At 53.0% G+C, this 57,671-nt stretch carries 57 protein-coding genes, 1 tRNA gene, 1 pseudogene and 2 riboswitches (1 of these 61 running past the window's edge); of the genes and pseudogenes, 14 read left to right on the top strand and 45 right to left on the bottom strand.

Annotation, left to right across the window (positions count from 1 at the left end; all coding sequences use genetic code 11):
- Positions 1 to 151: the 5' portion of a hypothetical protein gene (locus KGZ93_11285; protein MBS3910182.1), read on the bottom strand. Its footprint begins 3,008 nt before the window's first position; only the first 151 of its 3,159 coding nucleotides appear in the window; its start codon is at positions 149 to 151; its stop codon lies beyond the left edge, outside the window.
- Positions 152 to 493: 342 nt separating this feature from the next.
- On the opposite strand from KGZ93_11285, the gene KGZ93_11280 reads away from it, so the two are divergent.
- The 7 genes from KGZ93_11280 to KGZ93_11250 all read left to right on the top strand — a co-directional run bounded on the left by KGZ93_11280 (position 494) and on the right by KGZ93_11250 (position 9,132).
- Positions 494 to 3,340 (top strand): Ig-like domain-containing protein, encoded by a 2,847-nt coding sequence (locus tag KGZ93_11280; GenBank protein MBS3910181.1) that lies wholly within the window; start codon positions 494 to 496, stop codon positions 3,338 to 3,340.
- Between the two features lie 152 nt (positions 3,341 to 3,492).
- Positions 3,493 to 5,133, top strand: a complete 1,641-nt coding sequence (locus tag KGZ93_11275) for an HD domain-containing protein (GenBank protein ID MBS3910180.1) — start codon at positions 3,493 to 3,495, stop codon at positions 5,131 to 5,133.
- 215 nt (positions 5,134 to 5,348) lie between these two features.
- Entirely contained in the window at positions 5,349 to 5,555 is a 207-nt protein-coding gene (locus KGZ93_11270; protein ID MBS3910179.1) for a cold-shock protein, read from the top strand.
- Between the two features lie 161 nt (positions 5,556 to 5,716).
- The gene (gene typA / locus KGZ93_11265; protein MBS3910178.1) at positions 5,717 to 7,540 is read left to right on the top strand and encodes a translational GTPase TypA; all 1,824 of its coding nucleotides are present in this window, start codon (positions 5,717 to 5,719) and stop codon (positions 7,538 to 7,540) included.
- 118 nt (positions 7,541 to 7,658) lie between these two features.
- Complete coding sequence (locus KGZ93_11260; GenBank protein ID MBS3910177.1) at positions 7,659 to 8,162, top strand: rhodanese-like domain-containing protein; 504 nt, start codon at positions 7,659 to 7,661, stop codon at positions 8,160 to 8,162.
- Positions 8,163 to 8,420: 258 nt separating this feature from the next.
- On the top strand, positions 8,421 to 8,627 hold the full coding sequence (locus KGZ93_11255) for a cold-shock protein (GenBank protein ID MBS3910176.1): 207 nt from the start codon (positions 8,421 to 8,423) through the stop codon (positions 8,625 to 8,627).
- A gap of 223 nt (positions 8,628 to 8,850) precedes the next feature.
- Positions 8,851 to 9,132: a hypothetical protein gene (locus KGZ93_11250; protein MBS3910175.1), complete on the top strand. Its 282-nt coding sequence runs from the start codon at positions 8,851 to 8,853 to the stop codon at positions 9,130 to 9,132.
- Between the two features lie 35 nt (positions 9,133 to 9,167).
- On the opposite strand, the gene KGZ93_11245 is transcribed toward KGZ93_11250, so the two are convergent.
- The gene (locus tag KGZ93_11245) at positions 9,168 to 10,157 is read right to left on the bottom strand and encodes an arsenic resistance protein (protein MBS3910174.1); all 990 of its coding nucleotides are present in this window, start codon (positions 10,155 to 10,157) and stop codon (positions 9,168 to 9,170) included.
- A gap of 839 nt (positions 10,158 to 10,996) precedes the next feature.
- Here KGZ93_11245 and KGZ93_11240 point away from each other — a divergent pair.
- Positions 10,997 to 11,263 carry a type II toxin-antitoxin system Phd/YefM family antitoxin gene (locus tag KGZ93_11240; protein ID MBS3910173.1) on the top strand — a complete coding sequence of 89 codons (267 nt, stop codon included), beginning with the start codon at positions 10,997 to 10,999 and terminating at the stop codon, positions 11,261 to 11,263.
- Between the two features lie 171 nt (positions 11,264 to 11,434).
- Here the strand turns inward: KGZ93_11240 and KGZ93_11235 are convergent, their stop codons facing one another.
- From KGZ93_11235 to KGZ93_11220, 4 genes are all read right to left on the bottom strand, one after another.
- Positions 11,435 to 11,797, bottom strand: a complete 363-nt coding sequence (locus KGZ93_11235) for a DUF5615 family PIN-like protein (protein MBS3910172.1) — start codon at positions 11,795 to 11,797, stop codon at positions 11,435 to 11,437.
- 1 nt (position 11,798) lies between these two features.
- The gene (locus KGZ93_11230; GenBank protein MBS3910171.1) at positions 11,799 to 12,023 is read right to left on the bottom strand and encodes a DUF433 domain-containing protein; all 225 of its coding nucleotides are present in this window, start codon (positions 12,021 to 12,023) and stop codon (positions 11,799 to 11,801) included.
- A gap of 492 nt (positions 12,024 to 12,515) precedes the next feature.
- The gene (locus KGZ93_11225) at positions 12,516 to 13,190 is read right to left on the bottom strand and encodes a restriction endonuclease (GenBank protein ID MBS3910170.1); all 675 of its coding nucleotides are present in this window, start codon (positions 13,188 to 13,190) and stop codon (positions 12,516 to 12,518) included.
- Positions 13,190 to 13,690 (bottom strand): hypothetical protein, encoded by a 501-nt coding sequence (locus KGZ93_11220; GenBank protein MBS3910169.1) that lies wholly within the window; start codon positions 13,688 to 13,690, stop codon positions 13,190 to 13,192. The genes KGZ93_11225 and KGZ93_11220 overlap by 1 nt, the downstream gene beginning before the upstream one ends.
- 364 nt (positions 13,691 to 14,054) lie before the next feature.
- Between KGZ93_11220 and KGZ93_11215 the strand changes: the two genes are divergently transcribed.
- The 4 genes and pseudogenes from KGZ93_11215 to KGZ93_11200 all read left to right on the top strand — a co-directional run bounded on the left by KGZ93_11215 (position 14,055) and on the right by KGZ93_11200 (position 15,955).
- Positions 14,055 to 14,861: a hypothetical protein gene (locus KGZ93_11215; GenBank protein ID MBS3910168.1), complete on the top strand. Its 807-nt coding sequence runs from the start codon at positions 14,055 to 14,057 to the stop codon at positions 14,859 to 14,861.
- Between the two features lie 107 nt (positions 14,862 to 14,968).
- The gene (locus tag KGZ93_11210; GenBank protein ID MBS3910167.1) at positions 14,969 to 15,283 is read left to right on the top strand and encodes a hypothetical protein; all 315 of its coding nucleotides are present in this window, start codon (positions 14,969 to 14,971) and stop codon (positions 15,281 to 15,283) included.
- Positions 15,280 to 15,741 (top strand): hypothetical protein, encoded by a 462-nt coding sequence (locus KGZ93_11205; GenBank protein MBS3910166.1) that lies wholly within the window; start codon positions 15,280 to 15,282, stop codon positions 15,739 to 15,741. The genes KGZ93_11210 and KGZ93_11205 overlap by 4 nt, the downstream gene beginning before the upstream one ends.
- Positions 15,701 to 15,955, top strand: a pseudogene (locus KGZ93_11200) (zinc ribbon domain-containing protein). Before KGZ93_11205 ends, KGZ93_11200 begins: the two are co-directional and overlap by 41 nt.
- A 483-nt stretch (positions 15,956 to 16,438) precedes the next feature.
- Here the strand turns inward: KGZ93_11200 and KGZ93_11195 are convergent.
- From KGZ93_11195 to coaBC, 15 genes are all read right to left on the bottom strand, one after another.
- A tRNA-Gln gene (locus KGZ93_11195) sits at positions 16,439 to 16,509 on the bottom strand.
- 163 nt (positions 16,510 to 16,672) lie between these two features.
- Positions 16,673 to 18,094 carry a glutamate--tRNA ligase gene (locus KGZ93_11190; protein MBS3910165.1) on the bottom strand — a complete coding sequence of 474 codons (1,422 nt, stop codon included), beginning with the start codon at positions 18,092 to 18,094 and terminating at the stop codon, positions 16,673 to 16,675.
- Positions 18,095 to 18,277: 183 nt separating this feature from the next.
- A complete protein-coding gene (locus KGZ93_11185; protein MBS3910164.1) occupies positions 18,278 to 18,694 on the bottom strand; it encodes an Rrf2 family transcriptional regulator in 417 nt (138 codons plus the stop codon).
- A 128-nt stretch (positions 18,695 to 18,822) separates the two neighbouring features.
- The gene (locus tag KGZ93_11180; protein MBS3910163.1) at positions 18,823 to 19,167 is read right to left on the bottom strand and encodes a cupin domain-containing protein; all 345 of its coding nucleotides are present in this window, start codon (positions 19,165 to 19,167) and stop codon (positions 18,823 to 18,825) included.
- A 76-nt stretch (positions 19,168 to 19,243) separates the two neighbouring features.
- Entirely contained in the window at positions 19,244 to 19,705 is a 462-nt protein-coding gene (locus KGZ93_11175; GenBank protein ID MBS3910162.1) for a 6,7-dimethyl-8-ribityllumazine synthase, read from the bottom strand.
- 247 nt (positions 19,706 to 19,952) lie between these two features.
- Entirely contained in the window at positions 19,953 to 21,167 is a 1,215-nt protein-coding gene (locus KGZ93_11170) for a bifunctional 3,4-dihydroxy-2-butanone-4-phosphate synthase/GTP cyclohydrolase II (protein MBS3910161.1), read from the bottom strand.
- 109 nt (positions 21,168 to 21,276) lie between these two features.
- Positions 21,277 to 21,921 carry a riboflavin synthase gene (locus KGZ93_11165; protein MBS3910160.1) on the bottom strand — a complete coding sequence of 215 codons (645 nt, stop codon included), beginning with the start codon at positions 21,919 to 21,921 and terminating at the stop codon, positions 21,277 to 21,279.
- A gap of 73 nt (positions 21,922 to 21,994) precedes the next feature.
- Positions 21,995 to 23,092 carry a bifunctional diaminohydroxyphosphoribosylaminopyrimidine deaminase/5-amino-6-(5-phosphoribosylamino)uracil reductase RibD gene (gene ribD / locus KGZ93_11160; protein ID MBS3910159.1) on the bottom strand — a complete coding sequence of 366 codons (1,098 nt, stop codon included), beginning with the start codon at positions 23,090 to 23,092 and terminating at the stop codon, positions 21,995 to 21,997.
- Positions 23,093 to 23,345: 253 nt separating this feature from the next.
- Positions 23,346 to 23,498, bottom strand: a riboswitch (FMN riboswitch).
- Positions 23,499 to 23,542: 44 nt separating this feature from the next.
- Positions 23,543 to 24,211: a ribulose-phosphate 3-epimerase gene (locus KGZ93_11155; protein MBS3910158.1), complete on the bottom strand. Its 669-nt coding sequence runs from the start codon at positions 24,209 to 24,211 to the stop codon at positions 23,543 to 23,545.
- Positions 24,212 to 24,530: 319 nt separating this feature from the next.
- Positions 24,531 to 25,874, bottom strand: a complete 1,344-nt coding sequence (gene rsmB, locus KGZ93_11150) for a 16S rRNA (cytosine(967)-C(5))-methyltransferase RsmB (GenBank protein ID MBS3910157.1) — start codon at positions 25,872 to 25,874, stop codon at positions 24,531 to 24,533.
- A gap of 47 nt (positions 25,875 to 25,921) precedes the next feature.
- Positions 25,922 to 26,854, bottom strand: coding sequence for a methionyl-tRNA formyltransferase (gene fmt / locus KGZ93_11145; GenBank protein ID MBS3910156.1), 933 nt, complete (start codon positions 26,852 to 26,854; stop codon positions 25,922 to 25,924).
- Entirely contained in the window at positions 26,855 to 27,361 is a 507-nt protein-coding gene (gene def / locus KGZ93_11140; GenBank protein MBS3910155.1) for a peptide deformylase, read from the bottom strand. It lies immediately after the preceding gene.
- 55 nt (positions 27,362 to 27,416) lie between these two features.
- Entirely contained in the window at positions 27,417 to 29,858 is a 2,442-nt protein-coding gene (priA, locus tag KGZ93_11135) for a primosomal protein N' (GenBank protein ID MBS3910154.1), read from the bottom strand.
- A 27-nt stretch (positions 29,859 to 29,885) separates the two neighbouring features.
- Positions 29,886 to 31,118: a methionine adenosyltransferase gene (metK, locus tag KGZ93_11130; protein MBS3910153.1), complete on the bottom strand. Its 1,233-nt coding sequence runs from the start codon at positions 31,116 to 31,118 to the stop codon at positions 29,886 to 29,888.
- A 172-nt stretch (positions 31,119 to 31,290) separates the two neighbouring features.
- Positions 31,291 to 31,437: riboswitch (SAM riboswitch) on the bottom strand.
- A gap of 86 nt (positions 31,438 to 31,523) precedes the next feature.
- On the bottom strand, positions 31,524 to 32,747 hold the full coding sequence (gene coaBC / locus KGZ93_11125) for a bifunctional phosphopantothenoylcysteine decarboxylase/phosphopantothenate--cysteine ligase CoaBC (GenBank protein MBS3910152.1): 1,224 nt from the start codon (positions 32,745 to 32,747) through the stop codon (positions 31,524 to 31,526).
- A 196-nt stretch (positions 32,748 to 32,943) separates the two neighbouring features.
- On the opposite strand from coaBC, the gene KGZ93_11120 reads away from it, so the two are divergent.
- On the top strand, positions 32,944 to 33,660 hold the full coding sequence (locus tag KGZ93_11120) for a hypothetical protein (GenBank protein MBS3910151.1): 717 nt from the start codon (positions 32,944 to 32,946) through the stop codon (positions 33,658 to 33,660).
- Here KGZ93_11120 and rpoZ read toward each other — a convergent pair.
- The 12 genes from rpoZ to KGZ93_11060 all read right to left on the bottom strand — a co-directional run bounded on the left by rpoZ (position 33,653) and on the right by KGZ93_11060 (position 46,595).
- On the bottom strand, positions 33,653 to 33,898 hold the full coding sequence (gene rpoZ / locus KGZ93_11115) for a DNA-directed RNA polymerase subunit omega (protein MBS3910150.1): 246 nt from the start codon (positions 33,896 to 33,898) through the stop codon (positions 33,653 to 33,655). The two genes, KGZ93_11120 and rpoZ, sit on opposite strands and share 8 nt — an antisense overlap.
- A 7-nt stretch (positions 33,899 to 33,905) precedes the next feature.
- Positions 33,906 to 34,478: a guanylate kinase gene (gmk, locus tag KGZ93_11110; protein ID MBS3910149.1), complete on the bottom strand. Its 573-nt coding sequence runs from the start codon at positions 34,476 to 34,478 to the stop codon at positions 33,906 to 33,908.
- A gap of 10 nt (positions 34,479 to 34,488) precedes the next feature.
- Positions 34,489 to 34,800, bottom strand: coding sequence for an integration host factor (locus tag KGZ93_11105; protein ID MBS3910148.1), 312 nt, complete (start codon positions 34,798 to 34,800; stop codon positions 34,489 to 34,491).
- A gap of 587 nt (positions 34,801 to 35,387) precedes the next feature.
- Positions 35,388 to 36,122, bottom strand: a complete 735-nt coding sequence (gene pyrF, locus KGZ93_11100; protein ID MBS3910147.1) for an orotidine-5'-phosphate decarboxylase — start codon at positions 36,120 to 36,122, stop codon at positions 35,388 to 35,390.
- A 130-nt stretch (positions 36,123 to 36,252) separates the two neighbouring features.
- Positions 36,253 to 37,167 carry a dihydroorotate dehydrogenase gene (locus tag KGZ93_11095; protein MBS3910146.1) on the bottom strand — a complete coding sequence of 305 codons (915 nt, stop codon included), beginning with the start codon at positions 37,165 to 37,167 and terminating at the stop codon, positions 36,253 to 36,255.
- Positions 37,168 to 37,219: 52 nt separating this feature from the next.
- Positions 37,220 to 38,068, bottom strand: a complete 849-nt coding sequence (locus KGZ93_11090; protein ID MBS3910145.1) for a dihydroorotate dehydrogenase electron transfer subunit — start codon at positions 38,066 to 38,068, stop codon at positions 37,220 to 37,222.
- Positions 38,069 to 38,095: 27 nt separating this feature from the next.
- Positions 38,096 to 41,314 (bottom strand): carbamoyl-phosphate synthase large subunit, encoded by a 3,219-nt coding sequence (gene carB, locus KGZ93_11085; protein MBS3910144.1) that lies wholly within the window; start codon positions 41,312 to 41,314, stop codon positions 38,096 to 38,098.
- A 73-nt stretch (positions 41,315 to 41,387) separates the two neighbouring features.
- Positions 41,388 to 42,551 (bottom strand): glutamine-hydrolyzing carbamoyl-phosphate synthase small subunit, encoded by a 1,164-nt coding sequence (gene carA, locus KGZ93_11080; GenBank protein ID MBS3910143.1) that lies wholly within the window; start codon positions 42,549 to 42,551, stop codon positions 41,388 to 41,390.
- Positions 42,552 to 42,605: 54 nt separating this feature from the next.
- Positions 42,606 to 43,907: a dihydroorotase gene (locus tag KGZ93_11075; GenBank protein MBS3910142.1), complete on the bottom strand. Its 1,302-nt coding sequence runs from the start codon at positions 43,905 to 43,907 to the stop codon at positions 42,606 to 42,608.
- The gene (locus KGZ93_11070) at positions 43,900 to 44,892 is read right to left on the bottom strand and encodes an aspartate carbamoyltransferase catalytic subunit (protein ID MBS3910141.1); all 993 of its coding nucleotides are present in this window, start codon (positions 44,890 to 44,892) and stop codon (positions 43,900 to 43,902) included. Before KGZ93_11070 ends, KGZ93_11075 begins: the two co-directional genes overlap by 8 nt.
- A gap of 14 nt (positions 44,893 to 44,906) precedes the next feature.
- Positions 44,907 to 45,455, bottom strand: a complete 549-nt coding sequence (gene pyrR, locus KGZ93_11065) for a bifunctional pyr operon transcriptional regulator/uracil phosphoribosyltransferase PyrR (GenBank protein MBS3910140.1) — start codon at positions 45,453 to 45,455, stop codon at positions 44,907 to 44,909.
- A gap of 237 nt (positions 45,456 to 45,692) precedes the next feature.
- Positions 45,693 to 46,595, bottom strand: a complete 903-nt coding sequence (locus KGZ93_11060; GenBank protein MBS3910139.1) for a hypothetical protein — start codon at positions 46,593 to 46,595, stop codon at positions 45,693 to 45,695.
- A gap of 312 nt (positions 46,596 to 46,907) precedes the next feature.
- Here KGZ93_11060 and KGZ93_11055 point away from each other — a divergent pair, with 312 nt between their 5' ends.
- Complete coding sequence (locus tag KGZ93_11055; protein MBS3910138.1) at positions 46,908 to 48,152, top strand: PD-(D/E)XK nuclease family protein; 1,245 nt, start codon at positions 46,908 to 46,910, stop codon at positions 48,150 to 48,152.
- Positions 48,153 to 48,204: 52 nt separating this feature from the next.
- On the opposite strand, the gene speB is transcribed toward KGZ93_11055, so the two are convergent.
- The 12 genes from speB to KGZ93_10995 form a co-directional block, all read right to left on the bottom strand.
- Complete coding sequence (speB, locus tag KGZ93_11050; protein ID MBS3910137.1) at positions 48,205 to 49,083, bottom strand: agmatinase; 879 nt, start codon at positions 49,081 to 49,083, stop codon at positions 48,205 to 48,207.
- A gap of 179 nt (positions 49,084 to 49,262) precedes the next feature.
- Positions 49,263 to 49,613: an adenosylmethionine decarboxylase gene (gene speD, locus KGZ93_11045; GenBank protein ID MBS3910136.1), complete on the bottom strand. Its 351-nt coding sequence runs from the start codon at positions 49,611 to 49,613 to the stop codon at positions 49,263 to 49,265.
- Positions 49,614 to 49,684: 71 nt separating this feature from the next.
- On the bottom strand, positions 49,685 to 49,990 hold the full coding sequence (locus KGZ93_11040) for a hypothetical protein (protein MBS3910135.1): 306 nt from the start codon (positions 49,988 to 49,990) through the stop codon (positions 49,685 to 49,687).
- A 229-nt stretch (positions 49,991 to 50,219) separates the two neighbouring features.
- Positions 50,220 to 51,191, bottom strand: a complete 972-nt coding sequence (locus KGZ93_11035) for an RluA family pseudouridine synthase (GenBank protein MBS3910134.1) — start codon at positions 51,189 to 51,191, stop codon at positions 50,220 to 50,222.
- Between the two features lie 4 nt (positions 51,192 to 51,195).
- The gene (lgt, locus tag KGZ93_11030; GenBank protein ID MBS3910133.1) at positions 51,196 to 51,975 is read right to left on the bottom strand and encodes a prolipoprotein diacylglyceryl transferase; all 780 of its coding nucleotides are present in this window, start codon (positions 51,973 to 51,975) and stop codon (positions 51,196 to 51,198) included.
- Positions 51,976 to 52,093: 118 nt separating this feature from the next.
- Complete coding sequence (gene lspA, locus KGZ93_11025) at positions 52,094 to 52,636, bottom strand: signal peptidase II (GenBank protein MBS3910132.1); 543 nt, start codon at positions 52,634 to 52,636, stop codon at positions 52,094 to 52,096.
- The gene (locus KGZ93_11020) at positions 52,597 to 52,965 is read right to left on the bottom strand and encodes a TraR/DksA C4-type zinc finger protein (protein ID MBS3910131.1); all 369 of its coding nucleotides are present in this window, start codon (positions 52,963 to 52,965) and stop codon (positions 52,597 to 52,599) included. Before KGZ93_11020 ends, lspA begins: the two co-directional genes overlap by 40 nt.
- 94 nt (positions 52,966 to 53,059) lie before the next feature.
- Positions 53,060 to 55,870: an isoleucine--tRNA ligase gene (gene ileS, locus KGZ93_11015; GenBank protein ID MBS3910130.1), complete on the bottom strand. Its 2,811-nt coding sequence runs from the start codon at positions 55,868 to 55,870 to the stop codon at positions 53,060 to 53,062.
- A gap of 167 nt (positions 55,871 to 56,037) precedes the next feature.
- Complete coding sequence (locus KGZ93_11010) at positions 56,038 to 56,376, bottom strand: hypothetical protein (protein ID MBS3910129.1); 339 nt, start codon at positions 56,374 to 56,376, stop codon at positions 56,038 to 56,040.
- A 36-nt stretch (positions 56,377 to 56,412) separates the two neighbouring features.
- Complete coding sequence (locus KGZ93_11005; GenBank protein MBS3910128.1) at positions 56,413 to 56,709, bottom strand: YggU family protein; 297 nt, start codon at positions 56,707 to 56,709, stop codon at positions 56,413 to 56,415.
- 12 nt (positions 56,710 to 56,721) lie between these two features.
- Positions 56,722 to 57,504 (bottom strand): DivIVA domain-containing protein, encoded by a 783-nt coding sequence (locus tag KGZ93_11000; GenBank protein MBS3910127.1) that lies wholly within the window; start codon positions 57,502 to 57,504, stop codon positions 56,722 to 56,724.
- Between the two features lie 18 nt (positions 57,505 to 57,522).
- The coding region (locus KGZ93_10995; GenBank protein ID MBS3910126.1) for a YggT family protein at positions 57,523 to 57,671 on the bottom strand (149 nt) is incomplete at its 5' end.

Raw genomic sequence — 57,671 nt, 5'->3', positions numbered from 1 at the left:
TGTGGGGTTTGAGATGCTCGGCGAGGATCACATTGAGACGATCTTGTCTCGCCAGCACCGCTTCGCCGGCTTCTCTTTCGGGTGTTGCGGGCTCTGACATTTGGATGGAAAGGCAATACACGAGATGTTGTCGATTGAATGGTTCCATCAAGACGGCGGCCTCCCTTTCTGTGACGACAATTTGAATGACGCAATTTTTGGGCAAGGGCAAGGACAAATATTCGGTTCTTTATAGCTTTGACCCAATATTAGCATAGCTATAGCGACCGCTAAACAATATATTTGAGAATCTTTAACTTAAATGGATGTGATTGGAAAGGCTATTGTCGATACCGGTTTGCTCATCCCTTGCCCACCAGGCTTTCTGTCTATAAAAGGTTCAAACAACAACCAAGCCGTCCGATAACTCCTAATATATATACTCAAATATCATGAGAGACCGCGAGGGCTTATCGAATTAACGTGAAATATTTGTACGAAGTGGAGAGAGCGTATGCAAACAACCATGGCGACCAGGACGAGTAAAATTCCCACCCTAAATAGAATAGCCGCGCTTGTGCTTATCGCAGCCGCGTTATTGCCGGCCGTCGCGGCAACAGGATATGCGGGCGTCAACGAATGGGTTACGAACGGGCCTTCCGGCGCTATCGTCTACTCTCTCGGCGTATCGCCCGATTACGCCACATCTAAGACGGTCTTTGCCGGCACGGATAACGGCATATACAAATCGACCAACGGCGGGACGAGCTGGACGCAGGGCGGATTGGCCGGCAACCACGCGCAATCGCTCGCCGTCTCCCCCGGCTATGCCGCCGACGGCACGGTGTTTTCGGGCACCAACAACGCGGGAATCTACAAGTCGACCAATGGCGGTACGAGTTGGACTCAAGTGGGGCTCGCAGGCACAAGTGTCAGCGCTCTTGCTATATCCAATAACTATGCGACCGACCGGACGGTCTTTGCCGGAACAAACGGCGGCGTATATAAATCGACGGATGCCGGGACGAGCTGGACCGCTATGAACACCAGGTTTTCGCACAATTATATTAGCGCGATTCAAACATCCCCCAACTACACTATCGACGGCACCGTCTTCGCGGGCACAAGCGATGGCGGCGGCGTGTACAAGTCTATGGACGGCGGAGCGAGTTGGGCTCGGGTAAACAACGATCTTGGCAACATCAACATAAGCTCACTCGGTGTGTCCCCCAACTACGCTGTTGACGGCACCGTCTTCGCGGGCGCGAGCGATGGCGGCGGCGTATATAAAACGATCAACGGCGGCGCGAGCTGGACGCAGAGCGGCCTTTTGGGCGTCAACATATTCTCGCTCGCCACATCGCCCAACTATGCCGACGACAGCACCACCGTTGTCGGCACCTATGGGGGCGGCGCGCACATATCGACCAATGGCGGCACCAACTGGACGCAGATAAACACCGGCCTCGCACCGACCAGCATCCCCTCTGTTAGGTTTTCCCCGGCGTACGGCTCGGACTATACGATATTCGCAGGCACCTGGGGCGGCGGCGTTTTTAGCGCCACGACATCCGACAGCCTTCCGCCGGTAATCAACTCCGCCGACCCCGCAAACGGGGCGACCGCGATAGCCAGAGACAAGACCATAGCAATCACTTTCAATGAGAACGTGCAGTCGAGCACCGCTTACGACTTGATAACCCTTAAGGATGCCGCCGGCAGCCAGGTTACGATGACCAAGGTTATTAACGGGCGCGTGCTCACACTCGACCCGACCGGCGACCTCGCTTACGGCACAACCTATACGGCGATAATCCCGGCGGGCGCCGTAAAAGATACCGCGAACAACGCGTTCGGTGCGCAACACACCCTCAGCTTCACTGTAGCGGCGGCGCCGGATACGACGCCCCCGACGGTAAGCTCTACCGACCCGGCCAATAGCGCCTTAAGCATTACGAGAGACAAAACCGTCGTTATCACCTTTAGTGAGAACATCCAGGCCGGCAGCGCCTATAACAACATTACGTTTAAGACCGCCGCCGGCGTTTCGGTAGATGCAACCAAAACAGTTTCAGGGGCGACGTTAAGCCTTGACCCGGCAGGCGACCTTGCCGGCAATACCGTCCACACGATTACGATTCCGGTCAACGCGGTCAAAGATATGTCCAATAATAACCTGGCCGCGCAATATGCCTTGAGCTTTACGACCCAAAACGATACCACTCCCCCGACGGTAAGCTCTACCGACCCGGCGAACAATGCGGTCGAGGTCGCGAAAGAAAAGACGATAACCATAACCTTTAGCGAGAACATACTGGCCGGAACCGCCTACGAGACGATAGCCGTTAAAGATACGAGCAGCACGGCGATTTCTCTGTCAAAGAATATCAAAGATAAAGTACTGACGCTAACCCCGGCGAAAGACCTTGCGTTAGGTATGAAATATACGGTGACCATACCCGCGAGCGGTGTCAAAGACAGCGCCGGCAATGCGCTTGCCGCCGCATACTCGTTTAATATCACTACGCAGAACGACACTACCACCGCGACCGCCCCGCAAGGCCTGAAAGTAGTGAGCAATAAGGGGTTGGCTCACATATCGTGGACCTCCGTTGCCGACAGCGGCCTCTCCGGCTACAACGTCTATCGAAAAATAAAAGGTGAAACGGCGCTGTCAAAAGTAAACACGGCGACGATACTCGAAGCCCGGTATCAAGATAAGAGCGTTGAAATCGGCAAGACTTACGTGTATGCGGTGACTTGGGTAGGCAAAACCGCAAAAGAGAGCGCGAAGTCGAGCGAATTCGAGGTCTTCGTAGAGAAAACCGCGAATCAATCCGGCTTCGCCGATGTGCCCGATACGGCCTGGTATAAAGACCACGTTATACAGCTGACCACAAACAAAATCGTCTCCGGTTATGTCGACGGGTCTTTCCGGCCGAACCACAACGTATCCCGCGGTGAGTTCGCCAAAATGATGTGCCTCACGATGGGTTGGACCTTAGAGAACCCTTCGAGCGCTTCCTTTACCGATGTACCGAAAGACCATTGGGCGTATAAATATATCGAGACGGCCAAATCGAAGAAGGTTATCGCCGGCTACGAAGACGGCACTTTTAAGCCCGGTAAAAGTATAACCCGAGCTGAGATCGCCAAAATAGCGTCCGAGACTCTTGGCCTGCCCGCCGGCGCCAGCACCCTATCCGATATCGCGACCTCATGGGCTAATGATTATATAGCCAAATGCGTTAAGGCCAACATCGTCGGCGGCTATAACGACAACACCTTTAGGCCAAGCAACACGGCCACCCGAGCCGAGGCCGCCAAGATGGTCGTCGGGGTTCTTGGCGCTAAGAAATAGGATGTAAGCGCCGACGCTCGCTCGCGAAAGTCGCGCACTTGTTATTCCGCGTCTGTTCTCGCTTTTTACTCATTAATGCTTAGGCTCTTCGTGCCGCTTGTCGATTAAATCATATATCTATATCATCCTTAGGGCTGAGGGAGTTGGACTATTTGGACAGCAAGCAACTATTGACGCTCATCACCGGCGAGTTGGCAAAGACCATAGACGATACCCTGATTCCCCAAACCACCATCTCCAGTCTGGGACTTAAGCTTGCGACACAACTGAATTGGCGGGTCAAATCGGCCGCGGGCGCGGCGAAGAACGAGCTGTCGGGTGCGTCGTTTATCAACGCGATAGCATCGGTTACTTCGAGCTTCGACTATGTCATCATTCCAATCGCCATAACCAAGAGCCAAATCCGGTATAAGGTAAAGAACTGTCCCTTTAAGCAATATCGATCCGAGGCACTGTGCTCGGTGATGAAGGGCCTCGTCGGCGGGCTTGGCTTCCTTTCTTTTGGCTACAGCAAAATCGTAACCATTGTCGGCCCGGACCAGCCCGTGCGACCCTGCACTTTCGATTTATACATCACGCCTTCGACTGAAGCCGAAAGTAGGGTGGGCCTGGAATACTCGCGAGGCATGATTGGACTGCTCAAGGGCGAGGACGAAAAGTACATCTCACAACAGCGTCAATCGCGCCGAAAGTTGATTCTCGGCTTATTTTCGAATCTGGCTCTATCCCTAAGGGACAACCCATCGACGAAGCGGCTGGCGCAAAAATTCATCGAAAGCCTCTCCTGTATTCCAGAGATAAGAATTGCCGCACTCTACCTGCGAGAAGGTGACGCGTTCGTCTTGGCGTCCGATTACGGACTTCCGGAGGACAGCAGATACCTCATAAAAAATGTTGTGGTAAACAACGAATTTGTCGCAAAAACCGACCGCGACAGCCACCTACTCTCCAGCGTTGAGGCGTTTAACGGTGAGCGCCGCAACATCGCTAATAGAACCGGCGTACGCTCGTTCGCTTCGATTAAGATAGCTTCGCACGACAAGCTTGTGGGCGTCCTCAATATCGGATGGAAGTCGACCGTCCCCATCTCGCCCGAGATCAGTGAATCGATACGTGCGGCATGTAGCTTGTTAGGCCTTTCCATAGATAACAGCCGGATGTACGCGACGCTAGAGCAGGCATGCTTCAACAGCATCGCTGTCCTCAATGAACTCGTTAACGTCGTCGACCACCACTCCAACAATCATTCTAAGCGCGTCGCTGAGATCTCCCGAAGAATAGCGGTCGAGATGGACTTAGGCCAAGACGACATAGACCTCCTCTATAAGGCGGCGCTCATCCATGATGTAGGTAAGGTAAACGTGCCGCCCCACATATTGAACAAACCCGGCCAGCTTACGGACGAAGAGTTCGATATTGTAAAAGAGCATCCGGTTACCGGCTCCAGGCTCTTAGCGCCCATAGCCAGCCTCGAAAGTATCGTCCCGGCGGTACTCTACCATCATGAGCGCCTCGATGGGTCGGGATACCCCGAGGGCTTGACCGGTGACGACATACCCCTGTTCGCCCGGATCATCGCCGTAGCGGACGCCTACGATGCGATGACCGCCACACGCGCCTACAGGAAGCCTAGTTCGAAAGATTCCGCCATCGCTGAGCTGGTCAAAGAAAGCGATACCAAATTCGACGCCGTCGTTATCGGCGCGTTGATAGCGGTCCTCAACAACCGGCACCTGGACGAGGACGCATTCCGGTTCGACCACCGGCTAACCGGTGAAGACCTAGCCATTTAACAGACGACAAATTGCCTAAAATACAGGCTAAACCAAAAATGCTTTACAAAAACCGGCAAATGAGCGATAATATATAAAGCTAAGACGTGATTTTAAGTAGGGAGTCGCTGTTGGGCGGGTCTCTATTTTTATGGTCGATGACGTAAGCTCTTTTAGGGTGTCGTATTAACCTAGCGTCGTAAGCTTAACCCCTTAGACGCTAGGAGGTGAAATTCTTGTCAACAGGTACTGTTAAGTGGTTTGATGATAGCAAAGGTTTTGGTTTCATCAGCCAGGACAATGGTGGCCCGGATGTCTTTGTACATCACTCGGCGATTGTCGCGGAGGGATTTAAGACTCTGGCCGAGGGTGCGGCGGTTGAGTTTGAGGTCGAGATGGACCCCAAAGGCGCTCGCGCATCAAACGTCACCCTTGTAAAGTAATCAGCAAGAATTTAAAAAAGACCTGCTAGAGATGGCAGGTCTTTTTTATGTGGGGGCTTTAAGATAATATTGGCGCACCGATAGTGCTTCTAAGCCCTTAAATATGTGGTATATTGGCAAGGTTGTGGAAATCGGTAACAACAGGTAAAGAGGTTGAAAGAATGTCACACCAGGCAAGAAGAAAAGACATCAGAAATATCGCGATAATCGCACATGTCGACCACGGTAAAACCACGCTCGTCGATGCCATGCTCCGTCAAACCGGTGTTTTTCGCCAAAACGAAGAGGTAAACGAGCGCGTTATGGACTCCAACGACCTGGAGCGCGAACGCGGCATCACCATATTTTCCAAGAACGCATCGATCAACTATAAAGACATCAAGATTAATATCGTCGATACGCCCGGGCACAGCGATTTCGGCTCCGAGGTCGAGCGCATCCTGCAAACGGTCGATGGAGTGCTCCTCCTGGTCGACGCATTCGAAGGGCCGATGCCTCAGACAAAGTTCGTTTTAAGAAAGGCCCTCGACCTTCACCTGAAGCCGATTTTGGTCATAAACAAGGTCGACAGGCCGGATGCTCGCTCGCATGCCGTCGTCGACGAGGCCTTCGACCTCTTTTGCGACCTCAATGCCTCCGATGAGCAGCTCGATTTCGCGGTCGTCTATTGCTCGGCAAAAGACGGTATCGCGTGGTACGAGATGGAAGAAGAGAGCGATAGCCTAAAGCCGCTCTTCGAGACCATCATACACCGCGTTCTCCCCCCTGCCGCGGATGTGGGGAGACCGTTGCAGATGCTAATCACCATGCTCGACTACGACAACTACATCGGAGGGCTCGGTCTCGGGCGCATCGTCCACGGCGAAGTACGCGTCTCCGACCAAGTCTATCTGATGCGCCGGGACGGCACCAGGCGGGCGGGCAAGGTCAGCGGCCTCTTCGCGTATCAAGGCATGAAAAGAGTCGCCGTCGATTTTGCGAGTGCGGGAGATATCGCATGTGTCGCCGGTTTGGAAAATATTAACGTCGGCGAGACCATCGCCTCGTTCGAGTCGCCCAAAGCACTTCCCTTCGTCAATATCGACGAACCGACGATATCGGTTATGGTTGGACCGAATACCAGCCCCTTTGTCGGAATGGACGGCGGTAAATTCCTTACCAGCCGCCATATTCGCGAGCGCCTCCACAGAGAGGCGAGAATCAATGTGGGCTTGCGCGTGGAGGACGTCGAAGGCGAAGAGATGATTAAAGTATCGGGACGAGGCGAACTCCACCTCTCAATCCTCGTCGAGACGATGCGCCGCGAAGGGTATGAACTCGAAGTATCGAAACCAAAGGTCATCTTTAAGGAGATCGACGGGAAGGTTCTCGAGCCCATCGAGATGCTCGTTATCGATGTCGATAAAGATTATCACGGCTATGTCATCGAGGAGATGGGCAAACGCAAAGCCGAGATGAAAAACTTTGTCGAAACCGATTCGGGCAGTGTGCAGATGGAGTTTACCATACCGTCACGCTCGCTCATCGGCTTCAGAAGCGAGTTCCTGACGATGACACGCGGAACAGGGACGCTCTACAGCAACTTCTACGAATACGAGTTCTTCAAGGGCGAGATACCCAAGCGTGAGAAAGGCGTCTTGGTCTGTCACGCTCAAGGCAAGGCGGTGCGCTATGCCTTGAGCGGGCTTCAGGATAGAGGGCGGTTCTTCATACCGCCCAACACCGAGGTATACGAGGGTATGATTATCGGCGAAAATAATAAGGGTGTCGATCTTACGGTCAACGCTGTCAAAGAGAAGAAATTGACCAACATGCGGGCCTCGGGCAGTGACGATGCGCTGCGCCTGCCCCCGCATAAAGAGATGACGTTGGAGCAGGCTCTTGAATTCATCGAAGATGATGAGCTGGTCGAGGTCTCGCCGAAAGCAATCCGCATTAGAAAAAAGCTGCTCGATGAGAACGCCCGCAAGAAAGCTAAGAAGTAGTTCCGGTTTGGGTAGAGCCTCCACAATAAGTCATGGTATAATACGATAGAATTTTAGTCATCGCTAGCGGCCGGCGCCAAGCGCCTCATCGCCTGCGACCACTCTAAGGAGGTTGAACTTGCCCCATTTGAGAAAGTACTTAGCTATCGCCCTTCTCATCGCATCCGTATCCCTGGCGTTTGGGTGTTCCGCGGGCCAGGTTACCGACGAAGACTTGGGTATTACCGCAGCGAAAAACGAACAAGCACCGGCGGCACCACAAGCTCCGCCGGAGACTCCGCCGACGGTCCAAACTACTCAACCAACGGCGCCGCCTCCCTGGAAAAATATCAGCGCATCCGATGCGTCGGCACTTATCAGTGGCAATCCCGCCGTTCAAATCGTAGACTTGAGAAGTTCTTACCTGTATGGGAACAAACACATACTAGGCGCAAAACTTTTACCGCAAGGCGAGTTGGCGACGCGCTTCGGAGAACTCGACAAAACAAAACCGGTTCTGCTCTATGACGATGCCGGAAAATGGAGCAAGGACGCGGCTAAATTATTGACCGACAATGGCTTTTCCGAAGTATATGAACTCGATGGAGGAATAGCGAGCTGGACATATGGAGTCGGGCCTTAGATCGGGGTCAGACCTGGATTTAGTCGAATGTCTTAGCGGGTTTCGCCTATCATGCCTGCTAAGTTATAATGTTTATCCTAAAGCCTTTACAAATCGCGCAATATGACCGATAATAATGAAAGCTAAGACGTGAATTCGTAAATGGGGACTCGTTGTTAGACGGGTTCTTATTTTTATGGTCGGTGTCGTAAACTTTTTAAGTACCTCATTAACCTAGCGTCATAAGCTCAAGTTTAGCGACGCTAGGAGGTGACAATTTTGTCAAAAGGTACAGTAAAGTGGTTCGATGACGGCAAAGGTTTTGGTTTTATCAGCCAGGAAGACGGCGGACCGGATGTCTTTGTACATCACTCAGCAATCGGCGGCGACGGTTTCAAGACACTCGCCGAGGGCGCGGTAGTCGAGTTTGAGGTTCAAATGGAGGCTAAAGGCGCTCGCGCAAGCAACGTAACCGTTGTTGGCTAATCTAGTTTCAACTTAAAAAGACCTGCTATGTATAGCGGGTCTTTTTTATTGCCGTTTGTCTCGCCGGGCACAGCAAACAATTCGGTCTTGTTCCGAGAGTAGTCATAGAGGTTGGCTCATGGCCGAAGAGTGTTTTGCTTGAATGCGGCATTTTGGCGTTAGTGTGATATAATTAATTCATTGAGATTGCTTTGTTGTTTAATTATGAGGATATGAAGCTCCTGTGAAAGAGTGGTCATATCTTTTTTATTACGGAGAGTCGACACTCGTTGCGGTATGGCTATCGCAAACGACAGAAGCGCTCCGAAAACAGGCAAATACCCTACAGGAAGGAGTAACCGTGAGAATCGCCGACCAAAACGGCAAGAAATATCGCGCCTACAGCCCAGAGGAATTCTTTAAATCCCCTGAAAGCCCGCAACAATATTTCATCCCGACCGCGCCAAAACCCAAGAAGGTCGATGTAGTTAAAATAGAAGATAAGACCGACCAGGAGCCTGCGTAGCGACTGCGATCGCGCAAACGATTGTTATGCGTAGCTCAGTCATCCGTCGAAGACGGGCCGCACTCCGTCGACTCACGGAAGATAACCGAAGGCACCAAGCGTATATATACCAACTCGCCGACCAGTTCGACCAGCGTTTGGGTGACAATTACGGCAGACGCCAAAATCCAAGCGTCCGGCAAGGCCAGCGCTAGCGGAAGCACCACCAGCGAATTGCGTGTCCCCGCGCTGAAGATCAGCGCCCTTCCAGCCCGCGTATTCAAGCGAAATAGACGCGCCGTCAGGCGCGCGAGAAACGGCATTATGACCATGAAGGCAACATAGATCGGTACGGCTTGGCTCACCAGCGGGAGATATTCTTCGATTCCGGCGATTTGGGACACAACAACGAGAAACAGAGTGAGCGCCATGAACGGCACCGGTAGCCAAGCGGTTCTCTCAAGCCATACTGCGCCTATACGTTGGCGCTTAGCCCAGAACTCGCTCATCAGGGCGAACCCCAGCGGCAAAACGATGAGTACGAGAAACGCTTCCAAGAACGGGCCGGCACTCATGACCTGTGCGGCCTGCTCGCCCATGAAAAGCCACAGATACACGGGGAGAAGGAGTATCTGTGCGAGAAGCAGCAAAGGCGTGGAGGCAAGAACGAGCCGTGCATTTCCGCGACCGAGGTGCGTAAAGACGATGACGTAGTCGATGCAAGGGGTGAGCAAAACAAGATATACCCCGAGTAACAGCGGCGGATGTTCGGGCAAAAAACGTGACAACAACCAGACCAACACAGGAACGACGATAAAATTGACCATAAGCAGCGCCGCGGTAAACCGGCGGTTAGCAAACGCTTCGCGGAGCTTAAGGAATGGAATCTGGACAAACATTCCGTAAAGCAAAACCGCAAGCACCGGAGAGACCATAAACTCCAGGCTCGCGCCTAAAGTCGGGCGCCACAACCCCAGCCCCGCACCGATAGTCAAGGCAACAACATATAGCCGGATCTGATTTTCTTCCAGTTGTTCTCTTGACACCGTATTTCCTTAAAACGCATGACGTCCAAGCTTGCCGACAACGATGGAGCACGGCGGAATTGCCATCCGTTGGAGCGTCTTGTTCGGCAAGCTCTTCATCTCAGTTTAATGCAGGCAGAGGCGCTGTAATCGCTCTCGCCATCCACGTACAGCTCTTAGTACTACAGTTGTCCGGTATTTGATCTTCGTTCATGTTCCGTTCCGCCGAAACATGATTATACTGATGCGTATAATACCCTAAAATCACTGCTCGTGCGAGAAATAGGCTCAGTAGTCAGGTGCGTCAAGTCCGGGGTCAGGTCTTTAATCTTTACTTTCGAATCCTCCCCCTCCCCTCAACTTCCCCACAATTAAATAAAGCCTTGTCGTACCGTAATTCGACAAGGCTTTATTGGTGCTGCCCTGAGTGGACGCTATTCAAATCTCGAATTGCTGGAGAAGCTAGTTAAATATATCTCTGAGCTGTGATAATGTGGCTCTTTCGCTAATAAACACAATCAACTTTCTTGGGTTAATTACGCGGCTACTTATTTAAATAACTTGCCAAACACAGCCACCGATTTATAGCTTCCCTTGCAGTCATTATTATCAATAAGAGCGGAGGATGTCACTGGAGGTTTGATTGAATTGGTAGGATAAGGAAGCACTGTGATAGTCGGTCGCTTATCTTTTCCAAATCAATATGCTAAACTTTCAAATTAAGGAGGCAAATATAAAACCCATCCTCACAGTAGCGGCGCTCCTTTTACGAGCGCGGAAACTTTCAAATTAAGAAGGCAAATATAAAACCCATAGCCGTTTAACGGGAGGTGTTAAGATGAAAAAGGGGGGAAAACAAAATTATTAATGCTAACGAAGCCAGAACGCACTTTGGACAAGTTTTGGATGAAGTTAGCAAGGACCACACTTTTTTTATAAAAAGGAGAGGCAAAATAGCTGCTGTTATTTTAAGTCCTGACGAATATCTTGATTTAGTTGAGGTATTGGCTGAAGAAGCAAATCCTGATATAAGAAAACAGTTGGAAGAAGGTAAAAAAGAAATCGAGCTAGGAATAACCGCAACTGAAGCAGATATCCTCGCCTTACTAAAGAAAGTAAGCGCTTAAATGAGTTTCCCATACGGACTAAAACCCACCAGTGGTTTTCTTAAAGATTTTGGTAAACTTGAGGCAACCGCTCAAAGAAAAACCCTTGAGGCATGAGCTATAACTAAAAGCTCTCAAACTTTGAATTGCTGGAGAAGCTGGTTGAATGGGTGGGTAAGCTGGGTCTTTAGATCATTTTTTTCTAATGCGCACTTTGCCTGGCTCTATAATAATTAGAGAGCCCTTAAAGCTGCTTTCCGCTATCTCAGACAATCTAATCTCTAGTTCACGGTTGATTTCATGTGTACTAACTTCATTTGGAAAATGAGCAATGACAATTCCGTAATGGCTTCCGATAGGAAATCGCAGAATATTGCCAAATCCTAAATCCCCCGTAATTAATACCGCCTCATTACTTTGCGTAAAGGAAAAAACTGCATCGTCTTTTGCTCCGCGGAGCCCAACATCCCTAACGTCCGTTGCATCATAGCCCAACTCGTCAAGATGCTTGGCCGTCGATCGCGGCATATCTTCATCAATTACAAATTTTGGCATATTAGCCTACGGCTCTGATTTCTTCGTCCGATAATGTTTTAGCTGCATAGGCAAGAACGGCTAGAATGTCTTCGCGCTCAATGTCGTACTCGGCCATAACTTCCTCATACTGCATACCACTAGCTAATTTGCCGAGCACAAGATCGACCGGAACTCTAGTTCCGGTAATAACCGGCTTGCCAAACCTTACGTCCTTATCAACGCTTATCCTTGGTCCAATCTCCATATTCCACCTCAGATATATTGAAAATATATCATTACTATATGTCTCAGAGATTTTGCAACTCATATTTTATCTCCCGTAGCTCAGGGCTTTAGCCCTGATAATCGCATATGCATGGCCGTTATCAGCCCTAAAGGGCTGAGCTACGTCAATTAAAATCCCTGGTTGCAAGGTTGCTATTTTGAGTTGCAAAATCCCTGTGTCTAGCATTTTATCACATAGCGAGGCAAATTTTCAGTGGAAGTTGACCATATCTTCATGGTAAAAAGTGCCAACATTTAAGAAAACTAGATAGAAAGGGTTAGAATCCTTCCAGGGTACAAGCTTTTGGCATTAGCAAAATGCCTTGTCAAAGGCATTTTTGAGGGTCCTAAATTCGCTGGGCATGCTGGATGATGTACGAACTTTCTTTTCTTTGCATGTGATCGACCCCATCGCAACTTGATAAAAAGCTGTGGTATTGGCAATATTTGTTACCTATAATGCTATGCTCTTTCATGTTCTGTATGTTAAACCAGTTGGTTTCGCAGTTTGCTGAAAGAAAGGGACTTGCGACAGAATTAGCACAACGCCCGATGAAACTCGCTCCGAACAATTTTGGTTTATTTCATCTCTTGTTATGAGTCCTGATTTCAATAGCTTATTAACTGCAAACTCAAAGATTTCAATATTAATTTTACCTTGTTTACCATTTGAGGTCAGTCGTTCAATCCCACTCCAGTCAGCTGTTATGATTTTGTTTGTCTTACCATTCGCCCTTGTTAGTGTTATCCCTTGAAGAGGCAAAATATATTTCTCCCAAATAACCGCAAATGTCTCACCGGCTGGTTTTTGGGGTTTCAAGTCTAAATGTTTAGCGGAAAGATAAATAACTTCAATTCTTAGCTTTGCTGCAACTTCAACCGCATCGTCCAGTAAAACGCCATCAGTTACCAATGAAGCCTTAGTGCAATCAAAATAGTCTTTTGCTCCATGCAGCTCCATTACCATACGCCTGTTGATTTTTCTTGTCGAATTACCGAACATTTTCGCCTGAACAGCAATTCTCTCTTTGCCTTTTGATGCAAAGCAATCAACGCCATAGTCATTAGAGTATGGCGTTTGCTGAACGTCATATCCTTTCTCACGGAAATATTCAGCTACCAGGGTTTCATATTGTTGTGAATTCATCAGTCCCTAAGATTTGCAAAAGGTCTTTTCTCATTGTATTGCACTTTAAAATCACGAATAAGATCCCTCTCAATTTCTCTTGGCTCATCATAAGGCAAAGGTTTCCAGCACACAAACAGGTCTCTTGAGTTTTTCAGTTGCCAAATTAGTCGTCCACCCCAATGCGGAACATTTTTACCTTGACCAAAACTAAAATATTGGTTTAGTCGTGAATTAAGAGTTGAGTCGCTTGTTCCACCACCAGCCTTACCAATGTAAACGGCATAAGCGCCTTCAACCCATTCATTTTCGAGACCAAGAATGGATATGTTAGGGTTTTTGCCTCTATAATGACCACCAGTTCCCACTTTAAGGAATTCTGGCTTTTTTCCATCAACACAGAGAACAACATATATGCCTTTTATTTTAGGAATTACCGAGCTGTCAGCGAACAATTCGGACATAGTCTTGAAGCCAACAAATCCTATTCTCTTAATTTCGCTCATATCGCTAAAATCAATTTTCATGTGAAGCCCTGCCCACAGCCTATCTAGATATCTAATCGAATCGCTGAAATCATTTTCATGAATTATTAATATTTGGCACCCGCTCTTTTGTAAATAAATCGCTTCTTCTACTTGCCTACATTAGCTCGTAAAAGCGCAACATGGGTTCCCTCATTAATCACAACTAAATTGTAAGTGCTTTTACTATACTATCACTGGAAATCGAGCTTGTCCTGATAGATTGAAGAATTGAATACTTGGTTTTATACAAATAAATAGTCTTGCCATTACTAGCATGGCTATTGCAGTTTAGCCGCATAAGTGTAAACCGCTAAGCATATGATATATTTAAGCCATTATGGAACTAAGCCACCGCTGGATGACAAGAGAAGAACGCCGCAAATATCACCGAGAACAGGCAAAGGACCCCATGGGGATTATCGCATCGACGGTGCATCTGCTCGTACCTGATTACATGAACATTGCAAACGACGTAAGCAAGCACGTCGACTTTGAAGGTCTGGAAATCCAATCAACCGAGGCCAATGAGATGCCTGGAAGCACGCTAGTCAGCAGTCGGCTTAACCCTGAGCTTAAAATGAGCATAATGAACGATATTCGAGCATGTCTTCTCGACACAGAAGACGTAAAGAGATACCTGGGTGAGCTTGATAGCATGGTTCAAACAATATCCAAGAATCCTAAGAATCTGCGGATAAAAAGAAGAAAAGGTCGCCCGATAAAGTCTTTCGTAATGCCAGAAACAGCACTGACCAATATGATCTTCCACTGGGCTATAAATGTTCAGATTTGGCCGCTACCAAGGTACTTTTATGCGCAGTTCAATAGAACCGCGAGTAGTCGATATGTCAGAATCGAGCCTGAGCTCTTTGACTTCTTCAGAATGCACTGCGAGGACGTGCCAGAAAAAAACATCTGGATTGAAAAGCCAAACGATAAAAAGCTCTATAGAAAAGAATTACCGCGAGACGCCTGGCTCTTCCTAACCTACTGCTATCTAAAGGAAGAGGACCGCAACGCAACTTATTACGATCTAGCGGAACTCCTAGTCAGTGCAAGCACGTCAGAAGGCGTATTTGCCGATTACGATGAGGATTCTGACGAAATATTAGATGAATCTGAAAAGATGCGCGAAAAAAACAAAAAGAGCATGCACGCGCTTTAAGCAGTACGTTCTCTCCATCGTTGACATAAACCCCTAGTCAAACTGTCCCTTTTCGGAATTCTAGATTTGTTACGGTCCTTCCAAGAACTACCACTTGGAAGGATAAGATGGCGTTTTCAACTCAATTAGTTCAAGACACAAAAGAACACTTCAAGAAAAAGTACGGGCTCGCGCTCAGCGATGAGAAGGCTGTCGCGTATTTAGAGCAGTTTGCAGAATTCGGCTCGCTCGCCTACGACCATCTGTTCCCCAAATATTGCTCCACTGAACAACTGCCCTGCGGAGAGTCCCCCGTTCCCTACTCAAAGACCACAGCGGATGCTGTGGTAGAGTCGGGAGAGGGGGACCGAAGCAGGGCTTGCGCTATGGCGCAAAAGCTCGGAAATTGCACTTCCTCTTCTCGAAAAGAGGGCTCGCTATGAGCTCTCCTTCTTATCTTGAATCTGTTAACAATAATGTCAACAGACAGGTGCATGAGGACTATCACGACTATATTTCGGGCTGCAAAGAACACGGGATTATTCTGTGGCGGGACGAAGAGCAAAAGTACATCTTTATCCCCTACTATGAACTAGGCAGATACTCAGAGGGCGGCAGAAAAGCGATAAGTAGAAAACTTAAAAAGGCGCTCGGTAGAAAAAACGTCCGAAAAGGCGTCTTTATAACGCTCACCTTTGCGCAGACCGGCGTTGACTTGCTGAGCTGCTGGGTAAATATCGGAAATGAGATCCGCAAATTCTTAAACAACGTAAAGATGTGGAAGAAAAGACGGGGTCATAAGGGTTCCCTTGATTACTTCTGGATCGTTGAGCCTCATCGGGGTAACAACAACTACCCTCATGTTCACATCTTCTTCCCCGGTCTTGAAGGTCTTCGATAAGGCTCAAGAGATCTTAAACAAGAAGTCGAAGCCCAAAGAACAAAAGCACTCGTTTCATTTGCGTGGCTTCTTAACCTGTGCGGTTTGCGGGCATGCTGTAACCGCTGAGATTCAAAAGGGTCATACGTATTACCATTGCGCAAAACCGAAGTGCGAGAGCAGAAAACCGTATGCGCGCGAAGATAGGCTCGATGAACAAGTTGTCGGCGTGCTCAAAGGTTTCAGCATAGACGATGCCGAACTAGGGCTGCTACTTCGGGCTACAAGAGAGCAAAAGGACGCAGAGCGAGGCGACAACAAAACAATTATTCAGAGCATCAACAGGCGGCTCCTCGAAAACGGCAAGAAGCTCGAAAACCTAATCGATGCTTGCATCAAGGAAACCGATGAAACCATGATTGATTTTTATGAGAAGAAAAGAAGTGAGCTTCTGGATGAGCGAGCTTCTTTACAACGGCAATTAAGCCCCTCTAATGCAAACGATGAAAGAATCTTCGAACAGATGGAAGGTTTCTTTAAATTCGCTAATTCAGCAGTTCAGGTATACAGTGATGGGTCAATTGAAGAAAAGCAGAGGGTTCTTAGTTTAACATCTTCGAACCTGCTTTTGAAGAACGGTCTTATAGCCAGCTACCAGGTAAAAGAACCCTTCAGCATACTCGCTTCAGGATCTAATTTAGAGGAATTTGAAAACTTGCTGGGGGAGAAGGATTCGAACCCTCACATACGGAGCCAGAGTCCGTTGTCCTACCGTTAGACGATCCCCCACTCTTCTCTTTTCAATTGATTCCGAAGAATCGACATCGAAATAGTACCACGAATTGACGTGGTGTTCAACTTTCGAGTAGACTTTCGAGTAGACTTTCGCGTGAGGCAACGCGCCTCGCCTGGCCCACCGAATCGCTTCGAAAAAGACCTGCTCATCCTGGTGTTAAAGCATTTTTACGGCCTCGCCGAGACGCTCGATGGTGGTGTCCCTGCCGAGAAGCTCCATGGTCTCGAAGAGCGGCGGGCTGACGATGCGCCCGCTTACGGCAACACGCAACGGCTGGAAGACGAACTTCGCTTTGACGCCCGTCGTCTCGGCGAGCGCGCGAAGGCGCGTCTCTATTTCGTGCGCCTCGAAAGCAAACGAGCCCGAGAGCACCTCTATCGCCTGCTCCAGCACGTCTTTTGTCCCCTCTTTCTTTAGGACTTTCTCAACGGCAACCGGGTCGAACGGAACCCGGCTGAAGAAGAAATCACTAAGGCCCACGATATCCGCGAGCTTCGTCAGCCGCTCTTGTGTGATTTCGGCCAGACGCAGGTACCAGGCATCTTCGTACATCTCGATAGGAAGACCGGCCGCTCGCATAAAGCTCTTCTGATACCCGGCAAGCTCGGGTAATGTCAGCTCGCGGATGTAGACGCCGTTCATCCATTCGAGTTTTGCCGGGTCGAAGACGGCGGGCGATTTGCCGACCGCTTCGAGCCCGAACTTGGCTATGAGTTCTTCCGGCGCAAAAACGGTCTGATCCTCAAATCCCCAGCCGAGAAGCGCGAGATAGTTGATTAACGCTTGCGGAAGATAGCCCTCATCGCGATAGGCCTCGACCGCGGTCGCACCGTGGCGCTTGCTGAGGCGCGTCTTATCCGACCCCAAAATCATCGGAAGATGCGCGAACTCGGGAATTCTATAGCCGAGCGCCTCGCCCAGCACAACCTGGCGGGGGGTGTTCGAGAGGTGGTCGTCTCCCCTTATCACATGAGTGATGCTCATGTCGTAATCGTCGACGACGACCGCGAAGTTATAGGTCGGAATACCGTCGGCGCGCACCATGATGAAGTCATCGAGGTTTTGGTTCTCAAAGACGACCTCGCCTTTGACTCGGTCGCTGATGATCGTTGCTCCCTCGTCGGGACAGCGGAACCGGATGACCGGTCTTAGGCCTCGCGCCTCGCATGCCGCTTGCTCGCTCTCGCTGCGCGCGAAGCAGCGGCGGTCGTACTTGGGAGCCTCTTTTCTGTCGAGCGCCGCCTTTCTCATCGCTTCAAGCTCCTCGGACGCGCAGTAGCACTTGTACGCTTTGCCTTCCGCCAACAGGCGTTGGGCCTCTTCACCGTAGCGGTCGAGGCGATCCGTCTGCAGGTGCGGCCCCTCATCCCAGGTAAGCCCAAGCCAGGTCATACTATTGATAATGGCGTCTATCGCCTCATCGGTTGAGCGCTCGCGGTCGGTGTCCTCGATTCTCAAAACAAAGGCGCCGCCGTGACGGCGCGCGTAGAGCCAGTTAAAGAGAGCCGTTCTTGCCCCGCCGATATGCAGATATCCGGTCGGGCTCGGCGCGAATCGTACCCTTACATCGCTTTCCATAAGACCTCCAGGCCATGCTTAATAACAATAAGAATGTTTGTCGCTATAGACATATAAATATTGGTCGTCGATATGTTTTGACACAAAGGCTCCAGGTTGGCGCGTCGAATAGAGGACGGCTTTAACCCGGATTGGCTCACTCTTGATTCTCCCGGTTGCCGGAATGTTTGGAATCCGCGGGCGCTAGGCGAGCTTCCGCCGTTGCTTTTCTACCATGTCTTGCAGGGTCAGCGAGGCCAGAATATGGGTGGTGGAGTTCTGTATCTCCTTCCAGACATCATGCGTCGCGCATATGGCAACGCGCCCGCATATCCGCGGATTATCGAGACAATCCGATGTCGCAAGTTTCTCGAGTGCCTCAATTATCTGTAGCAGATTTATATCGAACGGCTCTTTTGCAAGAACATAGCCTCCTCCGGCTCCACGAACGCTCTTGATCAAGCCCGCTGCTTTTAGCGGTTTAATCAACTGTTCGAGGTATTTTACGGAAAGCTCTTGCCTTTGGGCTAAGTCCCGCAAAGAAACGGGGCCTTTGTCGTCATGCATCGCTATGTCCAGCATCGCTCGGGCGCCATAGCGCCCTTTCGTTGACATTCTCATCTTGTCCCTTTCACCTTTACAAACAGACTACTTTCCCGGGGCAATTTCTTGTCAACAATCCGTAGCAAGCGCAAAAAAACACTAAAACCGTTACTTACTTTCAACAATATTTTATATACGACTAAATCCTATATCTCTAGTTCACGGCCGTAATCATCGGCTATCCTGTGGTTGTCGTCTTCGTTGTTATAGCCGAACGCTATTTCGAGCACTCGTGCCCGGCCTTCGCTGACCGACATCAACCTGTGTACCGTTCCTGACGGGATAAAGAATTCCTCTCCCACTTTCGCGTCGTGGAACTCCTCGCCTATTTGCACCCGAACGCCTTCGTCGAGGACTACCCATGCATCGCTTCGCAGGTTGTGCCAGTGTAGGCTGGTCTCTTCGTTCGCGTTGAGCGTCAAAAGCTTGACCGAACAAGTCTTATTATACGCGTATTGTTTATAAAATCCCCAGGGTTTTTCTACTTTCATCTCTTATCACCAACCACATCTAACCATGTACATTTAATAGTTGCAAGATTTGCACTATCTCATTATAGCTTAAAACTTAGAGCGTTTTCATTAGATTTGCCATCTCGATAGCGGAGACGGCGGCTTGCCATCCCTTGTTGCCGTGTTTGGTTCCCGCGCGCTCGATGGCCTGCTCGATACTGTCTGTCGTGACGACACCGAATATGACCGGCACGCCGCTGTCGAGGTTAATCCTCGCGATTCCTTTGGCAACCTCGCCTGCCACATAATCAAAATGCGGTGTCGAGCCCCTGATTACCGCTCCCAAACAGATTATAGCATCATAGCGACCGCTCTCGGCCAACTTTTTCGCTATGAGCGGCACTTCGAAAGCGCCCGGCGTCCAAGCGACATGAACATCGCCTTCATCGAGGCCGTGCCTCTTGAGCGCGTCCAGGGCGCCGTCGAGCAACTTCGACCCGATAAAATCGTTAAAGCGGCCTACCACGATGGCAACCCTTAGTCCCTCTCCAATAAGATTACCTTCATATACCTGCATTAAACAACCTCCTCGTATCTTAATTTCTTGTTACACTTAAATAACAAATTGCTGATTTATCTAAAGGGCGCAGGCAGACCGACACCTCCTTGAGCTTGACTACATAAGCTGTCAGCCATTCCTGCTATGCCTAGCCGTTAAACATTCAATCTTCGCTTCTTCGCTTCTTCGCTTCTTCGCTTCTTCGCTGTCGGATATCAAAACTTCGCAATTCGTGATTTTCGCAGCCGTCCAACCGGGTTTATCTTTAATTATCGGCTTTATGCCAGTCGAACATGTGGTCCATCTTTTCCTTTTTTGCCTCCAGATAGTGAACATTATATTCGGTCGTGCCGACCTGTATGGGTACGCGTTCGACGATTTTCAGGCCGTATCCTTCAAGACCCACTATCTTCTTCGGGTTATTCGTCATCAGGCGGATTGAGGTCAAACCGAGGTCGGCGAGAATTTGCGCGCCCATACCGTAGTCCCGTAAGTCCGCCGCGAAGCCCAGGTCATTGTTGGCCTGGACGGTGTCGCGCCCGGCTTCCTGCAACTCATAAGCGCGAAGCTTGTTTAAAAGACCTATTCCCCTGCCCTCGTGTCCCAAGATGTAGAGAAGGACACCCCGGCCCTCTCGCTCTATCATGCCGAGCGCCGCCTCGAGCTGGTCCCCGCAATCGCAGCGGAGCGAGTGGAAGATATCGCCGGTGAGGCATTCGGAGTGAACCCTGACCAACACGTTATCCTTACCCTCCACCTCACCCTTAACGAGCGCGAAGTATTCCTTGCCGTCGAGCTTACAGCGGTAGCCGACCGCCTTGAACGAGCCGAAACTGGTCGGGAGCGTGACCTCGGCGATACGCTCGACGAGCTTCTCCGTCCGGCGCCGGTATTTGATAAGGTCGGCCACGCTGATGATTTTGAGGCCGAACTTCTCGGCGACCTCTTGGAGTTGGGGCAGCCTCGCCATCGTGCCGTCCTCGTTCATTATCTCGCAGATTACTCCGGCGGGATACAGGCCCGCGAGGCGCGCGAGGTCGACCGCCGCCTCGGTGTGGCCCGCGCGCGCCAAAACGCCACCGCGTCTGGCTCTTAGTGGAAAGATATGTCCGGGCATCGATATGTCCCCGGGTTTGCTGTCCGCGTCGACGACCGTTTGGATAGTAACGGCGCGGTCGCGGGCGGATATGCCGGTGCTTATCTTGCCCTTAGCGCCGATGGATACGGTAAACGCGGTTCCCTGTTCGGATGTGTTATTAAATACCATAGCCGGAATCCCCAGTTCGTCGAGGCGCTCGGGCGTGCAGGGCATGCATATGAGGCCGCGCCCATTCGTCGCCATAAAATTGATGGTCTCCGGTGTGACCCGCTCTGCGGCCATTATGAAGTCGCCTTCGTTTTCTCTATCCTCATCATCGACGACTATGATGATTTTCCCCTCTCGCATATCGTCTAACGCTTCGTCGATTGTGTTCAACACCTTGCTCACCTTTCTTTATTGAGGTGCCGGCCTTCGCCGGCCTCATCGTTTATTAGTACCGGCGGCTTCGCCGGCCATAGTCTCCCCCGGTGCGCCCGCCTGTCCTTCGCTACGCGAACCCGTGCTCGCGGAGTGTGTCGAGCGTCAGGCCCGGCGTCTTTTTTTGTTGGCCGTTTATGAATTTTTCAATATATTTACCGATGAGGTCGGCTTCGAGATTGACGATATCGCCCGGTCCCTTAAGCCCCAAAGTCGTTACCGAAGCCGTATGCGGGATTATCGAGACTACGACGTATTCATCGCCGTAATCCATGACGGTCAAACTTATGCCGTCGACGGCAATCGAGCCGCGGCCGATAAGGTAGCGCGTCACCGCCTCCGGCGCCGAAATCCTGATAAGGAGCGCGTTCTTCTCTTTCGACTTCGACTTGATAGCGCCCACCCCATCGACGTGGCCCGATACCATATGGCCGCCGAGGCGGCTCGACATCGTCATCGCCCGCTCGAGGTTGACGGTCTCACCCGACCCGATGATATCGAGGTTGGTCTTCGTGACGGTTTCGGGCATGACATCGACCGCAAAACCGTCCCGCGTCTTCGTCACAACCGTTAAGCAGATTCCGTTTACGGCGACCGAATCGCCTATCTCGACCCCCGTTGCGAGTTGCGGCGCTTTGATATCGAGCACGAATTGATCGGCTCCGCGCCTTATCGATTGAATCTTACCTAGCTCCTCGATTATGCCGGTAAACATACTTTCAGCCCTGCTTCCTCTCCGGCTCTCCCGTCGGGTAAGCCCGTAACCGTAGTAACCGTAGCAACGTCCCCTACGCGGGGTACGCCTCTATTAAAATATCGTCTCCCAAACGCTCAATAGCCGTGATATTTAGTATGCGGGCCGAGTCGAGTTCTCCGCCGACGAAATCGACACCGCCCTCACCGAGCAGCTTCGGTGCGACAAAGACCATATACTTGTCGACCATGCCCGCCTTTACGAAGGATGCGATTAAGCTGCCTCCGCCCTCGACGAGCACACTCGATATCTCAAGGCGCCCCAGTTCTTCCAGGAGAAGCTCTACGTCGACGGCGCCGTCCCAACGGCCGAGCTTGAGCGCTTCGATGCCGCGCGCTTCGAGGTCCTCGATGTTCGCGGGTGCGGCGCGCGAGCCGACGGCGACGACAGTGCGCACCTCGCGCGCGCTCTTTACGATTCTGCTCTTCAGCGGCGTCCTGGCTTTCGAGTCGACGATTACGCGAATCGGGTTCTTGGCCTTCACGCCATCCAAGCGTGTAGTCAGCATCGGGTCGTCGGTTATTACCGTCCCTATCCCGACCATGACGGCATCGTGCTCATTTCTTACCTCGTGCACCTTCTGTTTTGCGTCGGGGCCGGTAATCGCCGTGGTCTTCCCGCGCGCTTCGGCAATCTTCCCGTCAAGGGTGATGGCTGCTTTTAGCACCACAAAGGGTCTGCCCGTCGTAACATATTTGATGAACACCTCGTTTTGCCTGGCTATCTTATCCGCCAGCAGCCCGTACTCTACCTCGATTCCGGCATCGCGCAAGCGTTTGATGCCGCCGCCCGCGCACTTCGGATTCGGGTCTACCATGCCCACGATAACCCTGCTTAGCCCCGCCCCTATAATCGCCTCGGTACACGGCGGCGTCCTGCCGAAGTGATTGCACGGCTCCAGTGAGACGACCATTGTCGCCCCGGTCACATCTTCGACGGCGTTCTTTAGGGCGTTAATCTCGGCATGGGGCTCGCCCACCCGCTCGTGATAACCCTCCGCTATCACGCGGTCGTCTTTTACGATAAGCGCTCCCACCATCGGGTTGGGACTGGTCGCCCCCCGACCCTTCTCAGCCAGCGTTATCGCCCTATCCATATAGCTCTCATAGCCCGATATTTCTATGCTTTTCATAACCTCGATTTCCGGCTCACAAACGTACCTACTCTGTTACGGTTAATAGGGAGATAAAATATGAGTTGCAAAATCCCTTAGTTTAATCCGCTACGATAAACCATCAACCACATATCGACCCTCTGTCAACTTCCGACCCCGCAAACATATCCGCTGGTAATAGCAGCTAGTCGCTGTTGTGCGGACAAATAAAAATGCACCCGGGAGAAAGCGGGGCGCATTATCCAAGTATACGCTATACGTATACTTGACTCTTAACCTTCTCCCATCCAGACTGTAACTGTCGGCTCCGGAATCTCACCGGCTCAGCTTTTTGTGATATTTTACGAATGACTCGCCGTTAAACACAAGCAGCTCGCGGGCTCTAACCGCCGATCGGGAATTTCACCCTGCCCCGAAGGTACTATGTAATTTTAATGATTGTATCAAATGGTCAACGGATATTGCAAGCTAGAGCATTGCGGCCTTGCGTATACCCCGTACCGCCTCTGGTATATCTTCAGAATCGAAGACCGCGGAGCCCGCTACCAAAATTTCCGCGCCTTTGAGAACGACTTTGTCCGCGTTGGCCGCCGATATCCCGCCATCGACCTGAATCTTAACATCGAGTCCTCGGGAATCTATCATATGGCGGATGACCTCTATCTTCTCTAGCGCGCTCGGAATAAACTTTTGGCCGCCGAACCCGGGGTTTACCGACATCACGAGGACGAAATCGAGGTCCTCGAGGATGTGCTGGAGATAGGTAACCGGCGTCGCGGGGTTTATGGAGATGCCCGCCTTTACATACCCGTACTCCTTTATCAGCTGGATCACGCGGTGTGAATGGTCCGTTGCCTCAGCGTGGAACGAGAGCCACGACGCGCCCGCCTCGATAAAACGGTCGATGTAGCGCTCGGGGTTTTCGATCATCAAATGTACATCGAGCGGCAGGTCGGTCGTCTTTCTCAGTGCTTCCACGACCAACGGCCCGATGGTTATGTTCGGCACGAAATGCCCGTCCATCACGTCGACATGGATAAGGTCGGCTCCACCCTGCGCGACAAGCGCGACCTGCTCGCCGAGCCTCGAGAAATCAGCCGAAAGAATCGACGGGGCTATGAGTACCTTTTTATCCATTCCCTACCTCGAGTCAATATCCGATTTTTGCAAAAACGCCGCGTCTGATACCCGGCATTCGAGTCTGTTCTCCGGAAATACGACCGGTTATTCGCGCGCACCTGCTTATATTAGTATATTATCGGCTCTGTGGCTAGTACTCCATCACACATACATCGACTAGTATCCGTCATTCTGGGGGAGTTGAAAACGACCGAACAGTCTCAAGCTTTAGAGATTCTTCGTTTCACTCAGAATGACAACTCATAAAACGTGTGATGGAGTACTAGTCTGGTTACAATTTTTGGGGTTACACCCGCTCGCCTGCTCGCCCGCTCCCCTACTCGCTTCGACGAAACCGCGCTATAAATAAGCCGTCGACGCCGTGTTTGTGTGGTAGTAATTGAATCATATCGTCTTTGACGTCGGCCCGCAGGCGCTCCGGCAAATATGCGGCGATTTTGTCGACATAGAAGTCCTCGCGGATTCGCAGAAACCGCTCTACGACGAGTCTGGTCTCTTGCCTGGTCAACGTGCAAACCGAATAGACAAGTACCCCGCCCGGCTTGACCGCGCCCGCTACAGCGTCGAGCATGTCGGTCTGGAGGGACATCAGCTCGGTTATCTGCTCCGGTGTCTTGTTCCACCGCGAATCCGGTCTGCGCGCGAGGACGCCCAATCCGGAGCAAGGCGCGTCGAGCAAAGCGCGGTCGACCGGCTTCTTGATGACCGCGTTTATTCTCTTGGCATCGGCCTGTATCGGCAGCGCAATCGACGCTCCCATCCGGCTGAAGTTCCGCTTCATAAGATTGACCCGGTTTGCGTTTGAGTCTACCGAGATGATTTGGCCTTTGTTCTTCATCAGCTCCGCCATATGCGTCGTCTTGCCTCCGGGCGCCGCGGCCGCATCCAGCACGGTCTCACCCGGTTGCGGGTCGACTACGCGCGCGATTATCATGGAACTTTCATCCTGGACATAGAACCGGCCCTCTTTGAACCGGCTAAGCCGCGTTATGTCGCCCCCTCCGCGCACGGAGAGCGCCTCGCGCAGGTAAGAGCCGGCCTCGACCGTCCAACCGGCGTCCCTCAAAGCCTGCGCTAAAGCCTCCGGGTCTGTCTTTAAGGTGTTGACGCGTATCGTCATCTTGGGAGCGCGGTTGTTGGCGGCGCAGAGAGCCTCTGTCTCCGCAACGCCGAATTCTTCTATCCACGACTTAACCATCCACATCGGGTGGAAGTACTTGAGCGCGATATATTTTACCGGGTCGGCATTGCGGTCGGGCCAGGGAAGATTTTCTTTTTCCCGGGAGACCGAGCGCAGAAGCCCGTTTACGAACTTGGAAATACCGGGATGGAAGTTCTTCTTAGCGATATCGACCGCTTCGTTTACGGCGGCACGGTCCGGCACATCCATATATATTATTTGGTAAATCGACATCCGCAACAGGTCGAGGACCAGGTCGGGAATCTTCTCGATCTTCTGTGAGGAGAACTTCTTGATGACCCAATCGAGCGTCCCTTTAGCCCTGAGCGTGCCGTATGTAAGCTCGGTGACGAAAGCTCGGTCCCTTACGTCGAGGTCGCTCTCTTGAAGTCTCTTAGGTAGTAGCAAGTTGGCGTAGCTGCCGGTTTTATGGACGCGATTGATTACTTCGAGCGCGATTTCTCGCGGTGCTTTTGACATAATAACCCTTCCGTCGCGTGCCGCCCTTAGCCCGCAACCGACCTAGTCTAGCCCAACTTGTCGCCGACTCTTAAGCGATAACCGCGGACGAATTCCGCCCCGCTCATCCTCTTCTTATTAGCCGGTTGTACCTCGTCGAGCAAGAGCGGCGTGCTCTCTGTCGCCACGAAGGGTCCTTTGTTGGGGTCGATATGGACTATAGCGCCGGGTTCCCCGTTTGCTATCTCCGGCGCGGCCGAGACCCGCCACACCTTGAGCAGCTTGTCCCGGGCTATCGTGCGCGCTCCGGGTTTCGGGTTGAGCCCCCTCACCTGGTCTGAAATGCTCTGTGCCGGGCGCCGCCAGACTATTGCCGCATCCTCGTCGGTGATTTTCCGGGCGTAAGTCACGCCGGATTCATCCTGGGTCACCCGAACGACGGTGCCGTCCTCTATTTTGTCGAGGGTCTCGACGACAAGCTCTGCCGCGATATCGGCCAATCGGTGCGAGAGGGTACCCGTCGTATCGTCAGGCGCTATCGGCACCTGCCGCTGGAGTAGGATATCGCCCGCGTCCAACTCCATAGCCATCCGCATGATAGTCACGCCGGTGATTTTATCGCCCTCCATTATCGGCCGCTGTATCGGCGCGGCCCCGCGCCACCTCGGCAGTAACGAGGGGTGGACATTGATGACGCCGTACTTCGGGGCATCGAGCAGCCACTGCGGGATAAGTTTCCCGTAGGCGAAGACTACGCCGACATCGGCATCGAGGCCGATGATGGTCTCTCTGAAGTCTTCATCCTTTAAGGTCGGCGGTTGCGCGACCGGTATGTTTTCCGTTTGGGCGACGACTTTGACCGGCGGAGGCGTTAGGCGGCGATTACGCCCGGATGGTTTGTCGGGCTGGGTGACGACGAGAGTTATCTCGTGCGAAGACTCCGTTATTCTCTTGAGTACCGGCACCGCGAGTTCGGGTGTGCCCATGAAAAACAGTCGCACTTATCCCATCCCCATCTCTTCGGTAAGCGCTCTCAGGGCGCTTTTTCGCTCTTCGTCGCTCGCTCTATCTATGATCACTTTGCCGTTTATGTGGTCCATCTCGTGCTGGAGGGCGCGCGCAAGGAGCCCTTCGGCCTCGAACTCGACGTCCTCACCATGTTCATTGACGGCTTTTACTCTAACCCTTAAGGACCGGGAGACGTTGACGGATATCTTGTCCGGGTAGACGCTGAGGCAACCTTCTTCGTTCTCTTCCTGCTCCTCACTGTACCAGGTGATTTCGGGATTTATTAAAACCATCGCGTCTTCATCGTCATCGACATCGACGACGACGACCCGTTTCAAAACACCGATTTGGTTTGCCGCCAACCCGATGCCCGGAGCCGCGCGCATCGTATCTATCATATTTTTGATCAGCTTCCTCAAGTCATCATCGATAGAGTCGACTACGTGCGTCTTCTCCTTCAAGACCGGGTCGGGATAGACCCTTATCGGCAAAATGGCCACTGCTCGCTCCTCCTGCGTTCAAGATTTCCCAATCCTGACTTTAGATTATTGAATTCTATAGTACCCACACGGGATCGACATCTATAATTAAGCTTACCTCATTTTTGTACTTATCCGGCACAAATCGATGAAAATTATCGCCCAAGAACGTTTTGACCTTCGAGTCATCGAAGACTTTAAGCAAGATATGCCAGCGGTACTCCTGTTTGACCTTGAGAAGCGGCGCCGGTGAAGGCCCTACCAGTGTGGCCGCATCCCCCAGGTCGGCGGTGTCGATGATTCTTGCGGCGCGCTTGGTGAGACCCACGACTATTTCGGGGTTATTCCCCGAGATTACCATCCTGATTATGCCGGAGAACGGCGGGTAGTTGAGTTCGCGCCTAAACTCCAGCTCTGTTTTATAAAAGCCCTCGTAGTCGGCGTCGAGGACCGCGCGCAGCGGATAGCTGTCCGGAACACGGGTTTGAATGACGACCCTCCCGGGGCGCTCGCCCCTGCCCGCGCGACCCGATACCTGCATCAGTATCTGCAAAGTGTGCTCGGCCGCGCGAAAATCTGGAAGATGTATCGACGTGTCCGCGTTGACTATCCCCACCAGGGTTATCTCTGGAAAATCGAGACCCTTCGCTATCATCTGAGTTCCCAGCAGGATTGCCGATTTCTCCCGTTGGAAATGGGCCAGGCGCTTCTGGTGGGCGCCTTTGCGCGAGGTCGTATCGGCGTCCATCCTTATTACCGGCACGGACGGATGAAGATTTGCCAGTTCGGTTTCGATACGTTGCGTTCCCGAGCCCGGAAAGGCGATTTTTTGGCCCTTGCATTTAGGGCACGCTTGCGGCGCACGCACGGCGTAATTGCAGTGGTGACACCGGAGGCTGTTGTTAATGGAGTGGAAAGTCAGCGATACGGCGCAATTTCGACACTTAGGGACAAAACCGCACTCCTCACAGATGACAAAGTTGGAGAATCCGCGACGGTTGATGAAGAGAACGGCTTTCTCGCCGGCCTCGAGCGTCTGGGCGAGCCTTTGTTTAAGGAGGCGGCTGAGCGAGGATTTCGGTTTCTCATACGGCTCCTCCCTCATATCGACCACCTCGATGCCGGGGAATTCTCTCTGCTCGACTCTGGAGCGCAGGAAAAGCGGCTTGTATAGGCCGGCCTCCGAGTGATATTTGCTCTCCAGCGATGGGGTGGCGCTACCGAGGACGACGACCGCATTTTCGATTTCGCCCCGCTTTATCGCGGCGTCCCGGGCGTTGTATCTGGGGCTTCGTCCCTGCTTGTAGCTAGCCTCGTGCTCTTCGTCGACGATTATTATGCCGATATCGCGCACCGGCGCGAAGAGAGCCGAGCGAGCGCCGACGACGACGCGATAACGACCCCCTTGAATGCCGCGCCACTGGTCAAACCGCTCGCCGGCGCCAAGGCCGCTATGGAGCACCGCCACCGTCTCACCAAACCTCGCTTTGAAGCGAGCGACCGCCTGTGCGGTTAGGGCTATTTCGGGCACCAGCGCGATGGCTCCCTTGCCTGCGTCAAGCGCGCGCTTAATCGCGCGCAGATAGACCTCGGTCTTGCCGCTGCCGGTCACACCCTGCAACAAGAAAACGTCGTTGGCGCCTCCCTCCAGGGCGGTTTCGATTTCCGTAAGCGCCGATTGCTGCTCGGCGGTCAGCTCGACTTTGCTGTCTTGTTCTGAAAAATGGTATTCGGGGTCTCGATTTACCGCGCGCTCCTCGATTCGGGCCAAACCCCTCTCCGTAAGCGCGTTCAATGATGAGTGCGACGCCTTTGCCTCGGCAAGAAGTCTTGAAACCGCGACAGCGCCTTGCGCCAGCAGAATTTCCATCAATTCGCGCTGCTTCGGAGCGCGCGCGAGACTGTCCGGAATTTCTTCGGGTCTCTCCGTAAGCGCGGTCCCGACCGCATAGCGCTCGGTCGCGGTTTTCACTTTTTGTTTGTCTAGCCGGTAGTAACGCTCGATGAGACCGGCCTGCTCTAACTTTTTGATGACCGGCACAGCGCTCGCGCCACAGGCTTTTTTTACGGCATCGACGGGCGAATCGCCGCCGAGGTTTTTCAACGCCTGATAGACCTCACTTTGACGTTGCGTCAGCTCGGCCTGGGGCCGGGCCACGATCTTTGCCGATTGGATTATCTTCCGGCTCTGGCCGGGCGGCAGGGCCGGCTTTATCGCCTCGCTCTTCATCGACAGATAATAGTCGGCAAGCCACGCGCACAACTCGACCATGCGCTCGTCGAAGGCGGGATGCTCTTCGAGAACCGCCTCTACTTTCGCGAGTTTTTCTATCTCGGAATCACCGGCCAAGCCAAAGACGTAACCGACCTGCCTGGTCGGCCCGAAGGGAACGACGACGAGCGAGCCGACGGTGATTCGAGCGATTAACTCGAAGGGAACTTCATAGTCAAAAACGCGGTCGACCGCCTTGACCGGCAGGTCGACGACGACATTGGCGATGAGCGGCTTTTGAGGCAAGAGTAATGCTCCTTTGGGTCGGTTGTCCTAACTCAAAGTCACCGCATCGGGTTTGAGAGCCGCCAAACCGGCGGCGGCGCGCAACGCCGCTGCCTTGTCCGTCTTCTCCCAGGTAAAATCGGCATCATCTCGACCGAAATGGCCGTATGCGGCGGTTTTCTTATATATCGGTCTGCGCAAGTCGAGGTCGTGAATGATAGCGGCCGGGCGCAAGTCGAAGTGCTTCTCGACGAGTTCCTCTACTTTCTCGACCGGTATCTTTTCGGTCCCGAAGGTCTCCACCATGATCGATACCGGGCGCGACACTCCGATGGCATAGGCCAACTGCACTTCACAGCGCTCGGCAAGGCCCGCGGCTACGATGTTCTTTGCCACATAACGCGCCGCGTACGCCGCTGAACGGTCGACCTTGGTCGGGTCTTTCCCTGAAAACGCTCCGCCGCCATGACGGCCAAGGCCGCCGTAGGTGTCGACGATTATCTTGCGCCCCGTCAAACCGGTATCGCCCTGCGGGCCGCCTATCTCAAACTTACCGGTCGGGTTGACAAGTATTTTCACCTTATCATAATCGATGAAACTCGCGGGGACGATCGGTCTTATCACCTTCTCGATGAGCGCCGGACGCAGGTCGCTTTCGATATCGATGCCCGGCGCGTGTTGCGTCGATATGACAATCGTATCGACCGCGACCGGCTTCCCGTCTTCATAGGCGACCGTGACCTGTGTCTTGCCATCGGGGCGCAAAAACGGCAACGTCGCGTCTTTTCTTACCTCAGCCAACCGCGCGGCCAGTTTATGGGCCAGGAGTATCGGCAGCGGCATAAACTCCGGCGTCTCGTCACAAGCGTAGCCGAACATCATCCCCTGGTCGCCGGCTCCCTGCTGGTCGAGTTCCTCGTCGACGCCGAGCGCCCGGTTCTCGTATGCGCAATCCACACCCTGGGCAATATCGGGCGACTGGGGGTCGATGCTCGTTATGATACCGCAGGTATCGCAGTCGAACCCGAACTTCGCCCTCGTATAGCCCACTCCCTTTATCGTCCGCCTGACAATACTCGGGATATCGACATAGGTGCACGTCGTTACCTCTCCCGCGACGATGACGAGACCGGTCGTGACCAGTGTTTCCACCGCGACTCGCGCCATCGGGTCATCGGTGTAGATAGCGTCGAGAATCGCGTCGGAGATCTGGTCGGCGATTTTATCGGGATGACCCTCGGTCACCGACTCCGACGTGATTAAATACCGTTTCTTTGACACTTTGTTACCTCCCTTTACTCAAACGCCTAGTGGTCTTGACGGTCTCTCTCGACTCGACCGCACTCCAGCCACTATTCGCCTACCCTTGCTCTGTGAGCATTTAAAGACTTTCTTACGCAATAAAAATACCCTCGGCCTGAAAGCGCGAGGGTTTATAGTCTTGTTAAACCTTCTCTCATCTTTCAGTAACCTTTTAATCAAAAGATACTACCTTTAGATTCCGCCGGAATTGGCACCTTAGAAACGATTGGGTATACCCGCTTGTTTCCAGGTTGCCGAGGCTTCAAAGGGCCAGTCCCTCCACCTCTCTGGATAAGAGTTCACTATGTCGCCGCCCAAGCGGCTTTTTAAGGTTCGAATCATTCAGTCCTATAGCAGCAGATTACCAGAGAATGCGTGAAAAAGTCAAGAATCAACGTCGCCGCCGAGGGCGCGCGCGAGCCAATCGATTATTTCCGAAGCCAAATCGGACTTGCGGTACATCGCGAACTCGCCCCGCGGCCCATCGTGGTCGATGAGGACCGCCAGGTTGAAATCGCTTCCGAAGCCGGCGTCCGAGCGCCCGATGTCGTTGGCGACGACCAGGTCCAGCTTCTTCTTCTCCAGCTTCAAAGTCGCGTTAGCGATGATGTTCTCGGACTCGGCGGCGAAACCGATGATAACGCCGCGATCTTTATGCCCCGCCGCTTCGTGGAGAATATCGGGGTTTAACTCTAAGGTGATACTATCACCCATCCGCTCTTTCTTTATCTTCCCGTCGGCCCTGCCGGCCGCCCTGAAGTCGGCTACGGCGGCGGCCATGATTAGCGCAGCCGAACCCGGAAGATTGTCGATGACCGCCTGGCGCATCTCAAGCGCCGTCTCGACCTCGATGAGCCGCACTCCCGCCGGCGCGCGGAGGCCGGTCGGTCCGCTGATTAAAATAACCTCAGCGCCGCGGGCTTTTGCCCGCTCGGCTAAGGCATATCCCATCTTGCCGGATGAGCGGTTGCCGATAAAACGTACCGCGTCAATCGGCTCATGCGTACCGCCCGCCGTTACTATTATTGTCTTACCGGAGAGAATGTCGGCCGTCATTAAAAGGTCTTTAAGATATCCGAGTATCGTCTCGGTTTTTGGGAATCGCCCAATTGCCTGCTCGCTCCCGCAAGCCAGCCTCCCCACCTCCGGCGCCAGTATATTTACGCCGCGCTCCTGAAGGGTCAGCAGATTGGCTTGCGTGGCCGGATTATCCCACATATGGTTGTTCATCGCCGGGACCATCACAATCGGCCCCCGTGCGGCCAGCAGTGTTGTGGAGAGAACGTCGTCGGCGATTCCATGCGCGGCTTTGGCCAGAATGTTCGCGGTCGCGGGCGCCACGACTACCAGGTCGGCCTCGTCCGCGAGCGAGACATGCTGAATAGAACCGTCCGAGCCGGGGGCGAATAGGTCGGTAACGACCGGCTGCCCCGTCAGCGCTTGAAATGTTAACGGGCCCACGAAACGCGTGGCGTTCTCGCTCATTATCGTCTTGACGACGGCACCGGCCTGCGTCAGTTTGCCGGCCAAATCGGCCGCCTTATAGGCGGCTATCCCTCCCGTCACGCCAAGGAGTATGCTCTTATCTTTCAAGGTCGTCTCCGTCATCTCACTCCGGGTCGACAGTCGTCCACAGCGCGCATAATATTTCGAGCGATATGCGAACTACGCATATGATGTAGTTATTCGCTCGCTACCCTAATAACCTTATTATACCATCTTTAGCTGCCTATTTCTAAATGCTTAAGACGATTTAGCGCACTAAGGGCCTAAGCATTATGGGTGTGTTGCCGATAGCATGTGTATGAGTACAGTATATTCAATCATCGACCGCTCTAATAATTACGACTACCATGGGAGCCTGAGCACGGTAATCGTGGAAAAGCTCGAGTCGGCGAATATCAATAGGGTATTTGCCGTGCGGGCCGCGGTGCATTTGGCATCCATGCACGACCTCACGCTCTCGCTACTCAAGCAAATCGAGCAATTCAACATTACAGATAAAATGCCTAATGTGGCACAGCGCGCCATTACGATTTGGGAACTCGCGCAAAGCCTGAAATTCCACGCGGATATCTTTGGGCACCAGGCTAGGGAGATAAACAGCGTCCTGCTAGACGGCGAAGAAGCCGTCGACAACTACGAGGTTATGACACCTGAAAATAGGATTCACACCGACCAATGGTTCAAGGACAGGTACTGTTTCATCGAGCGAGCGATCTCGAATTATGTTCCGAGACTAGTCGCTGTTCGCTGGACGTACAGCTTGCTCGAACTCGGCAACGAACTCTTCCACCTCATAGACAAGCTCGATGTACTCACCTCTAAAAAAACGGTCTTCCCCGAGGATATCATCGAAGTGTGGTTGGATATCTCTCAAAACTGGACGGCCGGTGAAACCGCCCTCATCCATCTCGGCAATCATGTCGCTACCGGACTCGACCGCGTCGACCCGGGCCTCATCGGCTGGTCGCTAGTTCTCGTGGAGGAGCTACGGATTGGCGGACTAGATATTATTTGATGCCTTCGACAGTCCGCTCATAAACTACTCTGTCGTCGGCAATCTCCTGAAACGCGATGGTCAACGGCTTGCTCGACATATCACCTATCCGCGGCGGCCGCACGCGCACCATATCGTGGCGCTTGACTGCATTAAAATAATCGTTTATTTGCCTGGCTCTCTTGGCTGCCTCGATAACGAGAGTAAACCTGCTATCTACTTTTCCTAACAGCTTGTCTATCGGAACTCTGCTTACCATATATCTCCTAACTTTTGTGCTCCGCTTCCCGCACAATCTCTTCCAGCTCTGTGACGGCTCTATCTATCTCATCATTTATTACCACATAATCGTATTTACCGGCAAGAACCATCTCGCCTTCGGCGTTCTTCAGTCGCCTATTTAGTTCCTCTTCAGTCTCCGTGTTTCTAAGTTCGAGACGGCCGACAAGCTCGTCCATGGAGGGCGGCTGTACGAAAATGAGAACCGCTTCGGGCATCGCGTCTCTTACCCGCAAGGCGCCCTGCACATCGATTTCGAGTATTACGCCTTGTCCACCCGCGAGCATCCGCTCGACTACCGACTTGAGAGTCCCGTAATAGTTTTCGTGGACTAACGCCCACTCGACGAAAGACCCGCTCTCGATATGTTTCTTGAACTCATCTTCAGTGAGAAAAAAATAATCTCGTCCGTTCTCCTCTCCCGGTCGCGGCTTTCTCGTCGTCGCTGAGATCGAACGAGTGATTGAGGGGACCCGCCTAAGAAGTTCTTGGGTCAAGGTCCCCTTTCCGACTCCTGATGGACCAGAGATTACGAAAACCTTTCGTTCCGCATCCACCATATGCATCCGTCTATTTACCGACCGAACTGATAAGAATCTCTCTTTGCTTGCTGCCGAGACCCTGGATTCTTCTGGTCGGGCTGATTCCAGCCTCCTGCATAATCTTTTGAGCCCTGGCCTTGCCGATGCCCGGCAATGACTCAAGCAAGCTGCTGACCTTCATCCTCGAGACAATCGGGTCATCCGTCTTAGAGATGATCTCCTTGACATTGACATCTCCGTTTTTCAGCTGCTTCCTGAGTTCAGCCCTTTTTTGTCTGGCTTCCGCGGCTTTCTTGAGAGCGTCTTGCCTTTGCTCCTCGGTTAATTTCGGTAACGGCATAACTCCTCCTTATGCTAGGTAGTTAAATTGTTTACTTTGAATAAATCTGTGGCTAGCTGGTTGACGCTCAACACCCGCTCCCGTGTTGCATCACGTAGGCTATTACTGGGACCATCCGGCACAGTGCGTTGTCACACGACTGAATTGAGCTTCGATTGTTGCCATGTAGATTGAAGTGGTTCGTAAATTACTCTAGATACCCCTTGTCAATCAAGCTAGCAACTAACGACTGTACCTCCCTCCCTTCCAAACATGTTGAATTTTCGGCCGAAGCCTACAGGCCGGCGATGTGTCGCTATGAACAGGCTCCCCTGACCTGGACTTTTAGGTAATTCTCTACGAAATTATATTTTTCCTTCTTTTTTACCAGCAAAAACAAAAACTCTCGCTCGTTAAAGGCCTAACGGAAACCATGCTATCAATAAGCCCGTGTCTTAAGCAAGTCTTAATTTTTAATTCAGGCGATTTATTGAGCCGCATTCAAGGCCGTACCGGTCAGGAAGCGGTACGATACCAAGCGTTACGTGTGAGTATGGTACTTTTAGCCTCGGTTGTCAAACAACTGTGCCGCAAACTCAATATCCATATTACGTTCTTGCGTTCAGCGCTCGCACTATTTCGGCGGCAACCGCCGCGGCGGCCTTCCCGGGGTCGTCCGATTCCATTATGGGCCTTCCCACCACGAGATATGTCGACCCCGCCCCGATTGCGTCCGCCGCACTCATAACTCGTTTCTGGTCGCCCACGACATCCGCCGACGACCTGATGCCCGGTGTCACGATTACAAAGTCCTCTCCCACGGCCGCCCTTATCGCCTCGACCTCCAACGGCGATGCCACAACGCCGTCGAGGCCGCTCTCTTTCGCCAGAGTCGCCAACCGGACGACATGTTGCGAAATCTTCGCGGCGATTCCTATTTCCCCAGCTTGAGATTGATTTAAACTGGTCAGGACGGTCACACCTAAAAGGATCGGCGGTTTGACCCCGAGTTCAAGCGCGGATTCCCTCACGGCTCTTGCCGCCGCGCGCATCATCTCGACACCGCCCATCGTATGTACCGTGGTCATATCCGCGCCCATCCGGGCGATTTCGCGGCACGCGCCGGCGACCTGGTGCGGAATATCATGGAGTTTCAGGTCGAGAAAGACCTTTAGGCCCCGGCCTTTCAAATACCTTAAAACACCTGCTCCTTCAGGAAGAAAGAGTTGCAAGCCTACTTTATAAAAAACCGCGCTATCTCCAATCGCCGCACAGGCTTGCTCGACGTCCTTTCGGGTCGGCACGTCGAGTGCGACTATCAGACGCTCTTCCGGCTTATACATATATCGCGAACTCTCCTTGGCCGTTTGTGGGTAACTCTTCGGCGTCGTGCTCTTATAGCCGGCCGCAAAATCAAAGATTTACCGCCGCCAATGCCGATTGATACCGTTGCGGCGGACGCTATGCTTGCCCTTATGTTTTGACTTTTCCGATTATCCGGCTGATATCGGTAAAGCCTTTTTCGACGAGATAAGCCTCTAGCCCGCTGATGATATCGGTCATGGCATGAGGGTTTATAAAGTTCGCCGTACCAACGCCTACCGCCGACGCTCCCGCCAGGAAAAATTCTACGGCGTCGAGCGCGTTCGAGATGCCTCCGATACCGATAATCGGTATTTTGACACTCTGTGCTACCTCCCAGACCATGCGAACCGCAATCGGCTTTATCGCCGGCCCGCTCAGTCCGCCGGTAATATTGCCTAGATTGGGCTTGAAGGTATTGGTATCGATGGACATGCCGACCATTGTGTTTATCAATGAGATGACATCGGCTCCGGCGCTGGTAACGGCCCGCGCTATCTTCGATATGTTATAAACGTTCGGTGTCAACTTGACGATTAGGGGGAGTTGTGTGTTATATCTGGCTGCCGCGGTCACTTGCTCGGCCAACTTCGATGAAGCACCGAACGCGATCCCGCCCGCCCTTATATTAGGACAAGAGATATTGAGTTCGATACCGCTTACGCCCTCGACGCGGTCGATTTCCCTGCAAAGCTGCGCGTACTCCTCCAGGCTGTTTCCGGCGATATTGACGATAATGGGAATGTCAAACTCTTTCATGAAGGGAAGATCGTACTTAAGGAAGTGGTCTATTCCCTCGTTTTGGAGGCCGATCGAGTTCAGCATGCCCGATGAGACCTCACAGAGCCGCGGCGGGATATTCCCGTCCCTCGGCTTTAATGTAACGGTCTTGGCGACTATCGCACCGAGCCGGCTGATATCTATGAGTTCGCTATACTCGCGCCCCGCCCCAAACGTACCGGAAGCCGGCATGACCGGGTTTTTCATTTTAATTCCTGAAAGATTAACGCTTAAGTTTACACTCATACATTGTCTCCATCGCGAAGAAACCGCCCTTACTCGACCTGTATTGCCTGCTTTAACCCGCTGAATCCGTCTCCGAGAGCGCCGCGTTATCGCAACCGCACCCGTTAGCGAGTCCTTTTTCATAGTCTTCCGCGCCCCAAAGGATGTCGCGGGCATTGAAAACCGGGCCGTCTTGGCAGGCCATCTTATATCCCTGTTTGGTGACGCAAGCGCACCCCAAGCAGACGCCGATACCACATGCCATCTTCGTCTCGAGCGACACCTGGCACTCGATACCGAATTCATCCGCGGTCTCCGATATTTTTTTTAGCATACCGACAGGTCCGCACGCATAGATAATTTCAGGCCGAATATTGTGTACCGTGCGGTTGAGCAGGTCGACGACGGTTCCCTTGTGACCGAAACTCCCGTCTTCCGTGGCCGCATAGGTCTTCTTGCCCAGCCGTTTAAAATCAATATAGCGCAACATTTGCGTCTTGGTCATATATCCGAGCATAGGATAGAAGAGCACTTGCCTCTCAACGAGTTCTTCGGCCAGAAAGAGCAACGGAGCGGTGCCAAGGCCGCCGGCTATAAGCAACGCGGACCGAATATCCTCGGAATATTTGAAACCTTTTCCTAGCGGGCCGATGATATCGAGCGTGTCGTGTATCTTGACCCTTGAAAGCGCTTCGGTTCCCCTGCCGACGACCCGGAAGAGGATTTCGAATGCGCGACCCGGAACTACGCGATGGATACTGAAAGGCCTGCGAAGCATAAAACCATCGTCGGTCGGGCAAAGAACGTGCACGAACTGTCCCGGCCGAGCATTCCTTGAAATCTCGGGCGAGACGATTATAAGGTTAAATACACCCGGCATTACCTCTTCTTTTCCGATGATGTCCGATTTGATTTGAAACATTTTTTATTCTCTGACCTCGATAATAATTTAAGGAAGTAACTCCTTATGGTAGTCCTGGATAGCCTTGACGTCCAGCTCACCGCTGTTGAGAGCCTCGATGCCTTGCACGACCGCCGAAGCCGCCGCCAGGGTCGTTATGGATGGAATCCCGTATACCGCCGCGTTGGTCCTTATCTCGTATCCGTCCTTGCGCGTGCCCTTGCCCCAAGGTGTGTTGATGACCAAATCGACCGTGCGGTTCTTGATAAGGTCGACGACATTAGGCCGTCCCTCTTGAACTTTCTTCGCCGCCTCGGCGCTAATGCCGTTTCGGCGCAACATGGTCGCGGTCCCCTTGGTCGCGTATATCTTAAAGCCCATATCGTGGAGCTTTTTAGCCAAAAATATAATCGAACGCTTGTCGCTGTTTCGCACGCTGATGAAGACGCTTCCCGCCTTCGGCAGGCTCAAACCGGCGCTCAGCTGCGCTTTGGCAAACGCTATCCCGAATGATTTATCGATGCCCATTACCTCGCCGGTCGACTTCATCTCCGGGCCGAGAACCGTGTCGACCTCAGGGAATCTCCCGAACGGTAAGACCGCCTCTTTTATCGAAACATGCCCTATTGGCGGAATCTCCAGATAGCCCAGCTCACGCAGGGTTTTGCCCGCCATGACTTTCGCGGCGATCTTGGCCAGGGGCACTCCGATAGATTTGCTGACAAAGGGCACTGTTCGCGAAGCACGCGGGTTTACCTCCAGGACGTAGACGGTCTCGCCCTGTACCGCATACTGTATATTGAGAAGTCCCCGCACCCGTAGTTCTTTCGCCAACAGCACGGTGTATTCCTTTATTTGGCCTATGATCTCCTCGCCCAGAGTATAAGGCGGGATAACGCAAGCACTGTCGCCTGAATGTACCCCCGCTTCCTCGATGTGCTCCATGATGCCGCCGACTAAGACCTCTTCACCGTCGCAGAGGGCATCGACGTCGACCTCGATGGCGCCCTCCAGGAACTTATCGATCAAGATAGGGTGGTCGGGAGAGGCTTTGACCGCTTTGGCGACATATGCCTCGAGACTATCCTCGGAGTAGACGATTTCCATCGCGCGTCCGCCCAGCACGTAAGACGGCCGCACCAGCACCGGAAAGCCGATTTGCCGCGCCACGTCGAGCGCTTCCAAGTAAGAGGTAGCCGTCCCGTTTGGCGGCTGGTTGATATTGAGCCTTCGTAAAAGTACGTCGAAGCGCTTGCGGTCCTCGGCGAGGTCGATATTATCGGGCGATGTCCCGATAATTGGGACGCCCGCCGCTCCGAGCGCCTTCGCCAGCTTTAGGGGCGTCTGCCCGCCGAACTGGACAATAACACCTTGCGGTTTCTCTTTTTCCACGATATTCATAACATCCTCGTAGGTGAGCGGCTCGAAGTAGAGCCGGTCCGACGTATCGTAGTCGGTGGAGACGGTCTCGGGGTTACAGTTGACCATGATGGTCTCGAAACCTTCTTCTTTGAGCGCGAAGGCGGCATGGACGCAACAGTAGTCGAACTCGATGCCCTGCCCGATTCGGTTGGGGCCGCTTCCCAAAATCATTATCTTAGGTCTGTCCGATTCGCGAACCTCACACTCGGTCTCATAAGTAGAGTAATAATACGGCGTGTAAGCCTCGAACTCGGCGCCGCAGGTGTCGACGGTCTTGAAGGTCGCGACAACCCCGGCTTTTTTGCGATGCTCGCGCACCTCTAACTCGGTGGAGCCGGTAAGATATGCGAGCTGACGGTCGGAGAAGCCGTAGCGCTTCGCCTCATAGAGCAGCTCGTCGGGGATATCCTCGAGTTTGTAGCCGGCGATTTCGTCCTCGGCCTCGGCTATCTGGCGAATCTGGTCGATGAACCACGGGTCGATCTTTGTGAGGTCGTGTATTTTTTCGATACTCATCCCTGTCTCCAGGGCGTATTTTATATAGAAAAGGCGGTCTTGATTGGGCACGGCGAGCTTTGTATTCAAATCATCCGGCGATATCTCGTCTTTGCCGTCGCCGCCCAGGCCGTAGCGGTCTATTTCGAGCGAACGGATAGCTTTCTGCAGCGACTCCTTGAAGGTTCGCCCGATAGCCATAGCCTCGCCGACCGATTTCATCTTCGTCGTCAGCGCCTGGTCGGTCTCGGGAAACTTCTCAAACGCCCAGCGCGGTATCTTCGTTACCACATAGTCGATGGTCGGCTCGAACGACGCCGGGGTTTTCTTGGTGATGTCGTTGGCTATCTCGTCGAGCGTGTACCCGACGGCGAGCGCCGCCGCTATCTTGGCGATAGGAAAACCGGTCGCCTTCGAAGCCAGCGCCGAGCTGCGGCTGACCCTCGGGTTCATCTCGACGATTACGATACGCCCGGTCTCGGGCTCTACGGCAAATTGGATGTTGGAGCCGCCGGTCTCCACGCCTATCTCGCGAATGATCTCTATCGAAGCATCGCGCAGTTTTTGATACTCGACATCGGTGAGCGTCTGCGCCGGCGCCACCGTAATGCTGTCGCCGGTATGGACACCCATCGGGTCGAGGTTTTCGATGGTGCAGATTATGACTACGTTATCGTTGAGGTCGCGCATGACCTCGAGTTCGTATTCTTTCCAGCCTATGACCGATTCTTCGATGAGCAGCTCGGTGACCGGGCTGAGCATGAGGCCGTTAGAGACGATATTAATATATTCTTCCTGGTTGAATGCTATGCCGCCGCCGGTGCCGCCCAGCGTGAAGCTTGGCCTGACGACCAGCGGAAATCCGAGTTCTTCGGCCAGTTCGAGCGCGTCGTTGAGGTTGTAAGCGAACCCGCTTTTGGGCACCTCGAAGCCGAGCTTAACCATCGCGGCCTTAAACGCGCTCCTATCCTCCGCCATCCTAATAGCGGGCAATTTAGCGCCGATTAACTCGACGTCATACTTCTCGAGGACTCCGCTTTCGGCCAGAGCGACGGCGACATTCAAGCCGGTCTGCCCGCCGAGTGTCGGCAAAAGCGCCTGCGGCCTCTCCTTCGCGATAATGCGCTCGACTATCTCGGGCGTAATAGGCTCGATATAGGTCCGTGTGGCGAATTCAGGGTCGGTCATGATGGTGGCCGGGTTGCTGTTGACCAAAACCACCTCATATCCGTCTTCCTCCAGCACCTTGCAGGCCTGGGTTCCCGAGTAATCGAACTCGCAGGCCTGGCCGATAATTATCGGCCCCGAACCGATTATTAAGATTTTCTTGATGTCGTCTCTTCTTGGCATAACCTCTTCTTCCTGGTCGTTCTAGACACAACTATCCCTTAAGTAAAAGACCTTGCATAAAAGATGTCGCGGGCTACTTCGCGGCCATCATCTCTATAAACCGGTCGAACAGATACTCGGCATCGTGCGGCCCCGGAGCCGCCTCCGGGTGATATTGGACCGAGTAAGCCGGTACATCGAGGCAGCGCAGGCCCTCGACCGTGCCGTCGCTCAAGTTGATATGGGTTACTTCGACCGGCCCGAAATCGCTCTTACCGGGCCAACCGCCCTCGGGTATCGTCCGCCCTACCCGCCAAGCTTTCTCCTCGATACTGAGCGACGCCGGGTCGACCGCGAAACCGTGATTCTGGCTCGTTATCTCGACACGACCATTGAGCAGGTTCTTGACCGGTTGGTTGCCGCCGCGATGGCCGAACTTTAGTTTGTAGGTCTTGCCGCCCAAAGCGAGGACAAGCAACTGGTGGCCGAGGCAGATACCGAAGAGCGGCTTTTTGCCGATAAGTTCTCGAATCGCGTCTATCGCATAGGTCACCGCCGCCGGGTCTCCCGGGCCGTTGGACAAAAATATCCCGTCCGGGTTCATCGCCAGCACCTCGCCGGCGGATGTGCCTGCCGGCACCACGCGTATATCGCAGCCCGCCTCGGCGAGCTGCCGAAGTATATTGGTCTTCATCCCATAGTCGAAAGCGACTATCTTATATAATCCGCCGCCATCGCCCCAGGAGTAGGGTTCATCGACGGTAACCTCCTTTACCAGGTCGGCTCCGACCATCGAAGGCGCGTTTTTCGCCCTCTCTACAACCTCCGCGACATTCTTATCACCGACCGAGATAACCCCGCGCATGACGCCTGCGCTCCTGATGTGCTTCGTCAGCGCCCTGGTGTCGACTCCTTCTATCCCGACGACGCCGTACTCCGTGAGAAAATCCCGGAGCGAGGTCTCAGCCCGCCAATTGCTATACATGCTCGACGCTTCGCGCACGACAAATCCCTCGACAAACGGCCTGCGCGATTCGTTGTCCTCGTCGTTGACACCGTAGTTGCCGATAAGCGGATAGGTCATGGTGACGATTTGCCCGGCGTATGAGGGGTCGGTCAATATCTCCTGATAGCCCGTCATGCTGGTATTGAAGACGACCTCGCCGGTCTTCTCGCCGGACGCCCCGAAACCGTAGCCATGGAAGACTCTGCCGTCTTCGAGCGCTAAAATCGCCTTTTTCTTCTTTAAGATACCCATCGTACTCCTTTATCTTTCCAGTCGCAAACTTTGAATTGCCGCCAAATAACAACCCTAAACCACAAATACATTGTTACGTATCACCGTTTTGCCCGCGCAAAACACATCTTCTACCACGCCTTTTAGCGACCATCCTGCATAGGGTGTGTTGTTGCTCTTAGATTCGAACCTTAAAGAATCTACCTCATGCTGAGCGTTAGTGTCTAATATAATTACATCGGCGGACGCTCCGACAGAGAGCGTTCCTCTGTCGATACCGAGAATGCGGGCCGGGTTTATACTCATAAGCGCTATGGCCTCCGGCAGGCTGATAACGCCCTTCCCCACAATCTCCGTCAATATAAGTGCGAGCGTCGTCTCGAGCCCGATGAGCCCGAACGGCGCGTAGTCAAACTCCATCTCCTTCTCGTGGCGCGCGTGTGGCGCGTGGTCGCTGGCGATTGCGTCGATAACACCGTCTCTTAAGCCTTGGCGCACCGCCTCGAGGTGCTCTTGCGGGCGAAGCGGCGGGTTGACCTTAAAATTAGTATCGTAGTCCCGCACGTTTTCGTCGGTGAGAACCAGGTGGTGCGGCGTGACCTCGCAGGTCACCCGTATCCCCCGCTCCTTCGCCAGCCTCACCAGCTCAAGGCTCCCGGCGGTGCTGAGATGCGCGATGTGCAACCTGCCCCCCGTGAACTCGGCGAGGATGATATCGCGCGCCACGACTACCTCTTCGGCGGCGGCGGGTATCCCCTTCAAGCCTAAAACCGTCGACCAGTAACCCTCGTGCATCTGCCCGCCGTGGGCGAGAAAACCGTCCTCGGCGTGGGATATTATCGCCTTATCCCAAGTCTTCGTATATTCGAGTGCCCGCCTCATCAGTTGGCCGTTGGTCACACATTTGCCGTCGTCCGAAAACGCGACCGCTCCGGCGCCCACAAGCTCCCCCATCTCGGAGAGCTTCTCGCCTTTGAGGCCTTGCGTGATGGCGGCGATTGGAAACGCGTTACCGAAACCGACCTCCTCGACCCGCTGCAATACGTACTCGACGACCGCCGCCGAATCGCAGACCGGGTCGGTGTTGGGCATGCAAGCCACGCTCGTAAAGCCGCCGCGGACCGCCGCCCGCAGGCCGCTTTCGACCGTCTCCTCGTCGGCCCGACCGGGCTCGCGCAGGTGAACGTGGATATCGACGAGTCCCGGCGCCACGACCTTGCCCGTAGCGTCGATTCTCTCGACACCGTCCGGCGCGCTGCCGCTCAAATCGCTTCCGACCGCCGCTATCTTGCCGCGCTCAATCAAAACGTCCGCTATCTCATCTATATTATTCGCGGGGTCGATGACCCGCCCGCCGGCAATCAAATAATTACTCAACCTCAGCACCGCCTAACAACATGTAGAGAACCGCCATGCGCACCGCTACCCCATTTTTGACCTGTTCGGTAATGAGCGACTGCGACACATCCGCGACCTCGGGCGCGATTTCGACGCCCCGGTTTATCGGCCCCGGATGCATCAGAACGAGGTCGGGTTTGGTCATCCGCAAGCGTTTCTTGTTTATGCCGTAGAGCTTCGCGTACTCGCGAAGTGACGGGAAGAGCGACTCGCCCTGCCTCTCCATTTGAATCCTCAAAACGTACAAGACATCTATCTCGGGTAGGACCGAGTCGATATCGTATGAGTATCGAACCCCGAGCGACTCTATTTCCTTCGGGATGAGCGTCGGCGGGCCGACCACTATCACCTCGGAGCCCATCTTCTTAAGCGCCAGGATATTGGAGCGCGCCACCCTGCTGTGGAGAATGTCCCCGACGATGGCGACCTTGAGGCCGCGCACCGTCCCGAACTCCTGTCTTATAGTAAAGAGGTCGAGAAGCGCCTGGGTCGGGTGCTCGTGCCGGCCGTCGCCCGCATTGATGACGCCGCATCCCATATACTTCGCCAACAGAGCCGCCGAACCCGACGCCGGATGCCTGATGATGACGATATCCGCCGCCATCGCTTCGAGCGTCAGCGCCGTGTCTTTGAGGCTTTCGCCTTTTACCACCGCGCTCGTGCTCTTCGAGATATTGACCGTATCCGCGCTTAAGCGCTTTGCGGCCAGCTCGAACGATGTCCGCGTGCGGGTGCTGGGCTCGAGAAAGAGCGTGATCACCGTGCGGCCCCTGAGTGTGGGAACCTTCTTGATGGGCCGCTCTGAAATCTTCTTAAACGACTCGGCCATGTCGAGGATGAGGATGATGTCGTCGCTCGACAATTGGTCGATGCCGACCAAATCCTTCCGGCCTAAGCCCCGCTTCTTTTTCTCCCGGTCTTCGTAGCGCGCTTCGCTCTCTTCGTACCTGGGTGCCGGCTCCATACGTCGCTCCCGCCTTATTTCTCTTCTTCTTCTCCGATGATTACCGAGTCAACGTCGTCGACTTCGACCACATTGACATGCACCCTCTCCTTGAGGGCGGTCGGCAGGTTCTTTCCCACGTAATCGGCGCGGATCGGCAATTCGCGATGGCCGCGGTCTATCATCACCGCGAGCTGTATCGATGCGGGCCGTCCGTAATCCATTAGCGCGTCCATCGAGGCGCGCGTTGTTCGCCCGGTAAAGAGCACGTCGTCGACGAGGACGATGGCCATGCCGTTTACGTCAAACGGAATTTCGGTCTTGTAGGTCTCCGGGCTCGAATAGACCGCGACGTCGTCACGGTAGAAGGTGACGTCTAGTTCGCCGACCGGCAACTCGACGTTTTCTATCTCCCTGATTTTATCCGCGAGCCGGCGGGCAAAAAAAATACCACGATTGCGGATCCCCACCAATGCCAGGTTCTCCGCGCCGCGGTTGTGCTCCAAAATCTCATGGGCTATTCGGGTGATGGCGCGGCACATACCGTCGCTATCCAACACCAATGCTTTTGCCTTAAATGCCATCTATCGCTCCCGTTTAGACATAAGTCCCGACATAAAAATACCCTCACTGCGTGGCTGCAGGAAGGTAGGCAAACTCGGGTTTAGTCGACCGAAACAGACTTGTATTCTATTACCATCCTTGCCAGCCTCACAGGACTAGATTTAAAGGCCTTAACCATGATAGCAAAAAGTCAGACGCTGTGCAACCGGTTTTTTTAATCGACACGAAAGATCTTTATTTGAATTGAAGTTTGCGTCCTATCCAACGACATAATCCTCACCCTCATCATCGTCGTCGTCCATGGCGCGCAGGCGGCGATATCGCTGTATCGGGAAGACGAAGATTACGATTACGAGGAGCGCCGCCATAACGTACCAGCCGATATCGCGGAGCTGCATTACCCAGATGCTTACGCGTTGCCCCCGGGCGTAATCGGTCCAGGCGGCGTTGAGCCCATCCTCGCTTACGCCGAGCGATTCGAGCAGCGCGTCGTTGAAGCTCGCGCCCGTCTGAAGCCTGCCTACCGCTTCGTAGAGCTTATCTCTGCCGAATTTGTCGACCATGAAATTTACCTTTAGATAGCCGTCGGCATACTCGCGCCTGGTCGCCGGGCCGTCGTCTACGCCCGCCCCCCGCTCTATAAAGTCGGGGATATCACGGGCGAGCGCGTATTTCTCCAGCTCCGCGGCTTCAGCTCCGGGTTGAGACTCGTAGAGGGCCAACCCCTCGATGAACCACTGCGGCACCGTCTCTATCCTGGCGACATTTCGCATGAAGACGATGTGGTTTATCTCATGGGTTAGCGTTATGGTCGAGTTCCCCGCCCCCTGAAGAATCGCTATAAGGCTGCGGGCGGGTGACGCATAGCCCGCCGCCTCGGTCGATGGGCTACCTTTTAGAAACGCTGAGCGGCTCGTAAATATATAGAGATTAATCTTTTGCCGGTTCGAATCTCTGTACCTGACCGACATGCCGTTATATGCGGCCTCGGCGATGCGGCCGATTTCCTCGACGTCCGCCCTCTCGGAGGCGTAAATAGTGAAGTGCTCGGTCTCGTGTGTCTTCCAATCGGGCTCGGCTTCGATCGCGACCGCCACACCGATCGATAGCGCGCAGATAATCGAGGCCATGATTATGATCTTTGAAATATATTTTTCCATGATAATCTAAGGGTATCAGGTTCATCGACCCTTGTCTCTATGCCGCGTGCCCGCGCGGGACGCGTCGCAGGCTTAGCCGACTCTTCGCTAAGGGTGTTCTATACCGCGTGCCTGCGCGGGACGCTCGACTGCGCACCTATGAGAGACGCTCCGGCGTTTCTCCATGCCGCGCCCGGTTGCGCAACCGAGACGCTCGCGCAACCGTAGTAGCCGTAGTAGCCGTAACAACGTCCCCTGCTTCTTGACCCTCTCCGTACCCTTCGGTACACTTAATCAGGAAAAGGCGCCAATAGCAGCGGCACGGGAGCGGGTGTGAAACTCAAAAAACTAAGTTATTCAGCGATTTCAACATATCAGAAATGCCCGCTCTCCTATAAATATCTATACGTCGATAGGCTCCCGACCAAACCCTCGCACTACTTGAGTTTCGGCAACAGCATTCACTCGGCGCTCGAGTTTTTTTACCGGGTAGATAAAGATAAGCCCGAGCCCTACAGCCTCGAAGAATTGCTCGGTAAACTCGACCGGGTGTGGCTGACGGAGGGGTACGAAAGTGCGGCTCTGGAGCAGGAATACAAAGACAAAGGCCGGATGATTCTCTCGCGATTTTACAGCGACAACCTCCCCTCTTTTGCGGTGCCGCTCGCGATTGAAGAGCGATTTTATCTCGACTTCGACGGTGTCAAGCTTAGCGGCGTCATCGACCGCGTCGACCGCCTCTCCAATGGCGACATCGAGATAATCGATTACAAGACAAACGCCAAGCTGCCGCCGAAGACGAAGCTCCATTCCGACCTGCAGCTCCCCATCTATCACATGGCGGCAGAGGCGCTCTACGGGGTGGCCCCCAAGAAACTCACCCTCTATTTTTTAGTGCCGAACGAAAAGGTCAGCACGAGAAAGACGAAGACCGATATTACAAAAGCCCAGGCTACGATACACACGGTTGCCGAAAACATCCGTGACGAAAAATTCGCGCCATTCAAAAACCCGCTCTGCGCATGGTGCGATTTCATCGAGATTTGCCCGCTCCACGCTAACGACCCCGTCATCCTGGCAAAAGCGGCCAAGAACGGCAAGATTTCGGGGAACAAAACCGCTGTGACCGCTACCACCAAAACACCTGAGCGGGAGGCATCGAAAAGTGTGAGCGCGACGGAAGCGCTCAAGAAGGGCGCGACGGAGATCGAAAAGGTCGTCGACGACTATTTCGAGCTGGTCGAGCAGATCGACACCGGTCGCGCGAGACTCGCCGAGCTGCAACAGGTCATTCATAATTACTGCGAAACGAACGGCGTGACGTCGATAAAGGGAGAGCGCGGCGGCCTCGGCCGCCGCGCTCGGCGCACCGTCCACTACAACGTCGATAAACTACGCGCGCTTCTCGAGCCGCGCGGTCTCTGGGATAACGTCATCGACGTCAACAGCCGCCTCCTAAAAGAGCTACTCGACGACCCCGCCTCCCAGGATGAGCTACGCAAACTAATCGGCGCCGCCAAAGAGGTCGAAGAGGTAAGCTATGTTCTATATAGAAAGGATGAGTTGGCCGCGGAATAAGGCAACAGCCAATCACTCGATGTCACCTTTAGCCTTAGATTGTTAATCCCTTTTACAGCACACCCCTAAAGCAATACCCGATAAGTTTATAGATGAGTTTTGCGGCCAGGAAATCGGGGGCCGGGTTGCCGGGCATCGGGCAGAGTTCGACGACATCGAAACCGACGACCTTCTTATGGAGAGTTACTTCGCGGAGTATGTCCAAGACCTCATACCAACGCAAGCCGCCGGGCTCGGGCGTGCCGACCGCCGGGACCTCGGACGGGTCGAAGACATCCATATCGATGGTTATGTATACCGTATCGGTTAACGCGCCGACGATGTCCTCGATGGAATAATAGCCGAGACGGTGCTGTCTCGCGGTCACCGAGAAAATATCATTGCTCTTTATGAACTTGGCCTCTTCTTTGCTGGTGTTTCTCACCCCGACCTGGGCGATTTTTATCCCCTCGTCGTGGATGCGCCTCATAACGCAAGCATGCGAATAATGCGTCCCCTCGTATTCCTCGCGCAAATCGGCGTGGGCGTCGAGCTGGAGCACACTGACATCCGGGTGATAATCTTTGACGGCTTGTACGGCTCCGAGCGAGAGCGAGTGCTCACCGCCGACCATGACCGGAAATTTACCCGCGCCAAGCACGTCGCCGAATACGCTCTTGACGACCTCGGTCTGATACTTGGGACCCGCCATATTCGGCATAATTTCACCGAAGGTATGGATTCCGATTTTGTCGCAAATCTCGGTCTCAAGCTCGTCGTCGTAGAGTTCCACTTGACGAGAAGCATTGATTATCGCCAGCGGAGCCTCGCGGGTGCCGCCCCTGAAAGAGGTCGTCGAATCGTAAGGAAACGGTAGAACGACGACCTTGGACTCCTCAAAGGAGCCGCGCTCGGAAATTCCTAAGAAATTAAAGGGTATCAATGTATACATCCGCACCTCCGCGCCGCCGGCTCAATCCGCCCAGCCACTAAACCTTATAACCATTATACCTCTGTTCGCAAGCCCTTCTACCCCTAACGCCATGCGCACCAATAAAAAGTCTCCCCGCCCCACAAAGGCGGAGAGATTATTCGAGTAACATAGAGTCCCCTTGTCTCGGGTTGGACTTATTAGAAGCGTGGAACGTGCCTCGCCACGACGTCCTTTTCTTCTATATTGAGCTGCCTGCATATCGACCGGAGAATCCTCTCGCAGCTGGTAGCTCCGCATGTAAACACATCGAGGGCCATCTTGCCGTCATCGGCATAAGTGTGAACCGAGACATGGCTCTCATCGAGCATCACAAACGCGGTGCATCCGGGCGAAGAATTATGGCCAAAATGATACCTCGACTGATTAATAATATTTGCGCCGACCTCATTCGCCGCGTTAACGATTGTCTCCAGAAGTTTCTTGTCGTCAACCAAAACGTCAAACGCCTGGTTGTGGATGTCCACAATCAAATGGTTACCTTTGTTCATTTCTCAATCCTCTCTTGGTCTATTTCAACCCAACTAAAGTTTCCAAATACCCAGAAATCCTTATTGGACTGCTAACACGTGGTCAAACTACGTTGCAATCCGATGCGAAGTCTATATGCGGCTGCATAATACGCGTATTCGACCGCGTCACAGCCATTCCGCGCCTTATAATACAAGCAACCGCTTAGACCACCCCATTTCGGATTGGAATAAACACTGCGCCGCACTTCGTTGTTATTTCCGGAAACGACAACACCAGCCATGCCGGTATGCTCCGCTCTCATCTCATCTCCTCGCAACATCGAGAACTTCCATTGATTGAACGAGATTACGGCTTTTAGCGAAAGCCTCTCTATTACACGGTCTGGCTGGTCCATACTGTTCGCTTTATGCCAATCCAAAGGCTGGATAGGATTTTAAACAGAGCCGGTTTTTCCAACAGACCTCCCCATAAGCTACGATAGATCATCTTAACTATTGAAAGTCAACCAGATTATAATAACGCTAAAATGCCCAATACTCAATAATTTTTTTGTGATTTCGGCGACCAAGTCGACAATCTGATTTTAGGCTGGTTATGAGACGGAAGAACCAGGCGTGGCTAGACTAGCACGTCGTCTGCTTAAAATTAAAATAGGCGCGGCGCAGGTTGTCTAGGATGAGCTGTAGCTCGGGCGGGATAGCATCCTCGAAATATAGAGGCTCCTCCGTCCTGGGGTGCGCCAGTTCGAGCTTGTACGCATGGAGAAACTGCCTCATAAGCCCCAAATCCCTTTTTGCGCGACCCGACCCGTAGAGCGGGTCGCCGACTACCGGGTGGTTGATGTGCTTCATATGGACGCGGATTTGATGCGTGCGACCGGTCTCGAGTTCTACTTCGACCAAGCTGTAGTCATTACCGAAAGACTCTAAGACCCTATAGTGACTGACGGCGTCGCGGCTCGCCACACCGGCTACGGACATCTTTTGCCTGAACTTCGGGCTCCGTCCTATCGGCGCGTCGACAGTGCCCTCGGTCTCTTTGAAGACGCCGTGAACCAAAGTCAGATAGGTGCGTTTTATTTTGCGTCTTTTAAGCTCATTACTTAACGCCTGGTGAGAAATATCGTTTTTGGCGACTATCATGAGGCCGGAGGTCTCTTTGTCCAGGCGGTGTACGATTCCGGGCCTTACCACTCCGCCTATTCCCGACAGGCCGGTGGCGTGCGCGAGCAGCGCATTAACCAGCGTCCCACCGGCATGACCATGCGCCGGGTGAACGACCATCCCGGCTGATTTCGACAGGATTATCAAATCACCGTCTTCAAATTTTATAGACAGAGGTATCGCTTCGGGTATGACCTCGGAAGGTGTAGGGGGCGGAATCTCCACGTCAACGGTTTGTGTCGCCCTTAACCGGTAGTCCTTGCCCACCTCTTCGCCATCGACTCGCACCCGGTCATTTTCGATAAGATTCTGGGCAAAACTCCGCGAGGGAATATCTTTGTGTTTCGTGAGATACGCGTCGATTCTCACACCGGCATCCTCGCTCCCGACTACCATGGAGAACTCAATAACTCCGCTCTCTTCGATAAACATCGCGCTAGCCTTCCCGCCTGGCCGCGAGATTCGCCGGCCTGAGATAGTAGAGGAATATCACCGTAAGCCCTGCCGCCAACATGAACGCGCTAAAGAGCTGTGAGGCACTTAAGCCGAGGATGACATCGGGGTTGGCCCTGAAGAATTCGACGATGAAACGGAACAATCCGTAAAGTGTTATGTAGAGCCAAAACAGCAAACCGTCGCTCTTTACTTTTTTGCGGCTAAACCACAAAACCCCCAGAATCAAAATGTTATAGCCGAACTCGTAGAGCTGCGTCGGATGAAGCGGTACGCCGAGCGGCTGCGCGGCCGATAACGGGTTACTAAAGGTAACCGCCCACGGAAAGTTTGTCGCCTGTCCATAGCAACAGCCATTCGCAAAACATCCCAAACGCCCGACCGCCGACCCAATGGCAAGACATGGCGCTACGATATCGGCGACTTTCCCAACGGGCATCTTTTTCAACTGGACCAAGCCGAGAACGGCTAAGGTTCCTCCGATAAGCCCTCCGTAAAAGACAAGGCCTCCCTGCCAAATGGCAAATATTTGAGCCGGGTTTGCCCCAAAATCATGCCAGTTGTCGATAATATAGACCAACCTGGCGCCGCCGATTCCGCCGACCATCGCAAATAAGACGATGTCGAAAGCGAAGTCGGGATTGAAACCCTTGCGTTTGGATTCGCGTATGATGATGAAGAGACTTATTAAGAAAGCGAGCGCGATTGCGACGCCATAAGTGTAGACCGTAATAGGGCCTATCTGAAAGAGTACCGGTAACAACTGAGTGATCATCCTTTGACGGTCAGCGCCTGCTTCGCGTTCTTTGACGCTAAATCACGCCGGCTTCTGAACCGCATATATTCTTAATTATCATCCTACTACGATTGGGCGCTCAAGGCTAGGGTCGGCTCGTGTCGGCTCGCTCTTCTTTGGCCAGACCCAAAACGATAACCCCCAGAAAGACGGCGCCTACGACAATCGCGGAATCCGCGACGTTAAAAACCGGCCAAAAACGAAAATCGACAAAGTCCGTGACTGCGCCGACGGCTATTCTGTCGATTAGATTACCGATAGCGCCGCCCATGACCAGCCCAAGAAAGAGATTGATGGCGCGATTGTTTTTAGCGAGCGTTCGCTTGAAATAAATTATAAGACTGATTACCACCGCGGCCGCGACAAAAAAGAGCACCCGGTGGTTTTGGAGAATCCCGAACGCCGCCCCTGAGTTTGCGATATGCGTCAAGTAGACGAAACCGGGAATCAAAGGTAGCGATTCGCCGATTGGCACGGCACTACGAACGATAGCTTTTGTAATTTGATCGATTACGACTATCGACATTGCGACTATATAAAACAAGCCACTACCCCAGCAAGCGTGAATATTCTTTGCAACAAGCTCTTTTACCCGCTCTTCTCTTCCTTTATCTTGTCTTCCATGCATAAATCCGCGTATGGTAAGGCCTCAAGCCTCTCCATTTCGATAGGCCGTCCACAAACCAAGCAAATCCCGAAGGAGCCGTCCTCGATTCGCGATAAAGCCCCATCGACCCTGGAAAGCATATCTCGTGAGTTAATAGAGAGCGATAAATCGCTTTCCCTGGCAAATGTCGATGTCGCCGAATCGGCCATGTGACTTTCGAATTCGTTCTCACCGCTCCACTCGCTTTGCGTCTGCTCCATGGTGCTTTCCACATACGCGATTTCGTCGACCAGCCGGTCTCTTTCCTTCAGAAGCCGCTCCTTGAATCCGGCCAACTCTCGGTCTTCCATGGGACTTCCTCCCTTAATCATACTCCTTAGCGGCGACAAATAGTTGCTTTTACATAAATTGTACCCTTTGCCGCTTAAGAAGTATCGAGATCGGCTAGGCTCCTGTTAGGACCCCGGCGCATCGAGCGCAAAGCCCTCTGTGCTCGTCATTCTCGCCGACGGTATCCTCGTATCGCCAGCAACGCTCACATTTCGAGCCCTTCGCCGGCTGAACCCTGATAGCCAAAGCCTCGATTGCGTCGCTCTTAAAGACCTCCGAGGGCGCCGCTTCAAATCTATCGACCTCGACGCTCGATACTATGAACAGCTGCGCGAGTTGAGACTCGTACTGCCCCAACAGCTCCTTGGTCGCGCCGTCGACATACAGCTCCACTCCGGCCTCTAGGGAGTTGCCGATTAGTTTTGCATTGCGCGCCTCCTCGAGAGCTTTGGATGCCTCGGCGCGAATCTTAAGTATCTTGTCCCAACGAGCCACAAGTTCGGCGTCTAGATAGTCGTCGTTGAGCGCGGGCCATCCGCTTAAGTGGACACTTCCGGTCTTGCGAACCGCTTCCGGTAAGTACGACCAAACCTCTTCGCAAGTGAATGCGAGTACCGGAGCGAGCATTCCCGTATACACCCGCAACATCTCAAAAAGAACCGTCTGTGCCGCGCGGCGCTCTCTGGAGCCCGCCGCCGACGCGTACAACCTGTCTTTAAGAATATCGAGGTAGAGCGAGCTCAACTCGTTCGTGAAAAAATTATATACCGCATGATACATGCCGTGGAACCGATAGCTCTCATAAGAAGCCGTCACCGTCTTTAGTAGCTGCGTCATCTGGTGGAGCGCCCATTTATCCAACTCCTCCAGCTCTTCATATGCGACCGCGTCCGTCCGCGGATTATAATCAAAGAGATTTCCTATCATAAACCTGAAAGTATTTCTTATCCTGCGGTACGCGTCGCCGACATGTTTCAAGATATCCGGCGATATGGCGACGTCGACCGTATAATCGCTCGAAGCGACCCATAGGCGCAGAATATCCGCGCCGGATTTCCCTATAACATCGAGCGGGTTAACGACGTTTCCCAAAGACTTCGACATCTTTCTGCCGTCTTTATCGACGACAAAGCCGTGCGTCAAGACCGCATCGTAAGGCGCGCGATGGTAGACACCGACCGAGGTCATCAATGACGACTGGAACCAGCCCCTGTGCTGGTCGCTCCCCTCTACATATATATCCGCGGGCCATTTGAGTTCTTCGCGGGTCTTTAAAACGCCCTCATGGCTGACGCCCGACTCGAACCAGACATCGAGGATATCGGTCTCTTTGACCAATTTCTTACCCGAGCACTTCGGGCAGGCATAACCTTGCGGCAGAATCTCTTCCGCGCTCTTGTCGAACCACGCGTCGGCCCCATCTTTCATGAAAAGATCGAATACCGACTTAATCGTCTCCTCTGTGACCACGTCTTCCCGGCAATCGCCGCAGTAAAACACCGGTATCGGAACGCCCCAGGAACGCTGCCTCGAGATACACCAGTCCGGACGCCCCTCCACCATACTGTTTATGCGGCGAATGCTCCATTCCGGTATCCAGCGAACCTCGCCGATTGATTTGAGCGCTTCTTTTCTCAAGTCGTCGATGTCCATCGAAATAAACCACTGCTCGGTAGCGCGAAAAACGACGGGGTTCTTACACCGCCAGCAGCAGGGATACGAGTGGGTGATCTCGGTATCGTACGGCAACAGATTTTTCTCTTTCAAATACTCGATAATCGCTTTGTTGGCTTTTATGATATACATGCCGGCAAACCGACCCGCCTCTTTGGTAAAGTGGCCGGCGGCGTCGACCGGCATCGGCGCCGGCAAATCGTATTTCAGCCCGGTCAGGTAATCCTCCTGGCCGTGACCGGGTGCGGTATGGACCGCGCCGGTGCCGGTATCCAAGCCGACATACTCGGCGAGGACGACGACCGATTCCTTCTCGGAAAAGAGCGGGTGCTCACACTTGAGAAACTCCATGTCGGCGCCTTTAAATTTGGCGACAACCTCATAATCGGCGATTCCCGTCTCCGTCGCCACGACTTCGAGCCTCGCCGCCGCGAATATTAGGATTTCTCCCGCCGCCCTTATAGCGACGTAGTCGGCTTCCGGGTGGACGGCGACCGCGACATTAGCCGGAAGGGTCCAGGGCGTCGTGGTCCAGATGACGATAAACTTCGGCTCTTTAAAAGTCTTGACCGGCTCGAACTCACTCTTTAGGGGGAATTTCACATAGATAGATGGCGAGACCTCGTCTCTGTACTCTATCTCCGCCTCCGCAAGCGCCGTCTGGTCCTTGACGCACCAGTGGATAGGCTTGCGGCGCTTGTAGACGAGGCCGCGCTTGTAGAGTTCACCAAAGGTCTTTACATTGGTCGCTTCGTATTCGTGCTTCAGTGTGAGATAGGGGTCGAACCAGTCGCCGCTCACACCGAGCCGCATGAATTGTTCGCGCTGGATATCGACGTACCTCATAGCATAATCCCGGCAGAGCTTGCGGAATTCGACCTGCGAAATCGTTTTCGCTCGCTCGCCGAGTTGTTTTTCGACATTATGTTCGATCGGCTGCCCGTGGCAGTCCCAACCTGGGACATAAGGGCTGTCGAAACCCGCCATCGTCTTATATTTGACTATTATGTCCTTGAGAATTTTGTTCATCGCCGTTCCGGCATGGATGTCGCCGTTGGCGTACGGCGGGCCGTCGTGGAGTATGAATTTCGGCTTGCCTTTCGAAACTGAACGAATCGCCTTATACAAATCGATATCCGCCCAGAACTTGAGCATTTCGGGCTCGCGTTGAGGTAAATCGGCCTTCATTGGAAATTCCGTTCGCGGCAAATTCAACGTTGTCTTATAGTCCTGTTTCGCCTGCTCGTTCATTACGCCTTATCACCTCTGTGTAATAGTTCCCAACTGCCGGCGGTCTGACGCTTAGACATGGTCGTCAGTTATCATTCGTCAGCGCCCTCGTATATAAAAAAGCCCTCACTCGCTCAACAAGGACGAGGAGGACTCGCGAGCTCGGAGGTGATTTTCTTCGATTATGTCTATTTGTCCAGTACTGCCGAGAGTACCCACAGACGCACGTCTCTAACATCGAGCGCGTTTACAAACTCTTCTACCTGCTGATGCAATATCGATTCCGGGTCGTATATGTAGACCGCTTCGACGCCTTCGTCCTCTTTGAGCAAGAAACCTTTTTCCGTAAGCTCCGTCACCGCGATTTCTATGTCCGATTCGCGCCGCCCTAAGTGCGTTGCCAAATCGGTTATCCTATCTCTTACGCCGGGATTCTGATGATAGAAGACAATGATGGCCCAAGAGGCAAGTGAATCGACATACCTGCCTACAAACAATTTCAGATTTTCATCAATTGTGATATTCATTACTTGTTGCCACCAATGGACTCCATTCGTTTTTCGCTAAGAACTAACCGCTCTCTCCAAAGCAGCCTCGACCATCCCAGGAGTCGCATCCTTAATATAGATTCTCTTGCGCCGACTTTTCTCCCCTGATTTTACCGTAAAAAGCTTCTTCGGGAAACCCAGTAGCGCCGATAAAAACTCGATGCATTCGTCATTAGCGCGCCCCTCCAGCGGGGGCGCCTTTACTGAGATCTTAATGTTATCTCCATATATACCGACGATTTTCGTCCTTGCCGCTCGCGGTTGCAGCCATATGTTGAGAATAATGCCGTCACCGTGCGTGCTTAAATACATACGATTATCAGCCTAGAACGCCATAGAATCTCTCGGCTTGCCAAAGTCTTCGAAATCATCGTCGTTCTTCTTATTCGGCATCTCTTTTTTTGAAGCGTCTCTCACGTCACCGTAGGTAGCCATGAAATCGTCCGGTACAAATGTCTCGGCGATGAAACTACCCGGTAAAAAATCATCGGCGCTCTCTTCGACTATGATATCGTTCCGTTCTTCTTCGATTTTCGCAAGGGTGATTCTGGGTTTTTCCACTTCGGCTAAGCCGTGTTTCTCCATCTCGACGAAACTCGGCCTTTCCTCAAATGCCCGCGACCTCTCGTTGAGACCGGGTATATCCGTGCCGATTTCAGCCAGCGCGGCGGTACTGTCGGCGATTCTCATATATGATTCGAGCATCGATTTGAATTTATTACGAAAATCTTCCTCGGCTTGCTTCAAATGATTCAAAGTAGCCTCATATTTGCGCTTCATATCGTAGGCTTCTTGAATGACCTCTTTGGCTTTTAGCTCTGAATCCCGCAGAACTAGTTCCGCCTCTTTCTTAGCGTGAACAGTGACGTCCTCGGCTGATTTTTGCGCCGTCACCAGAGTGTTTTGGAGGGTCTTCTCCATACCCTGATAGTTATCCAGATCCTGTTTTACCTTCTCTAACTGCTCTTTTAGCTCGATACTTTCCTTGAACACTCTTTCGAACTCTTCCGCGACTTCATCTAAAAACTTGTCTACCTGTTCTTCATTATAGCCGCGTATTGCCCTGTGAAATTCCTTGTGATGAATGTCTAATGGTGTCAATTTCATCTGCGAATCCTCCTTTGATTAAGGAATGACGAGTCTCAGTACGGATACTACAACAGCTTGAACGACTTGCAGGAGTATTATTGCGATTATGGGCGCTAAATCGAGTCCGACACCTCCAATCATGACCGGCGGGATTATATTTCTTACGAGCCGTAAAATCGGCTCGG

It is taken from the genome of Actinomycetota bacterium, assembly GCA_018333515.1.
Taxonomy (GTDB): domain Bacteria; phylum Actinomycetota; class Aquicultoria; order Aquicultorales; family Aquicultoraceae; genus Aquicultor.
Note: the sequence above shows the minus strand (reverse complement) of the source record. Positions and strands in the feature narration are given on the sequence as shown.

Excerpts from the sequence above, each read along its gene's own strand:
- KGZ93_11280 (MBS3910181.1), top strand. The coding sequence starts at position 494 with ATGCAAACAACCATGGCGACCAGGACGAGTAAAATTCCCACCCTAAAT.
- KGZ93_11090 (MBS3910145.1), bottom strand. The coding sequence starts at position 38,068 with ATGTTTCAAATCAAATCGGACATCATCGGAAAAGAAGAGGTAATGCCG.
- ileS (MBS3910130.1), bottom strand. The coding sequence starts at position 55,870 with ATGAACGAGCAGGCGAAACAGGACTATAAGACAACGTTGAATTTGCCG.
- typA (MBS3910178.1), top strand. The coding sequence starts at position 5,717 with ATGTCACACCAGGCAAGAAGAAAAGACATCAGAAATATCGCGATAATC.
- pyrR (MBS3910140.1), bottom strand. The coding sequence starts at position 45,455 with ATGGCATTTAAGGCAAAAGCATTGGTGTTGGATAGCGACGGTATGTGC.
- KGZ93_11000 (MBS3910127.1), bottom strand. The coding sequence starts at position 57,504 with ATGAAATTGACACCATTAGACATTCATCACAAGGAATTTCACAGGGCA.
- KGZ93_11180 (MBS3910163.1), bottom strand. The coding sequence starts at position 19,167 with ATGAAAGTAGAAAAACCCTGGGGATTTTATAAACAATACGCGTATAAT.
- gmk (MBS3910149.1), bottom strand. The coding sequence starts at position 34,478 with ATGGTGGATGCGGAACGAAAGGTTTTCGTAATCTCTGGTCCATCAGGA.
- speB (MBS3910137.1), bottom strand. The coding sequence starts at position 49,083 with ATGTATACATTGATACCCTTTAATTTCTTAGGAATTTCCGAGCGCGGC.
- KGZ93_11205 (MBS3910166.1), top strand. The coding sequence starts at position 15,280 with ATGAGCTCTCCTTCTTATCTTGAATCTGTTAACAATAATGTCAACAGA.
- lspA (MBS3910132.1), bottom strand. The coding sequence starts at position 52,636 with ATGCATGGAAGACAAGATAAAGGAAGAGAAGAGCGGGTAAAAGAGCTT.
- KGZ93_11120 (MBS3910151.1), top strand. The coding sequence starts at position 32,944 with ATGAGTACAGTATATTCAATCATCGACCGCTCTAATAATTACGACTAC.
- KGZ93_11095 (MBS3910146.1), bottom strand. The coding sequence starts at position 37,167 with ATGAGTGTAAACTTAAGCGTTAATCTTTCAGGAATTAAAATGAAAAAC.
- KGZ93_11175 (MBS3910162.1), bottom strand. The coding sequence starts at position 19,705 with ATGCAGGTATATGAAGGTAATCTTATTGGAGAGGGACTAAGGGTTGCC.
- KGZ93_11165 (MBS3910160.1), bottom strand. The coding sequence starts at position 21,921 with ATGTTTACCGGCATAATCGAGGAGCTAGGTAAGATTCAATCGATAAGG.
- ribD (MBS3910159.1), bottom strand. The coding sequence starts at position 23,092 with ATGAAAAGCATAGAAATATCGGGCTATGAGAGCTATATGGATAGGGCG.
- KGZ93_11185 (MBS3910164.1), bottom strand. The coding sequence starts at position 18,694 with ATGAGAATGTCAACGAAAGGGCGCTATGGCGCCCGAGCGATGCTGGAC.
- coaBC (MBS3910152.1), bottom strand. The coding sequence starts at position 32,747 with ATGACGGAGACGACCTTGAAAGATAAGAGCATACTCCTTGGCGTGACG.
- carB (MBS3910144.1), bottom strand. The coding sequence starts at position 41,314 with ATGCCAAGAAGAGACGACATCAAGAAAATCTTAATAATCGGTTCGGGG.
- speD (MBS3910136.1), bottom strand. The coding sequence starts at position 49,613 with ATGAACAAAGGTAACCATTTGATTGTGGACATCCACAACCAGGCGTTT.
- KGZ93_11155 (MBS3910158.1), bottom strand. The coding sequence starts at position 24,211 with ATGGATAAAAAGGTACTCATAGCCCCGTCGATTCTTTCGGCTGATTTC.
- KGZ93_11225 (MBS3910170.1), bottom strand. The coding sequence starts at position 13,190 with ATGAATTCACAACAATATGAAACCCTGGTAGCTGAATATTTCCGTGAG.
- KGZ93_11005 (MBS3910128.1), bottom strand. The coding sequence starts at position 56,709 with ATGTATTTAAGCACGCACGGTGACGGCATTATTCTCAACATATGGCTG.
- carA (MBS3910143.1), bottom strand. The coding sequence starts at position 42,551 with ATGGGTATCTTAAAGAAGAAAAAGGCGATTTTAGCGCTCGAAGACGGC.
- rpoZ (MBS3910150.1), bottom strand. The coding sequence starts at position 33,898 with ATGGTAAGCAGAGTTCCGATAGACAAGCTGTTAGGAAAAGTAGATAGC.
- KGZ93_11010 (MBS3910129.1), bottom strand. The coding sequence starts at position 56,376 with ATGAATATCACAATTGATGAAAATCTGAAATTGTTTGTAGGCAGGTAT.
- KGZ93_11190 (MBS3910165.1), bottom strand. The coding sequence starts at position 18,094 with ATGGAAAGCGATGTAAGGGTACGATTCGCGCCGAGCCCGACCGGATAT.
- KGZ93_11105 (MBS3910148.1), bottom strand. The coding sequence starts at position 34,800 with ATGCCGTTACCGAAATTAACCGAGGAGCAAAGGCAAGACGCTCTCAAG.
- KGZ93_11040 (MBS3910135.1), bottom strand. The coding sequence starts at position 49,990 with ATGGACCAGCCAGACCGTGTAATAGAGAGGCTTTCGCTAAAAGCCGTA.
- pyrF (MBS3910147.1), bottom strand. The coding sequence starts at position 36,122 with ATGTATAAGCCGGAAGAGCGTCTGATAGTCGCACTCGACGTGCCGACC.
- KGZ93_11020 (MBS3910131.1), bottom strand. The coding sequence starts at position 52,965 with ATGGAAGACCGAGAGTTGGCCGGATTCAAGGAGCGGCTTCTGAAGGAA.
- KGZ93_11060 (MBS3910139.1), bottom strand. The coding sequence starts at position 46,595 with ATGGAAAAATATATTTCAAAGATCATAATCATGGCCTCGATTATCTGC.
- KGZ93_11235 (MBS3910172.1), bottom strand. The coding sequence starts at position 11,797 with ATGCCAAAATTTGTAATTGATGAAGATATGCCGCGATCGACGGCCAAG.
- KGZ93_11215 (MBS3910168.1), top strand. The coding sequence starts at position 14,055 with ATGACAAGAGAAGAACGCCGCAAATATCACCGAGAACAGGCAAAGGAC.
- KGZ93_11210 (MBS3910167.1), top strand. The coding sequence starts at position 14,969 with ATGGCGTTTTCAACTCAATTAGTTCAAGACACAAAAGAACACTTCAAG.
- KGZ93_11035 (MBS3910134.1), bottom strand. The coding sequence starts at position 51,191 with ATGTTTATCGAAGAGAGCGGAGTTATTGAGTTCTCCATGGTAGTCGGG.
- rsmB (MBS3910157.1), bottom strand. The coding sequence starts at position 25,874 with ATGTCAAAAGCACCGCGAGAAATCGCGCTCGAAGTAATCAATCGCGTC.
- KGZ93_11070 (MBS3910141.1), bottom strand. The coding sequence starts at position 44,892 with ATGGAGCCGGCACCCAGGTACGAAGAGAGCGAAGCGCGCTACGAAGAC.
- KGZ93_11230 (MBS3910171.1), bottom strand. The coding sequence starts at position 12,023 with ATGGAGATTGGACCAAGGATAAGCGTTGATAAGGACGTAAGGTTTGGC.